General features: G+C 59.1%; 52 protein-coding genes. 16 read left to right on the top strand and 36 right to left on the bottom strand.

Features of this window, described 5'->3' with window-relative positions:
* Window positions 1-362: 362 nt before the first annotated feature.
* The 5 genes from SLW75_RS13530 to SLW75_RS13550 all read right to left on the bottom strand — a co-directional run bounded on the left by SLW75_RS13530 (window position 363) and on the right by SLW75_RS13550 (window position 5,874).
* Window positions 363-1,544, bottom strand: coding sequence for a CaiB/BaiF CoA transferase family protein (locus tag SLW75_RS13530; RefSeq protein WP_410934688.1), 1,182 nt, complete (start codon window positions 1,542-1,544; stop codon window positions 363-365).
* A 108-nt stretch (window positions 1,545-1,652) separates the two neighbouring features.
* Window positions 1,653-2,990, bottom strand: coding sequence for a dicarboxylate/amino acid:cation symporter (locus tag SLW75_RS13535; protein ID WP_192133922.1), 1,338 nt, complete (start codon window positions 2,988-2,990; stop codon window positions 1,653-1,655).
* A 299-nt stretch (window positions 2,991-3,289) separates the two neighbouring features.
* Window positions 3,290-4,633 carry an ATP-binding protein gene (locus SLW75_RS13540; RefSeq protein WP_065992797.1) on the bottom strand — a complete coding sequence of 448 codons (1,344 nt, stop codon included), beginning with the start codon at window positions 4,631-4,633 and terminating at the stop codon, window positions 3,290-3,292.
* Window positions 4,630-5,307, bottom strand: a complete 678-nt coding sequence (locus SLW75_RS13545; protein ID WP_192133924.1) for a response regulator transcription factor — start codon at window positions 5,305-5,307, stop codon at window positions 4,630-4,632. Before SLW75_RS13545 ends, SLW75_RS13540 begins: the two co-directional genes overlap by 4 nt.
* A gap of 138 nt (window positions 5,308-5,445) precedes the next feature.
* Window positions 5,446-5,874: a hypothetical protein gene (locus SLW75_RS13550; RefSeq protein WP_410934689.1), complete on the bottom strand. Its 429-nt coding sequence runs from the start codon at window positions 5,872-5,874 to the stop codon at window positions 5,446-5,448.
* Window positions 5,875-6,759: 885 nt separating this feature from the next.
* Between SLW75_RS13550 and SLW75_RS13555 the strand changes: the two genes are divergently transcribed.
* A complete protein-coding gene (locus SLW75_RS13555) occupies window positions 6,760-7,485 on the top strand; it encodes a 4'-phosphopantetheinyl transferase family protein (RefSeq protein WP_410934690.1) in 726 nt (241 codons plus the stop codon).
* On the opposite strand, the gene fhuF is transcribed toward SLW75_RS13555, so the two are convergent.
* The 3 genes from fhuF to SLW75_RS13570 are packed head-to-tail and all read right to left on the bottom strand — an operon-like array spanning window position 7,436 to window position 10,560.
* Entirely contained in the window at window positions 7,436-8,170 is a 735-nt protein-coding gene (fhuF, locus tag SLW75_RS13560) for a siderophore-iron reductase FhuF (protein ID WP_410934691.1), read from the bottom strand. The two genes, SLW75_RS13555 and fhuF, sit on opposite strands and share 50 nt — an antisense overlap.
* A complete protein-coding gene (locus SLW75_RS13565; RefSeq protein ID WP_410934692.1) occupies window positions 8,167-9,819 on the bottom strand; it encodes an ATP-binding protein in 1,653 nt (550 codons plus the stop codon). Before SLW75_RS13565 ends, fhuF begins: the two co-directional genes overlap by 4 nt.
* Before the next feature lie 3 nt (window positions 9,820-9,822).
* A complete protein-coding gene (locus tag SLW75_RS13570; RefSeq protein ID WP_410934693.1) occupies window positions 9,823-10,560 on the bottom strand; it encodes a response regulator in 738 nt (245 codons plus the stop codon).
* Between the two features lie 630 nt (window positions 10,561-11,190).
* On the opposite strand from SLW75_RS13570, the gene SLW75_RS13575 reads away from it, so the two are divergent.
* The 4 genes from SLW75_RS13575 (at window position 11,191) to SLW75_RS13590 (ending at window position 16,883) form a co-directional block, all read left to right on the top strand.
* Complete coding sequence (locus tag SLW75_RS13575) at window positions 11,191-14,106, top strand: ribonucleoside-diphosphate reductase subunit alpha (protein WP_296310367.1); 2,916 nt, start codon at window positions 11,191-11,193, stop codon at window positions 14,104-14,106.
* A gap of 112 nt (window positions 14,107-14,218) precedes the next feature.
* Complete coding sequence (locus tag SLW75_RS13580) at window positions 14,219-14,389, top strand: YhfG family protein (protein ID WP_139214569.1); 171 nt, start codon at window positions 14,219-14,221, stop codon at window positions 14,387-14,389.
* Window positions 14,389-14,997, top strand: a complete 609-nt coding sequence (locus tag SLW75_RS13585) for a putative adenosine monophosphate-protein transferase Fic (RefSeq protein ID WP_410934694.1) — start codon at window positions 14,389-14,391, stop codon at window positions 14,995-14,997. The genes SLW75_RS13580 and SLW75_RS13585 overlap by 1 nt, the downstream gene beginning before the upstream one ends.
* A 638-nt stretch (window positions 14,998-15,635) precedes the next feature.
* The gene (locus tag SLW75_RS13590; protein WP_037012114.1) at window positions 15,636-16,883 is read left to right on the top strand and encodes a ribonucleotide-diphosphate reductase subunit beta; all 1,248 of its coding nucleotides are present in this window, start codon (window positions 15,636-15,638) and stop codon (window positions 16,881-16,883) included.
* Window positions 16,884-17,002: 119 nt separating this feature from the next.
* Here the strand turns inward: SLW75_RS13590 and SLW75_RS13595 are convergent, their stop codons facing one another.
* The 3 genes from SLW75_RS13595 to SLW75_RS13605 are packed head-to-tail and all read right to left on the bottom strand — an operon-like array spanning window position 17,003 to window position 20,339.
* Window positions 17,003-18,070: a DUF262 domain-containing protein gene (locus SLW75_RS13595; RefSeq protein ID WP_410934695.1), complete on the bottom strand. Its 1,068-nt coding sequence runs from the start codon at window positions 18,068-18,070 to the stop codon at window positions 17,003-17,005.
* A complete protein-coding gene (locus tag SLW75_RS13600) occupies window positions 18,070-18,654 on the bottom strand; it encodes a hypothetical protein (RefSeq protein ID WP_410934696.1) in 585 nt (194 codons plus the stop codon). Before SLW75_RS13600 ends, SLW75_RS13595 begins: the two co-directional genes overlap by 1 nt.
* 23 nt (window positions 18,655-18,677) lie before the next feature.
* The gene (locus SLW75_RS13605) at window positions 18,678-20,339 is read right to left on the bottom strand and encodes a DNA cytosine methyltransferase (RefSeq protein WP_410934697.1); all 1,662 of its coding nucleotides are present in this window, start codon (window positions 20,337-20,339) and stop codon (window positions 18,678-18,680) included.
* 54 nt (window positions 20,340-20,393) lie between these two features.
* Between SLW75_RS13605 and SLW75_RS13610 the strand changes: the two genes are divergently transcribed.
* The gene (locus SLW75_RS13610; protein ID WP_410934956.1) at window positions 20,394-20,810 is read left to right on the top strand and encodes a very short patch repair endonuclease; all 417 of its coding nucleotides are present in this window, start codon (window positions 20,394-20,396) and stop codon (window positions 20,808-20,810) included.
* 49 nt (window positions 20,811-20,859) lie between these two features.
* On the opposite strand, the gene SLW75_RS13615 is transcribed toward SLW75_RS13610, so the two are convergent.
* The 5 genes from SLW75_RS13615 to SLW75_RS13635 all read right to left on the bottom strand — a co-directional run bounded on the left by SLW75_RS13615 (window position 20,860) and on the right by SLW75_RS13635 (window position 26,644).
* Entirely contained in the window at window positions 20,860-21,933 is a 1,074-nt protein-coding gene (locus SLW75_RS13615; RefSeq protein WP_410934698.1) for a histidine kinase, read from the bottom strand.
* On the bottom strand, window positions 21,933-23,831 hold the full coding sequence (locus tag SLW75_RS13620) for an ATP-binding protein (RefSeq protein ID WP_410934699.1): 1,899 nt from the start codon (window positions 23,829-23,831) through the stop codon (window positions 21,933-21,935). The genes SLW75_RS13615 and SLW75_RS13620 overlap by 1 nt, the downstream gene beginning before the upstream one ends.
* Window positions 23,832-23,851: 20 nt before the next feature.
* Entirely contained in the window at window positions 23,852-24,118 is a 267-nt protein-coding gene (locus tag SLW75_RS13625; protein WP_410934700.1) for an ATP-binding protein, read from the bottom strand.
* Window positions 24,119-24,639: 521 nt separating this feature from the next.
* The gene (locus SLW75_RS13630) at window positions 24,640-25,893 is read right to left on the bottom strand and encodes a glycine hydroxymethyltransferase (RefSeq protein ID WP_410934701.1); all 1,254 of its coding nucleotides are present in this window, start codon (window positions 25,891-25,893) and stop codon (window positions 24,640-24,642) included.
* A 25-nt stretch (window positions 25,894-25,918) separates the two neighbouring features.
* Entirely contained in the window at window positions 25,919-26,644 is a 726-nt protein-coding gene (locus SLW75_RS13635; protein WP_065992768.1) for a GntR family transcriptional regulator, read from the bottom strand.
* A 161-nt stretch (window positions 26,645-26,805) separates the two neighbouring features.
* Between SLW75_RS13635 and SLW75_RS13640 the strand changes: the two genes are divergently transcribed.
* The 3 genes from SLW75_RS13640 (at window position 26,806) to SLW75_RS13650 (ending at window position 30,272) form a co-directional block, all read left to right on the top strand.
* Window positions 26,806-28,017: a pyridoxal-phosphate-dependent aminotransferase family protein gene (locus tag SLW75_RS13640; RefSeq protein WP_410934702.1), complete on the top strand. Its 1,212-nt coding sequence runs from the start codon at window positions 26,806-26,808 to the stop codon at window positions 28,015-28,017.
* A 101-nt stretch (window positions 28,018-28,118) separates the two neighbouring features.
* The gene (locus SLW75_RS13645; protein ID WP_192133954.1) at window positions 28,119-29,417 is read left to right on the top strand and encodes an MFS transporter; all 1,299 of its coding nucleotides are present in this window, start codon (window positions 28,119-28,121) and stop codon (window positions 29,415-29,417) included.
* A gap of 90 nt (window positions 29,418-29,507) precedes the next feature.
* On the top strand, window positions 29,508-30,272 hold the full coding sequence (locus tag SLW75_RS13650; protein ID WP_410934703.1) for a 2-keto-4-pentenoate hydratase: 765 nt from the start codon (window positions 29,508-29,510) through the stop codon (window positions 30,270-30,272).
* Window positions 30,273-30,336: 64 nt separating this feature from the next.
* On the opposite strand, the gene SLW75_RS13655 is transcribed toward SLW75_RS13650, so the two are convergent.
* On the bottom strand, window positions 30,337-32,013 hold the full coding sequence (locus tag SLW75_RS13655; RefSeq protein WP_410934704.1) for an NAD-dependent malic enzyme: 1,677 nt from the start codon (window positions 32,011-32,013) through the stop codon (window positions 30,337-30,339).
* Window positions 32,014-32,365: 352 nt separating this feature from the next.
* Between SLW75_RS13655 and SLW75_RS13660 the strand changes: the two genes are divergently transcribed.
* Entirely contained in the window at window positions 32,366-32,950 is a 585-nt protein-coding gene (locus SLW75_RS13660) for a polyribonucleotide nucleotidyltransferase (protein WP_410934705.1), read from the top strand.
* Between the two features lie 93 nt (window positions 32,951-33,043).
* Here the strand turns inward: SLW75_RS13660 and SLW75_RS13665 are convergent, their stop codons facing one another.
* Together SLW75_RS13665 and SLW75_RS13670 are read right to left on the bottom strand one after the other, a co-directional pair.
* Window positions 33,044-34,213, bottom strand: a complete 1,170-nt coding sequence (locus SLW75_RS13665) for an RsiV family protein (protein WP_410934706.1) — start codon at window positions 34,211-34,213, stop codon at window positions 33,044-33,046.
* A 104-nt stretch (window positions 34,214-34,317) separates the two neighbouring features.
* A complete protein-coding gene (locus SLW75_RS13670; RefSeq protein WP_410934707.1) occupies window positions 34,318-34,953 on the bottom strand; it encodes a LysE family translocator in 636 nt (211 codons plus the stop codon).
* Window positions 34,954-35,255: 302 nt separating this feature from the next.
* Here SLW75_RS13670 and SLW75_RS13675 point away from each other — a divergent pair, with 302 nt between their 5' ends.
* Complete coding sequence (locus tag SLW75_RS13675) at window positions 35,256-36,425, top strand: diguanylate cyclase (RefSeq protein WP_410934708.1); 1,170 nt, start codon at window positions 35,256-35,258, stop codon at window positions 36,423-36,425.
* On the opposite strand, the gene SLW75_RS13680 is transcribed toward SLW75_RS13675, so the two are convergent.
* The 7 genes from SLW75_RS13680 to SLW75_RS13710 form a co-directional block, all read right to left on the bottom strand.
* Window positions 36,336-37,217, bottom strand: a complete 882-nt coding sequence (locus tag SLW75_RS13680; protein ID WP_192133966.1) for a hypothetical protein — start codon at window positions 37,215-37,217, stop codon at window positions 36,336-36,338. The two genes, SLW75_RS13675 and SLW75_RS13680, sit on opposite strands and share 90 nt — an antisense overlap.
* Before the next feature lie 101 nt (window positions 37,218-37,318).
* On the bottom strand, window positions 37,319-38,029 hold the full coding sequence (locus SLW75_RS13685; RefSeq protein WP_410934709.1) for a hypothetical protein: 711 nt from the start codon (window positions 38,027-38,029) through the stop codon (window positions 37,319-37,321).
* Window positions 38,030-38,219: 190 nt separating this feature from the next.
* A complete protein-coding gene (locus SLW75_RS13690; RefSeq protein WP_065992746.1) occupies window positions 38,220-38,492 on the bottom strand; it encodes a LuxR C-terminal-related transcriptional regulator in 273 nt (90 codons plus the stop codon).
* Window positions 38,493-38,886: 394 nt separating this feature from the next.
* On the bottom strand, window positions 38,887-40,206 hold the full coding sequence (locus SLW75_RS13695) for an MFS transporter (protein ID WP_192133970.1): 1,320 nt from the start codon (window positions 40,204-40,206) through the stop codon (window positions 38,887-38,889).
* Between the two features lie 115 nt (window positions 40,207-40,321).
* A complete protein-coding gene (locus SLW75_RS13700) occupies window positions 40,322-42,493 on the bottom strand; it encodes a TonB-dependent siderophore receptor (protein ID WP_410934710.1) in 2,172 nt (723 codons plus the stop codon).
* 268 nt (window positions 42,494-42,761) lie between these two features.
* Window positions 42,762-43,943: a PQQ-dependent sugar dehydrogenase gene (locus tag SLW75_RS13705; protein WP_296306772.1), complete on the bottom strand. Its 1,182-nt coding sequence runs from the start codon at window positions 43,941-43,943 to the stop codon at window positions 42,762-42,764.
* 41 nt (window positions 43,944-43,984) lie between these two features.
* The gene (locus tag SLW75_RS13710) at window positions 43,985-44,326 is read right to left on the bottom strand and encodes a hypothetical protein (RefSeq protein WP_410934711.1); all 342 of its coding nucleotides are present in this window, start codon (window positions 44,324-44,326) and stop codon (window positions 43,985-43,987) included.
* A gap of 259 nt (window positions 44,327-44,585) precedes the next feature.
* On the opposite strand from SLW75_RS13710, the gene SLW75_RS13715 reads away from it, so the two are divergent.
* The 3 genes from SLW75_RS13715 (at window position 44,586) to SLW75_RS13725 (ending at window position 47,147) form a co-directional block, all read left to right on the top strand.
* The gene (locus tag SLW75_RS13715; protein ID WP_410934712.1) at window positions 44,586-45,422 is read left to right on the top strand and encodes an AraC family ligand binding domain-containing protein; all 837 of its coding nucleotides are present in this window, start codon (window positions 44,586-44,588) and stop codon (window positions 45,420-45,422) included.
* A 54-nt stretch (window positions 45,423-45,476) separates the two neighbouring features.
* On the top strand, window positions 45,477-46,079 hold the full coding sequence (locus SLW75_RS13720; RefSeq protein ID WP_410934713.1) for a LysE family translocator: 603 nt from the start codon (window positions 45,477-45,479) through the stop codon (window positions 46,077-46,079).
* A gap of 66 nt (window positions 46,080-46,145) precedes the next feature.
* Window positions 46,146-47,147 (top strand): diaminopimelate epimerase, encoded by a 1,002-nt coding sequence (locus SLW75_RS13725; protein ID WP_410934714.1) that lies wholly within the window; start codon window positions 46,146-46,148, stop codon window positions 47,145-47,147.
* A gap of 7 nt (window positions 47,148-47,154) precedes the next feature.
* Here the strand turns inward: SLW75_RS13725 and SLW75_RS13730 are convergent, their stop codons facing one another.
* The 7 genes from SLW75_RS13730 to SLW75_RS13760 all read right to left on the bottom strand — a co-directional run bounded on the left by SLW75_RS13730 (window position 47,155) and on the right by SLW75_RS13760 (window position 52,507).
* Window positions 47,155-47,592, bottom strand: a complete 438-nt coding sequence (locus SLW75_RS13730; RefSeq protein ID WP_192133984.1) for a nucleoside deaminase — start codon at window positions 47,590-47,592, stop codon at window positions 47,155-47,157.
* Window positions 47,593-47,651: 59 nt separating this feature from the next.
* Window positions 47,652-48,152, bottom strand: coding sequence for a hypothetical protein (locus SLW75_RS13735; protein ID WP_192134069.1), 501 nt, complete (start codon window positions 48,150-48,152; stop codon window positions 47,652-47,654).
* Between the two features lie 230 nt (window positions 48,153-48,382).
* Entirely contained in the window at window positions 48,383-48,967 is a 585-nt protein-coding gene (locus SLW75_RS13740; protein ID WP_410934715.1) for a GNAT family N-acetyltransferase, read from the bottom strand.
* 61 nt (window positions 48,968-49,028) lie between these two features.
* Window positions 49,029-50,042 carry an ABC transporter substrate-binding protein gene (locus SLW75_RS13745; RefSeq protein WP_410934716.1) on the bottom strand — a complete coding sequence of 338 codons (1,014 nt, stop codon included), beginning with the start codon at window positions 50,040-50,042 and terminating at the stop codon, window positions 49,029-49,031.
* 73 nt (window positions 50,043-50,115) lie between these two features.
* On the bottom strand, window positions 50,116-50,625 hold the full coding sequence (locus SLW75_RS13750) for a sigma-70 family RNA polymerase sigma factor (RefSeq protein WP_410934717.1): 510 nt from the start codon (window positions 50,623-50,625) through the stop codon (window positions 50,116-50,118).
* Window positions 50,626-50,742: 117 nt separating this feature from the next.
* The gene (locus SLW75_RS13755) at window positions 50,743-51,522 is read right to left on the bottom strand and encodes a phosphate/phosphite/phosphonate ABC transporter substrate-binding protein (RefSeq protein WP_410934718.1); all 780 of its coding nucleotides are present in this window, start codon (window positions 51,520-51,522) and stop codon (window positions 50,743-50,745) included.
* A gap of 43 nt (window positions 51,523-51,565) precedes the next feature.
* The gene (locus SLW75_RS13760) at window positions 51,566-52,507 is read right to left on the bottom strand and encodes a fatty acid desaturase (RefSeq protein WP_410934719.1); all 942 of its coding nucleotides are present in this window, start codon (window positions 52,505-52,507) and stop codon (window positions 51,566-51,568) included.
* A gap of 123 nt (window positions 52,508-52,630) precedes the next feature.
* Between SLW75_RS13760 and SLW75_RS13765 the strand changes: the two genes are divergently transcribed.
* Both SLW75_RS13765 and SLW75_RS13770 read left to right on the top strand, forming a co-directional pair.
* Window positions 52,631-53,044 carry a GNAT family N-acetyltransferase gene (locus SLW75_RS13765; protein WP_410934720.1) on the top strand — a complete coding sequence of 138 codons (414 nt, stop codon included), beginning with the start codon at window positions 52,631-52,633 and terminating at the stop codon, window positions 53,042-53,044.
* Between the two features lie 121 nt (window positions 53,045-53,165).
* Window positions 53,166-53,996: a class I SAM-dependent methyltransferase gene (locus tag SLW75_RS13770; protein ID WP_410934721.1), complete on the top strand. Its 831-nt coding sequence runs from the start codon at window positions 53,166-53,168 to the stop codon at window positions 53,994-53,996.
* A gap of 226 nt (window positions 53,997-54,222) precedes the next feature.
* Here SLW75_RS13770 and def read toward each other — a convergent pair whose 3' ends face one another.
* The 3 genes from def to SLW75_RS13785 form a co-directional block, all read right to left on the bottom strand.
* Window positions 54,223-54,762, bottom strand: a complete 540-nt coding sequence (def, locus tag SLW75_RS13775; RefSeq protein WP_410934722.1) for a peptide deformylase — start codon at window positions 54,760-54,762, stop codon at window positions 54,223-54,225.
* Window positions 54,763-54,822: 60 nt separating this feature from the next.
* Window positions 54,823-55,821, bottom strand: a complete 999-nt coding sequence (locus tag SLW75_RS13780; RefSeq protein ID WP_065992702.1) for a YihY/virulence factor BrkB family protein — start codon at window positions 55,819-55,821, stop codon at window positions 54,823-54,825.
* A gap of 268 nt (window positions 55,822-56,089) precedes the next feature.
* Window positions 56,090-56,281, bottom strand: coding sequence for a CsbD family protein (locus tag SLW75_RS13785; protein ID WP_065992700.1), 192 nt, complete (start codon window positions 56,279-56,281; stop codon window positions 56,090-56,092).
* Window positions 56,282-56,758 lie beyond the last annotated feature (477 nt).

Raw genomic sequence — 56,758 nt, forward strand, 5'->3', positions numbered from 1 at the left:
GGAGTGAGCTTGCTCACGAAGGGGCCAGGGCAGTCAGCAATTTTCTCAAGTGGCTGCAAGCAAGTCTTCGCGAGCAAGCTCGCTCCCACAGGATTGGAGTGGACTCGGGACCTTGTTAAAGCCACTGAGGTTGCGCACGAGTGACCGGGGTGGACTCGGGATCTTGGTAACGCCGCTGGACTTGTGGGAGTGAGCTTGCTCACGAAGGGGCCAGGGCAGTCAGCAATTTTCTCAAGTGGCTGCAAGCAAGTCTTCGCGAGCAAGCTCGCTCCCACAGGATTGGAGTGGACTCGGGACTTTGTTGAAGCCACTGAGGTTGCGCACGAGACGCCGGGGCATTCGATTGACCCTGCCTTCAGATTTCACCCAAACACCCCCGCATCACCCATCGACTGGATTTCCTGCGCGCTGAACCCTGCTTCGGCCAGCACCTCTGCGGAATGCGCGCCGACGGCCACGCCGATGTGCCGGGGCGTGGGCAGTCCTGCTGAGAACTTCACCGGACAGGCCATCTGCACCTGCGCGCTGCCATCACCGCGGGGCACCTGCGCCAGCATCTCTCGCGCCTGAATGTGCGGATGCTGCGTCGCTTCGGAGAAACTCAGCACCGGCTCGACACAGGCGTCGATGCCGGCAAACAGCGCTGTCAGCTCATCAGCACTGCGGCGCTCGAATTCGATTTGCAGCTCTCGCTTGAGCGCAGCCTGATCGTCGGGCACAAACGACCGCCCAAGCCGCGCCAGCTCCGGCCGGCCCAGGGCGGCGCACATCCCGTGGAGAAACCCCGGCTCCAGCCCTCCCACCGAAAACCATCTGCCGTCACGGCTGCGGTAGTAGTCGTAGAAGCTGCCGCCGTTGAGCATCTGCGCCTCCCGCTCAGGCTCGACGCCGGCCGCCAGATACCCCGCGCCCGCCAGGGCATTCAGGCTGAACGCGCAATCGGTCATGCTGACGTCGACGTACTGGCCCTGCCCGGTTTGATGGCGAGCGACCACCGCGGCGAGCAGGCCGATCACCCCATGCAGCGAACCGCCGGCCACATCCGCAACCTGCACGCCCAAGGGCAACGGCCCGCTGTCTTTGCGCCCGGTGTGGCTGGCGAGCCCGGCCACAGCCATGTAGTTGATGTCGTGTCCGGCGCGATCGCGGTAAGGCCCGGTCTGGCCGTAACCGGTGATAGCCACATAGATCAGCCGCGAATTGATCACCTTCAACGCCTCATACCCGATGCCCAGCCGGTCCATCACACCGGGCCGAAACTGTTCCAGCACGATGTCGTGATCCGCCACCAGCCGCTTGACCACTTCGATGGCCCGAGGCTGTTTGAGGTCCAGCGCCAGGCTGCGCTTGTTGCGGTTGAGGTAGGCGTGGCTGGCTGAGACACCGTGGTCATGGGGCGGCAATTCCCGCAGCAGGTCCGGGCGAGTGGGTGACTCGATGCGCAACACTTCGGCGCCCATGTCCGCCAGCAGCAACGAGGCGAACGGCCCGGGCAGCAACGTCGAGAAATCGAGGACTTTGAGGGATGACAGCGGACCTTGCATGGAGCGTTCTCTGATGGCCGGCGTGTGGCTCAGAGTAGGTGTGATTCGCCCATAAAAAAAGCCTGTCCGAGGACAGGCTTTTTCAACAACCTTTACCGTTAACGCAGCTTACGAACGCACAACAGGGGTAGGCGCGGTTTCAGCCACACCCAGGTCGTCGGTCGGCGCGGTGTTGTCGATGGCACGACCGCCAGACGCCAGCTCGGCCTGCATCTGCGGAACGTCCAGTTCGCCGACCCACTTGGCGACCACCAGGGTTGCCACGGCGTTACCGCACAGGTTGGTCAGGGCGCGGGCTTCGGACATGAAGCGGTCGATGCCGAGGATCAGCGCCAGACCGGCCACCGGCAGATGGCCCACGGCGGACAGCGTCGCGGCCAGCACGATGAAGCCGGAACCGGTCACGCCTGCCGCACCTTTGGACGACAGCAGCAGCACCAGCAACAGGGTGACCTGATGGGTGATGTCCATGTGGGTGTTGGTGGCCTGAGCGATGAACACTGCGGCCATGGTCAGGTAGATCGAAGTACCGTCGAGGTTGAACGAGTAACCGGTCGGGATCACCAGACCGACGACGGATTTCTTCGCGCCCAGACGCTCCATCTTGATCAGCATGCGTGGCAGTGCCGACTCGGACGACGAGGTACCCAGCACGATCAGCAGCTCTTCGCGGATGTACTTGATCAGCTTGAGGATGCTGAAGCCGTGAGCTTTGGCGATGGAGCCCAGCACCAGCAGCACGAACAACAGGCAAGTGATGTAGAAGCACAGCATCAGCTGGCCCAGTTGCACCAGCGAGCTGACGCCGTAGGCACCGATGGTGAAGGCCATGGCGCCCAGCGCACCGATCGGGGCAAGCTTCATGATCATGTTGATGATGTTGAACATGACGTGGGCGAAGCGATCGATGAAGTCCAGGATCGGCTTGCCGTACGCGCCCAGGCGATGCAGGGCGAAACCGAAGATCACCGAGAACATCAGCACTTGCAGGATGTCGCCGTTGGCGAATGCGCCGACGATGGTGTTCGGGATCACGTTGAGGATGAAGCCAACGATGCTCTGGTCTTTACCGGCGGTCACGTAGGCCGCGACTTTGGAAGCGTCGAGGGTGGACACGTCGATGTTCATGCCGGCGCCCGGCTGGACGACGTTGACCACGATCAGGCCGATGATCAGCGAGATGGTCGAGACGATTTCGAAGTAGAGCAGCGCGTAGCCGCCGGTCTTGCCCACGGATTTCATGCTCTGCATGCCAGCGATGCCGCTGACGACGGTGCAGAAGATGATCGGTGCAATGACCATTTTGATCAGTTTGATGAAACCGTCACCCAGCGGTTTGAGCGTTACGGCAGTTTCGGGGTACCAGTGGCCGAGGGCGATACCGACGATGATCGCGACGATCACCTGGGCGTAAAGGGATTTATAGATGGGCTGACGAGTCGTCATTGCAGTTTCCTCAAGAGCATCGAGCTGCAGCATTCCGGTTGCAGTGACGCCTAAAGTGCGAACCCTCCTGCTCGGAGGGATTTGTTTTTGTCGAGCTGCGCGCGGCAGACCTCTGCCCAGTGCTTTGCAGGCACCGTGCCAGTGTTGATAAATCGCAGGAGAGGCCCGGTTTCCGTGAACCGTCTGTTTAACGGTAGACCCGTAAACCGGAAAGGGATGGCGGTTTTCCGCCGTTTGGCGGCAATTACCTCGCAACACTGGCGGGTATCCGCCTCGACGGGCGTGGGAACGCCTTGAGGTTAGATGGCGAACTGAATGCGGAAGGCCGCACCGCCCAGTTCCGAATCGCCCAGGGTCAGCTGCGCGCCATAGCTTTCGATGATGTCTTTGACCACCGCCAGACCGATGCCTTGCCCCGGGTTCTGCGTGTCCAGTCGCTCGCCGCGTTCGAGAATCCGTGCGCGCTGGCTTTCCGGAACGCCCGGGCCGTCGTCTTCGATGCACAACTCGTCGCCCATCATCGATGACCGCCAGCTCACGCGCACTTCGCCCAGGCACAGGCGGTAGGCGTTTTCCAGCAGGTTGCCGAGCATCTCCAGCAAGGCGCCCTCTTCCATTTGCACCTGGCCGTTGTCCGGCAGGTCGAGGACCACGTTGACGCGCTTGTCGCGGTAGACCTTTTCCAGCGTGTTGCACAGGCTTTGCACCACGGGTCTCAGGGCCACGTGATAACGCACCAGCCCGCTTTTGCGCAGACTGGCGCGCTGCAATTGATAGCTGATCTGCTGGCTCATGCGTTCGATCTGCGATTGCAGAATCCGCGCCTGCTCCAGGTCTTCCGGCCGTTTGGCAATCTGCTCGCTGACGCCCTGCAGCACGGCCAGCGGGGTTTTCAGGCTGTGGGCGAGATCGTCGAGGGAGTCGCGGTATCGAATGCGTTGCTCCCGTTCGCTGCGCAACAGGCGGTTGAGCGAGTCGGTCAGGCGCAGCAGTTCGCTGGGGTGTTCTTCGCTGAGGCTTTCCCGCGAGCCGGCCTCGACCTGATCGAGTTCCTGACTCATGCCCCGCAGGGCGCGCAGGCCCCAGGTCAGCCCGCCCCACAGCAGAATCAACAGAACCAGCAGCGCGCCGCCGAAGCCCAGGTAGAGTTTCTGGCGCAGGCCGGAGATGGTTTCCTGGTATTCGCGCACCGGTTGCAGGGCGACGATGCTGAAAGCGGCGTTGCGGCCGCCGAGCAGTTTGATTTCGACGTCGTAGACGAAAAACTCTTCGCCGTTGGGTTGGCGGATCTTGGCGAATTCGTTGCCGCGGCCGTCGTAGCGTGGCTGGTAGTCGATGGCTTCGTCTTCGGTGGCCCGGGATCGCCACACCAGCTTGCCAGCGCGGTTATAGATGTAGCCGAGCAAGCGGCTGTCGGGCAGGGCAAATTGTTCACCGGGCAATAACGACGGCATCAACAGGTGATCGTCTTCGACCCGGGCGGCGGAGATCAAAGTGGTGACGTCGGACGCCAGGCGTTTTTCGATGGAGCTTTCCAGCGCCAGGCTGAAGGCGCTCTGCAGCGCCGGCAGCATCAGCAGCATGAAGATGACGGCCAAGGTCGCGGCGCCCAGCATCAGACGCAGGCGCAGCGAACGAATCATGTACAGCGCTCGGTGAACAGGTAGCCCAGACCGCGCACGGTGTCGATCGGTTTGAAGCCGGCGGGCCCTTCGAGTTTGCGCCGCAGACGGCCGACCAGCACTTCGATCACGTTCGGATCGCGCTCGTCGTCATCGGGGTACAGCTGCTCCATCAGGCGCTCCTTGGGCACCACTTGCTGGTGATGGCGCATGAGGTATTCGAGAATCCGGTATTCGTAGGCGGTCAGCGCCAGGGGCTGTTCGTCCAGGGACGCCTGCTTGCGGTTGAGGTCCAGGGTCAGCGGCCCGGCAACGATGGTCGCGTGGGTGAAACCGCTGGAGCGTCGCAGCAAGGCGTTGAGGCGCGCTTCGAGCTCTTCGAACTGGAAGGGCTTGACCACGTAGTCGTCGGCGCCGGCAGCCAGGCCTTCGACCTTGTCCTGCCAGTTGCCGCGCGCGGTCAGGATGAGGATCGGGAATGCCTTGTTCTGCACGCGCAGCTGGCGGATCAGGTCGAGACCGCCAACCCCGGGCAGGCCCAGGTCGATGACCGCCAGATCGTGGTTGAACTGGCCCGCCTGATACAACGCTTCCTCGGCGTTGCCCACCGCTTCGACGACGTGACCGCTTTCGGTCAGACGGGTCTGCAGGTGGTGACGCAGCAGGGCTTCATCTTCGACAACCAGCAATTTCATGACGCTCTCCCAGGCAAAGGCAACCCTCTTTTTTCAAGAGTCTCAACGACGCTGCCGAGCGCGTGCAGTGTGACGAGCCCGGCAGTGATTGTGCAATCCAGACACCGCTAAAAACAGGCTGGCGGCTTATAAACCGGCTTATAAAACGTGGTGGACAGGTAAATAGGTGTGCGGGCTCTCGCTCAGGCTCAACGAGGGGGGTTGCTGCGCTGTGCGGGCTGGTGCGCCGGTCTCGAACAGTCTAGACGTGCCCGGTGAAGACATCTGCACGCTGTAAAAGGCCGGAAGATTGCCCGTTTGAACGCTCACCCCGTTGACGCGGGCGGTGAGATTTCCGTAGCCGGCGGCGTAGGGATCGTCCATAGGCTGCTGGCTGAAGGTCTGGCTCCAATTGCCGACCTGGCTGGTGGTGGCCAGACTGCGGCGCAGGCCGTTGAGGCGGTCGGCGCGTTCGGTGTTCTTGCCGAAATCGGTGCGGGACAGGTCCGCGTTGCCATCAGCCGCTTGCGCCGCCGCGCTGCTGCCAAGGAACGCCAGCGCCAGAAAGAGCTTGTTGAACGTCAGCATGAGCAGGTCCTCCGGCGCCAGGCGCCTTGTTGGGTACGGTTTGGAGCATACCCAGCCAGCGCTGAACCCCTCCTGAACACGTACTGACCCACCGCATTCGTCAGCAAGCTGACTCCCACAGGTTCTGTGCCTGGCGCTGAATTCCCGGGCAGCGAAGATCTCTTGTGTCGGCCTAACGGCCTCAGGTTTCGCCTTCGGCGAGTTACTTGGAAAAGCACCCCAAGTAACCAAGGGTGCCTGCTCCTGGTTTGGCCCTTCGTTCCTCAGGGTTCCTTCACTCCGGTCTCGCTCCGTGGGCCCGCGCCGAACGGACATCCATGTCCTGACGGCGCTCTCGCCGCATCCATGCGGCTCGGCCCACTGCGCGAGACCTGCGTTCAGCCTGCACCCAAGTCGCGATTGGCGGTGTCTGAGCTTTCTGCGCATGAAGATCAAAAGCTTCCCGGCTGAAGCCGGTCCTACAGATCTACCGCGGCCACTGTAGGACTGGCTTTAGCCGGGAAGAGGCCGGTTTGATCACCACGCATTTCACTGAATGCACGCGCTGCTCTTTGTGGGGCCGGCTTCAGCCGGGAAGAGGCCAGCAGAGCGAGCTAGCTCGCGAAGGCGGTCTGCCTCGGCCATCAACTTTGTCTGAGCCACCCATTCGTCAGCAAGCTGACTCCCACAGGTTCTGTGCATGACGCTGAAGTCTCGGACCCACACACATCTCCTGTGGGAGCGAGCTTGCTCGCGAATGCTTTCTGCCTGTGCCATCCACTTCGCCTGACCCACCGCATTCGTCAGCAAGCTGACTCCCACAGGTTCTGTGCATGACTTTGGATTGGGGATTCAAAGCAAACCGTTTTTTGCGCACGACGCCGCGGTTCCGGCAGAATGCCGGGCATGACTCGATCCCCGACACTGCCTGACTGTTGCCCCGCCCTCACCGCTCACTGGCCCTTGCCCCATGGGCTGGCGGATGTGGTGTTGGTGAGCAGTCGCTTCGATCCGCAAAAGCTCATCGACGGCGATTTTCAGCGCTGTCTCATCGAGCCGCCCGCCTCCATTCAGCGGTCGGTGGCCAAGCGGCAGACGGAGTTTCTTGCTGGCCGCTTGTGCGCGCGGGAGGCGATGCGCCGGTTGGACGGCCGCTCCCACGTCCCGCTAATTGGCGAAGACCGCGCGCCGGTCTGGCCTGAAGACGTCACCGGTTCGATCACCCACAGCACCGGCTGGGCCGCCGCGATCGTGGCGCGCAAATCAGACTGGCGCGGGCTGGGGCTGGACGTCGAGCAGTTGATGAGCCACGAGCGCGCCGTGCGCCTGGCCGGAGAGATTCTGACGCCGGCGGAAATGCAGCGCCTGACCGCCGGGCCCGACCATCAAACGGCCAAACTCGTCACCCTGACCTTTTCCCTGAAAGAAAGCCTGTTCAAGGCGCTCTACCCCATCGTGCTCAAGCGCTTCTATTTCGAGGCCGCCGAGTTGCTCGACTGGTCAGATGAAGGCACTGCGCGCCTGCGGCTGAACATCGATCTGTCGGCGGAATGGCACAACGGCAAGGAGCTGGACGCGCAGTTCAGCGTGCAGGATGGGCAGCTGTTGAGTCTGGTGGCGATTCGAGGCTGACGGCCGCGCCCAGCGGACAATGCTCACACCGCCCCACCCATTCCACCCGATGACTCAAACAGCACGTGCGCCGCTGCCGAACCATCTGCCCGTCCTTTTCTATATAGCTAACGGCGTTGAACAGCGGATTGCGCCGCCCATCCGGCCTCAGCCGTTCCCGCAACAGCCCATACCCTGCCGCAACTGAAACCTCGCTCGCCGCAGACAACTGCCGCAAGCAGGTTTCAAGATAATCCCCGGCGTTGCCCCACAGCACCGCCGTCGGCACATCGCCGTAGGCACTCAAGCGATCGATCACGTGCTGAAGATTCTCCAGCAGCGGCGCAAACCGCTCGAACGGATCGTCCGAAACCGCCACCGGCGTAACGGCCCCCTCAAACCTCACCCCATCCAGATAGCCACGTTCATGCAGGGCAAAACTCAGGCGATCCAGCCCCAGCGGCCACCCCAGGCCATGGGCCAGACTCGCCACCACCACCGGCGGGATCAGCTGCATGGCGTAGTACTTCATCCACTGCGAGACCAGCACCGGCAACTGCTCCCTCAGCAACGCCGGCCCGTACACCTTCAGCACCAAGCGATCCAGAACCTCATCCTGCAACAGCTCGGTCAGCGGCAACACAGGCCGCCTTTCATCGACCACCACCGTGCGGAAAAACCCGGCCAGCGCACCGTCGAACATCATGCATCTCCCTGCTTACGCGGCCAGGCCAGGCTGAAACACGCGCCGCCCAAGGTATGGCTGCGCCCGATCAGCGCGCGCCCGCCGTGCCAATGAATGATGCGGCGCACGATCGACAATCCCAGCCCATGCCCGCCCGACGCCCGGGTGCGGCTGTCGTCCAGACGCATAAACGGCGTGAAGATCCGCTCCCAGGCACTTTCCGGCACGCCGGGTCCGTTATCGTCCACGTCGATGCGGCAGCGCGCTTCACTCAACTGATAGCCAATGCGCACCTCCGACTCAGCGTGGCGCATGGCGTTGCTCACCAGATTCTGCAGCGCACGGTGCAAGTATCGCGGCTCGGCCTCGACCCAATGGATCTCGCCGGACCCCGTACGGTGCAGCGCATCAACACACTCCCCGCGCCTGACACTGATATTCGGCCGCAGCGGCGCCAGCTCGGCAATCACCTGATCGATCAGGGCGTCGAGGTCGATGCGCTGGAAATTCAGGGTCGGCGCGCCCTGCTCCAGGCGCGCGTAGGTGAGCATCTCGTCCACCAGCTTGTCGAGGTCCTGAATATCGCTGTCCATGCCGACCATGTATTTATGCCGCGCTTCCGGGGTCGTGGCGTCGTTGATCATTTCCAGCCCGAAACGCAACCGCGCCACCGGCGTACGCAGCTCATGGGACACCGCGCGCACCAGTTCGCGCTGGATCATCAGCGAACGCTGCAGGTGCTCGGCCATGCCGTTGAATGCCGACGCCAGCCGCCCGACCGAATCCGCGCCCGCCCCCGCACTTGCTACAGGCACGCGGGTTTCCAGGCTGCCTTGGGCGATCTGGGTGGCCGCCGCTTCCAGCCCGCGCAGCCGATGCTCGAGCCGACGCACCAGCAAATAAACCACCAGACCGATCAGGCACAGACCGAGAAACGCGATGAGGATCAGCAGCTCCGGCGGATAGGGATTCATCTGGAACAGCGGGCCGATCTCCAGCACCCACGGGGTTTCGCCAACGCCAGACAGCACGCGGATCGAATCGCCGCCCTTGCCCAGCGCCATCACCGTGTCACCCTCGTCGATGCGCCGACGCTGGTCATCGTCCACATCCAGGTTCTCCAGACGGATCAGCTGCATGTCGAAGCCGAACCCCTTGCTCTGGCGCAACGCTTCCAGCCGCGCCGGCTGCTCATCGACGGGCAGACGCACCAGTTCGTCGAGCAACAGAAAGATGGTCGCGCGGGCCAGTTGCTCGCTGATCTGCCGCACCTCGCCGGTCAGGAGCAAGCCGCTGGACGGATTGCCTGACAGCCCAGGCTCGACCTCCCGAAACACTTGCGCGGCATGGGGTCCGGTCTGTTCGACCACCACCTGCCCGCGACTCAGCCGACTGCGCGCGCCGCCGTCCAAGTGCGCGCGCTCGGCGGTTTGCAGTGTCAGCGGAATGCCCAGCAGGCGCTCCCACACGGCGAGGGCGCGGGTGCGTTCGATGTCATTCATGCCACGCAGATTGTCGGCCATCAGCGTGAAGGTGCCGTGGGCCAATTGCTCGCGGTACTGATCGGCGCGCACGGCGTTGACCAGATGAAGGGTCAGCACGCCGAGCAATGCCACCAGCACCAGAACGCCGAGCATGCCGCCATAGATGCGCAGGAAGATGGAATTCATCGGTCAGCCGTCGCGCTTGAGGGAGGGCAGTTGCGAGGCGGCGTGGGGCACGAACAGGTAACCCTTGTTGCGCACGGTCTTGATCAGGCGCGGGTGGTCGGGGTCGTCACCGATGCGCGGGCGGATTTTCGAGATGCGCACATCGATGGAGCGGTCCTGGCCGTCGTAGCCGACGCCGCGCAGGGCGGTGAAGATTTCTTCGCGAGAGAGGATGCGCCCGGCGTTGCTGACCAACAGCCACAGCAGGTCGAATTCGGCGCTGGTCAGCTCGACGCTCTGGTCGTTGAGCCAGGCTTCGCGCAGGGTGTTGTCCACCACCAGCGCGCCGAACTCTAGACGTTGCTGTGCCTGGACAGGGCTTTCGACGGTTTCGCTGCGCCTTAATAAGGCATGGATGCGCGCGAGCAGTACGCGGGGGTGCACCGGTTTGCCGACGTAATCGTCTGCGCCCATGTCCAGGCCCTGTATCTGGTCACAGTCGTCGGTGCGCGCGGTGAGCATCAAGATCGGGCCGTCATAGCGGCTGCGCACCTTGCGGCAGATGCTCAGGCCGTCCTCGCCGGGCAGCATGAGGTCGAGGATCACCAGATCCGGCTGCTCGTCGATGATTCGCCGGGCCGCCCGCGCGCCGTCTCCTTCGAGGCTCACGCGCAGGCCATTGTTTTCGAGGTAGTCGCGGGTGAGCTCGGCCAGCCGCTGGTCATCCTCGACGATCAGCACCTGCCAGGGTTGTGGCTGCACGGTGAGGCTCCTTGTTTTTTCTTATTAATAGTGCTTGCGCAACGGGCTTTTGCGATCGCGTTCACGCCCGCAAAATTCCCGAAAAAATGATTTCGGCCGCCGACAAAGCGCTCATCCCAGACGCCATGCGGCCTACACGGGATTTCGCCGTTTCACACACAAATTACACACAGCCTTATCCACAGGTCATGCGTTGCAGTAAGTGTCCGAAACGCATATCTTGTAGCCCTTCGACGGCGCAGACCCTACATGTGGGGTTTTTGTCTAAATCCCAAACACAAGTCATGTCGCGATTTCAAGGTTTTTTTCTCGCGCGTTACGTGTGTACGAAGGGCTGAATAACCCCCGAATCTACCGCTCTACCCCGCCAGCGCGAATGGCAGACCACCCAGCCTTGGGATCTGCGCGCAGCGGCACACGTGTTGCAACATCACACGCGCATTCTGCAACAGTTTTTGGGGTGACGGGCTTAAGTCCGGCACCCTTTTCGACTTCAACGCCAGGGAGGGTAAATCCGCCTTCCCATTCGTCTTGAAGTCATGGCCTGACATTTGTCAGTTCACTGCCGCAAGACGAAACGGTGGGCGCGTACTCCGCGTCCAAACAAACTTAAAGAACGTGGAGACACCCATGCAAACCGACACAACTCGCGAGAATCCGCAGGCCACCGCGCCGCAGACAGGTGCGACCCAGCAGGACCTGTCCGCCACCGCGCCGGGTCAGCTGCGTGTGATCAAGCGTAACGGCACCGTCGTTGCGTACACCGATGACAAGATCACCGTCGCCATCACCAAGGCCTTTCTCGCAGTTGAAGGCGGCACCGCTGCCGCTTCGTCGCGTATCCACGACACCGTTGCGCGCCTGACTGAACAGGTCTCCGCGACCTTCAAGCGCCGCATGCCGTCGGGCGGCACCATCCACATCGAAGAAATCCAGGATCAGGTCGAACTGGCGCTGATGCGCGCCGGCGAGCAGAAAGTCGCCCGCGACTACGTGATCTACCGCAACGAGCGCTCCAAGGAGCGTGCCGGTCGCACCGCGGGCGAAACCCCTGTGCAGGCGCACCCATCGATTCGCATCACCGCCAAAGACGGCAGCCTCGCGCCGCTGGACATGGGCCGCCTGAACACCATCGTCACCGAAGCGTGTGAAGGCCTGGCCGAGGTCGATGCCGACCTGATCCAGAGCGAAACCCTGAAGAACCTGTACGACGGCGTTGCCTTGACCGACGTCAACACCGCACTGGTGATGACCGCGCGTACCCTGGTTGAGCGTGAGCCCAACTACTCGTTCGTCACCGCGCGCCTGCTGATGGACACCCTGCGCGCCGAAGGCCTGGGTTTCCTCGGTGTCGCCGAAAGCGCCACCCACCACGAAATGGTCGACCTGTACGCCAAAGCGCTGCCGGCTTACGTCGAGAAAGGCATCCAATTCGAACTGCTGAACCCTGTGCTGGCCGAATTTGACCTGGAAAAACTGGGCAAGGCGATCAACCACGAGCGCGACCAGCAGTTCACCTACCTGGGCCTGCAAACCCTGTACGACCGTTACTTCATCCACAAGGACGGCATCCGTTTCGAACTGCCGCAGATCTTCTTCATGCGTGTGGCCATGGGCCTGGCGATCGAAGAGAAAGCACGCGAAGACCGCGCCATCGAGTTCTACAACCTGTTGTCGTCCTTCGACTACATGGCCTCGACCCCGACACTGTTCAACGCCGGCACCCTGCGTCCACAGCTGTCGAGCTGCTACCTGACCACCGTTCCGGATGACCTGTCGGGCATTTACCACGCCATCCACGACAACGCCATGCTGTCCAAATTCGCAGGCGGTCTGGGCAACGACTGGACGCCGGTTCGCGCGCTGGGCTCTTACATCAAGGGCACCAACGGCAAATCCCAGGGCGTCGTGCCGTTCCTGAAAGTGGTCAACGACACGGCCGTGGCCGTGAACCAGGGCGGCAAGCGCAAAGGCGCTGTCTGTGCGTACCTGGAAACCTGGCACATGGACATCGAAGAGTTCATCGAGCTGCGCAAGAACACCGGTGATGATCGCCGTCGTACCCACGACATGAACACCGCCAACTGGATCCCTGACCTGTTCATGAAGCGTGTCTTCGACGACGGCAAGTGGACCCTGTTCTCGCCGTCCGAAGTGCCTGATCTGCACGACCTGACCGGTAAAGCCTTCGAAGAGCGCTACGAGTACTACGAAGCGCTGACCGAGTACCCGGGCAAGGTCAAGCTGTTCAAGACCATTCAGGCCAAAGACCTGTGGCGCAAAATGCTGTCCATGCTGTTCGAAACCGGCCACCCATGGCTGACCTTCAAGGACCCGTGCAACCTGCGTTCGCCGCAGCAGCACGTGGGCGTGGTTCACAGCTCGAACCTGTGTACCGAGATCACCCTGAACACCAACAAGGACGAGATCGCGGTCTGCAACCTGGGCTCGATCAACCTGCCGAACCACATCGTCGACGGCAAGCTGGACACCGACAAGCTCAAGCGCACCATCGACGTTGCCGTGCGCATGCTCGACAACGTGATCGACATCAACTACTACTCGGTGCCGCAAGCGAAGAACTCCAACTTCCGCCACCGTCCGGTCGGTCTGGGCATCATGGGCTTCCAGGACGCGCTGTACCTGCAGCACATTCCTTACGGTTCCGATGCCGCTGTCGAATTCGCCGACCGCTCGATGGAAGCCGTCAGCTACTACGCGATCCAGGCGTCCTGCGATCTGGCGGACGAGCGCGGTGCCTACGAGACGTTCCAGGGTTCGCTGTGGTCCAAAGGCATCCTGCCGCTGGATTCGCAACAGATCCTGATCGAGCAGCGTGGCCAGAAGTACATCGACGTCGACCTCAACGAATTCCTGGACTGGGCGCCTGTGCGTGCTCGCGTTCAGAAAGGCATTCGTAACTCGAACATCATGGCCATCGCACCGACCGCGACCATCGCCAACATCACCGGCGTGTCGCAGTCGATCGAACCGACTTACCAGAACCTGTACGTGAAATCGAACCTGTCGGGCGAATTCACCGTGATCAACCCGTACCTGGTTCGCGACCTGAAAGCCCGCGACCTGTGGGATTCGGTCATGATCAACGACCTGAAGTACTACGACGGTTCGGTGCAGCAGATCGAGCGCATCCCGCAGGAGTTGAAAGACCTCTACGCGACCGCCTTCGAAGTGGACACCAAGTGGATCGTTGACGCGGCCAGCCGTCGTCAGAAGTGGATCGACCAGGCCCAGTCCCTGAACCTGTACATCGCCGGCGCCTCGGGCAAGAAGCTGGACGTGACCTACCGCATGGCCTGGTACCGTGGTTTGAAAACCACTTACTACCTCCGTGCCCTGGCCGCGACCAGCACCGAGAAGTCGACCATCAACACCGGCAAGCTGAACGCCGTTTCCAGCGGTGGCCACGGCCCGGACGACTCGGCGATCACCGCCCCGCGTCCAGCCGAAGCGGCTCCGGCCGGTCCAGCGCCAGTGCCGAAAGCCTGCGCGATCGACGAGCCGGACTGCGAAGCCTGCCAGTAACAGCGCGTCAAGCGTCACCTTCGGGTGACGCCCTGATTGAAGGCTCCGCGTCCCCTAGGGCGCGGGGCCTTCTTGCGTTACACTCCCCTCATTCCCAGCCAGGAGAATGCCCATGCCAGCTGCCTCGCTAGAGTCCAAAAAAGCCTACTGTGCCAAAACGCGCCGCTCCAACTACGCCGCCAGCCTGCGTCTGGAGGGTTTCGAGAGCTCGCCCGCCGACTCCGAACGCCGCCTGCCCTCCCGGGAAGAGCTGCTCACCAGCTACCGCAAAAAACAGGCCTGATGGTCGACAAATACGGCGTCGGACAGGACCCTTACTGTCCGCCCGGCAGCACCGTGCTGCGCAACCGCCTCGACCTCACCGACGCGGAAACCCTGGCCCAAGCCGAGCGCGACCTGTCCGAAGTCGCCGCCGAAGCCATCGACTTCTCCCCTCCTCCCTACGACCTGCCCTACCTGCAAGCCGTCCACCGCCAGCTGTTCGCCGATCTCTACGACTGGGCGGGCGAACTGCGCACCGTCGACATCTCCAAAGACCAGACCCACTTCTGCGTGACCCACCGCATCGAGCCCGAGGCCAATAAGCTGTTCAAGGCATTGGCCGACGCGAACTGGTTTCAGGAGCTGGATCGCGGGCAATTGATTGCGGCGAGTGCGGAGCTGTTTGGGGATTTGAACGTGGTTCATCCGTTTCGAGAGGGGAATGGGCGGGCTCAGCGGATTCTGTTTGAACACCTCATCGTGAATGCGGGGTTTGAGATCAGCTGGTGGCCGGTGGAAGCGGAGGAATGGATACGGGCGAATGTGGATGCGGTGGGGTGTGATTATGAGGGGTTGGTGCGGGTGTTTGAGCGGTGTGTTGGGGGGGCGATTGGGGTTGCGGCTGATTGACGCTCCTCGATTCAAATACCACGAGCGCGAGCGCCTTTTGTCAGGTCGGCCGTCATCGAAATGAGTAGCGTATGGGCTCGCGCATCCATGGACGGCACGTATCTCGGGCGTCTTCAGGGTCAAGGGCTTTTATGAGCCGTTGACCTGCGTCACAAACACCGGCAGATGACGAAATACGCGGTTTCACAAACACCATATCGTGTGTATTCTTACGCCCACGACCACTAGATAGGCGATTCAGAATCAGTGAATCACCGTCAGGTCAAGAAAAATCCAGCGTGCGCTCGCCCTGTCGAACGACCGCTGAAAATGACGGATATACGGGTCGCAGCACAGACGTGCGGAGCAAATTTCCGTATACTCGCGCCCCCCAATCAAGGACAACGCCATGACCACCTGCGCAGCCCAAGTCGACCAGAGTTTTATGGTCATCACTCGTCTGCCGTGTCAGCGTTCTGCTCCTCTCCCGGATGACGGCCCTCGCGCCTGACAGCCTTCACCGGAACCTCGAACACATAGATTTCAGAGAGACTTCTCTCGACCGCTGTATGGCGTGACCCGTGTCACAACAGCAGCAAACCGATTACTCAAATCCACAGGCCGCTTAAAACCGGTCCTCTAGCAGGAGCCTCCTCACCATGCTGAGCTGGGACGAATTCGACAAAGAAGACGCCGCTGAACCCGCCAAAGGCGCCAACGCCGGCCATGCTTCCGAAGCCGCGATGGACAAACTCGACAGCGCCGGTGGTGCTGCTGCGCTTGAAGCCCGCGCCGTCAGCGCAAACGACTCCGACGCCATTGCCCGCGCCAAAGCCGCGCTGGACAAGCTGGACGTCGCTGAAGGTCTTGCCGAACTCGAAGGCTCCGCCGCCCGCGTCGCGGTCGACGAAAAACGCATGATCAACTGCCGCGCCGACCTCAACCAGCTCGTACCTTTCAAGTACGACTGGGCCTGGCAGAAATACCTCGACGGCTGCGCCAACCACTGGATGCCGCAAGAGGTCAACATGACCACGGACATCGCCCTCTGGAAAGACCCGGAAGGCCTGACCGACGACGAGCGCCGCATCGTCCTGCGCAACCTGGGCTTCTTCTCCACCGCCGACTCCCTGGTTGCGAACAACCTTGTGCTGGCCGTGTATCGCCTCATCACCAACCCTGAATGCCGCCAGTACATCCTGCGCCAGGCCTTCGAGGAAGCGATCCACACCCACGCCTACCAGTACTGCATCGAATCGCTGGGCATGGACGAAGGCGAGATCTTCAACATGTACCACGAGATCCCGTCGGTCGCCAAAAAGGCAGCTTGGGGCCTGAAGTACACCCGTTCGATCTCCGATCCGAAGTTCGAAACCGGCACCGTCGAAACCGACAAAGAACTGCTGCGCAACCTGATCGCCTACTACTGCGTCCTGGAAGGCATCTTCTTCTACTGCGGCTTCACCCAGATCCTCTCCATGGGTCGCCGCAACAAAATGACCGGCGTCGCAGAACAGTTCCAGTACATCCTGCGTGACGAGTCGATGCACCTGAACTTCGGCATCGACGTGATCAACCAGATCAAAATCGAAAACCCACACCTGTGGGACGCCGAAATGAAGGAAGAAGCGACCCAGATGATCCTGCAAGGGACCCAACTGGAAATCGAATACGCCCGCGACACCATGCCTCGCGGCGTACTGGGCATGAACGCAGCGATGATGGAGGACTACCTCAAGTTCATCGCGAACCGTCGTTTGAGCCAGATTGGTTTGAAGGAAGAGTATCCAGGGACGACCAACCCGTTCCCATGGATGAGCGAGATCATGGACTTGAAGAAAGAGAAGAACTTCTTTGAGACCCGGGTTATTGAGTATCAGACGGGTGGGGCGTTGAGCTGGGATTGATAGCGATTACTAAAAGCTGCCGAACGGCAGCTTTTCTATATTAGGAGAACTGCGGCATATGTCGTTAGACACATACGTACCACTTAGGGCACGCTACTAAAGACGTTGAAATAGCGATGTTATTCGATACAATCGCTGAGCAAGTCGGTTAAGTATCTGTTTCTGAGCTGACGAGCCCGAGTGCTATTAACTGCTTCGGTAGCCGCTAGGCGATAATCATCAGGAAGATCTCGCTCAAACGCTTCTAACCTATCCTTAATTTTGGGCACATTTAGGGCCTTTCCATCATCAGCAATCGCGACGAATGCAACAATTAAAGAATAAAAATTAGCCTTGTTCAGCCAATAGGATTTGCCTCGGAAAGACAGCTTTAAAAAATGTGACGCTGCATCCTCAAGGGCAGAGACTATAGAGTCTTTTTGAGGAAAATTCGAAAAATAATCGTCAAGATGTTGGATTGCCCTTTCATTTCTATTTGAAAAGCCTCCTATGATTGCTGCCATAATATTTAGAACATGCATAAGGTTGGCTTTGCGCGCAATCTCGTGCGCGTTGAAGACACCCTTCTCATTAACTAATTTCGAAAAGTTTCTGACATTTTTTGACTTTGCCCAATCAAAGAACTCGTCAGGAATATTCGGATCCTCTCGAAAATCATCATCCAGACTTCGCTCGAGTGATATGTGATTAGAAAGAAACTTCGCCACAAGCATATAATCCGAGGTTGAATACTCAGAGGCGAGTTTTTCAATTGAAGTAAGCGAGTTCGAAGTGCGATTAATCCTTTGAAAGATCTCTTGAACCTTAGGATCATCATTCTCAAGATCCAGTTCGATCACAGCAATTTCATATTTTAAAAATTCGGACTTTTGAGCTTCGGGCAAGTCATTATATTTCTGCCCATCGACATCAAGCAGATTTTCAACGTATGAAACGATCGCGTTGCTGCGTTGTTGACCATCTACAATACACGACACGGTGCTCATATTTGAGACGTCTACTTTTCCCTTAGAGATAAATATCTGAGGAAACGGAAGACCTAGTAGAATCGTCTTTATAAAATCTCTTTTGTGTACATCCCTCCAGACTAGGTTTCGCTGAAAATAAGCATCGGGAATCAACCGGCCAGTCCGGATGTCATTAACGAGATTTAACAAAGATACTGAGCGAACTCGATAATCAACCATTAGTAAATATCCTTTTCCAAGAAATTACTCACTGCAGATCTTTGTTTAGTCTCAAAAAGCGACTGAGACATATAAAGCGCTGCGTTGATAGAACGGAAAAGATCTCCATGCCTAGAGGAAAGTCGACCGAAAAAGTCGTTAATGTCAGCTCGATCGGGCCCATATGGCATAAGATCAGGACGGAAGATACCTTTTGAAAGGTAGCTCACGTAGTTAACATGCTGTGAGACGCCTTTCACCTTTCGAAACGCTGTGAGATCGCTATAATTTCTAGTCAAACTACAGACCAGTTCCATATATCTCTGGAACAGACCGGCGTCGATAATTGCAATGTCTAGATCAGACACTCCAGGTATAAAAGGCGTACCTTTATGAAAGCTGTGTCCAGTTTTAGCCGACCCGGCTACATGAATCGCCAGAATTGGAATCTTAAAATGCTCAGATATTTCGTTGAAAATGGAATATTGGCGTTCTTCGTCTTCAACAAAGGCAAAGGTTGGATAAGTGAAAAATATTTTTCGCGCAATTTCATGGTAGGGAGTATTTTTCTTGGCTCCTGCTCGGATTCCGTCCAGCAAATTCATCGACTGCTCCTCGGCCAAGAGTATCAGGCCTCAACTTCGAGTTCTTCCAATGGTGAGATGTTCAACGTGCTAGAAACGTCATCTACAGCCGCCGCGACCAGCTGTGAGACAATCGAATCGATTTTAGATGCTAGCAGTGGTGGAACCGCATTGCCTACTTGATGGTACTGCTGAGATCGATTACCTTCAAAAAAGTAGTTGTCAGGAAAGGTTTGTAATCTAGCAGCTTCACGAACACTAAGGCTCCGACATTGCGCTGGATCATAATGGATGAAGTAGTGGCCATCTTTCGATATATGGCTAGTAATTGTTCTTGACGGATTATTGGAGCATTGGACGCGAAATCTATCGCTGAACTTCCCAGACTCCCAATTTTTGTGAGCCGGGGCGAGCCCTGGGAGGTTGAACTCTCTATGCCCTTTAGGTGAGTATCCTTTATGGGCGGCAAATATCGACGCATATAAATAACGCATCAGATCAGACGCCATATGGCCACGAGCATCATGATTCAACCAACAAGTTAGGTTCCTATCTAGGAACCAGTCATCAAGAGCACCGCCATCAATGAAACCATCACCATCACTTCGTTCAACACGGAGTGATCCAACACTCAATTTTGAACTACTAAAATACCTTTGAAACTTTTTTAAAGTCTTGAGCATGTCAGACAGCTCGGGCGTACAGGCTAGACCTGCGGCGATGAGCTCAAACTGTACCATCACGACTTTCATCCATTGGCTATCACTGTCAACCTGTTTAGTTAGCCTGCTGCGAATCTTTGGTAAATGCCCTATTACCGTCTTAGTACTGACTAGCTCAGATACCCTAGGCAATTTCTCATAAGAAGGTATAGGGCGAGCAGCATCGATCGCTACCCCTAAGAGTATTACGCGATGACGCGCCTGCGGAATACCGTATTGCTCAGAGCGAATAATGTACTCACGAGGATCTATATCAAAGCTATTTTCCGCATCAAATACCTGATCACTTACAAGCGAGCATATGCGATATTTTTTACCCGCCCCTGCGACCCCAAGGGCACGATCAGGATCAGCAAGATCTTCTAAGATTTTGGAAAAAATGCTTTCGCCGTTGATCTTCGCGGACAAGATTCCCTTGACATTCTCCATCACGAAAATTGTTGGCTGCCGCTCTTGAATAATTCGCAGATAGTCACGATATAGAAAATGTCGATGATCTTCCTCAGGGGTGTAATTTGCCTTTCCCATGTTCCGCGATCTCCCTACAACGGAGTATGCTTGGCAAGGAGGTCCTCCTATCAGTACCCACGGCTTAGTCTGATCCAGCTGCTTGTCTAATATTTCGTCTAATGTGTCGTCACCTGATTTAGTACCGAGAGTAATGCAGCGAGCCTCGAGATCCGCCATTTCCCACTCGGTCATTGTCGCATCAGTCCACGGCTGGGGGGTTAAGCCATTGCAGTAGTTATAGTAATCAGCTAAGAAGCCCTCTCCTTTCTGTTTTAAAATTCTAAAAAAGGCTCTCAACTTCAAGGTTTGATGTGCAACAGGATCCATCTCAGCCGAGGCAATAATTTTGAACCGACGCCCACCTAAAAATGATGAAAAACCTTCACCCAGGCCACCTGGCCCAGCAAATAGATCTACAATTTGGATAGGTTCGGCAAGATTCATAAGACCTTCAGTAGCGATATCGTGGGACATGAGAATTCGAGATTTGATATGGATACGGTGAGCGCAGATGTTAGATCCCGAATGATGGCTGGGATAAAAGGCCAAAATACTAAGCCTGAGATAGCAGTCCGCAAGCTGCTGCATAAAAACGGGTTTCGATTCCGGCTACACTATTCAGGCCTACCAGGCAAGCCGGATATTGTCCTTCCCCGTTATAAACTGTGCATTTTCATCCATGGCTGTTTCTGGCATAGACACGAAGGGTGCAAATATACAACCTTTCCTAAAACAAAGGTTGACTTTTGGGAAAAGAAATTTTCGGATACCCAGGCAAGAGATAGGAAGAATGTAAATGCCCTAATTGAGAAGGGGTGGAGGACCTTCGAGATTTGGGAGTGCGGAACAAAAGGATCAACTCCCGACCTTGCTTGGCTACCTCTGGCAATTCGGGATATGACCATTAAAATTTTAAATTGGCCGCAGGTAAAGGATTTCAATTAGTAAAACTCGATAATGATCGCAGTGCTATAGCGAAGCTATGCACTGATTATTAGATAGATGAAAATCCCGGTGTTCCGATTCGACTAAAATATCCACCAAATCGCTCCACTAGTGAAGGTACGAACATCGGCGTAAGCGATGCGAATCTGTTGGGCAACAATATCTCAAGCGCAACATCAGCTTTCAACGCAACAATATCGTCAAATTGCACCAACCAAGGACCTTTTTTCTTAGACTCCAAGTCTCTCATAGGTAATAAAAAGTGCTGTTTCAATGAGCCGTCATGCTGCACAAGTTTCTTGATTTTATCTTTGGCACCGTTAGATCCGGATGAGTGAAGCTCGTCCCATTTTGATGATATTTCCTCACACGCCGCGATCAAGATGGTTTTTACCTTACCCTGATTTGCTAAATCGCATCTTGGGGATACTACAATCCATTCCCTATCCTCGTACACCACCAGATCGCCTGTGTCGAGACGAGGCTTCATTGGCGGTATAAAATACGTCTCTTCAGGGTGGGTAATATCACCACCGGCTGCAAGCAACGCGTCATGAACATGCGCAATCATATGCCGCGCCACGACTTCCGTTAGATCAGCTGATGTACTTGCGGTCCAGTTTTGCCATCGGGGCCAGATAGACTTATAAAATATTTTAGCCGATTCCCTGTTATAAGTGGCTTTGACAGCACGCAGTCTAATGAATACTTCGAGATTCGATTTTAACCAGTCGAAGATTTGCTCCAGCCCGTCACCCTTATCCATAATTTTGACTTGCGTGCTTTCATAACCCGACACATCCGCGTCTACACTCTGCCCCGTGTAAACCGCTACTCCCATAGGCTGTACAGATATCAGGTGATGAACTACAGAGTTGCCGTCACTATTATTGATTGCTGAACCAGGCTCACTCTGAAGACGAAGGTCCACCACAGCCGCATCGAATCTGTGAGTGGTTAGAAGTTGAATCGCAACATCAACAGTCTTTGCAAATTCATATTCGAGTACGTACCCATGCCTGACACTATCTACATTATGATATTTAATCGCATCAACCCACTCGCAAATTTTAGAATCTTCATCTTCAACTATCAGTACTTTCAGAAGTGGCACATTGCTCATTACGCTGGCGCTCGCTGCATTTCAATTACAAATGTAGTCTGTTCGGAATCGGGATCGAACGCTACATCACCTTTACTAACTCTCATAGCTTCACGAGCTATTGCCAGGCCTATGCCCGAGCCTTCGGTTTTTAATGTAAAGCTAGGACGAAAAAGCTTATCGTGGTGTATCTCATCAATTAGCGGACCACTGTTACTAATTGCGATTCTTACGTATTTTTTTGAAACTTGCAGCGTAAACTCCAAAGCCTTTTTTTCAGCTGTGCTTACACTCAGCCAATGCACAGCATTGTCAATAATATTTATCAACGCAGCCATCAAGTCTGACTCATATCCGGAAACAAGCGCTGAGTCTGAGGGGTCAGGCAATTTCAGGGAAATCCCTGCATCCGCGATCCCATCAGCGAACAGCCCTAAACATCTCTCAAGCACGTCGAGAGCTTTAAATACCTTTGGCCGACCTCGCCTTTTACCGGAAATAGGATCCAAAGATTTGAATAGCTTACTTAGCTGTCCGGAGGAGTGATGGATTGAAAATGCTTCCTTCGCGAATACATCTCTGTAATGGTCTCCGAACCCCGAATTCTCATTTAACCTTGGGGCTCCATCCGAAAGCCTCTTGGCGCGAGTTGTAATATCGGATAGAAAGCGCCGGCCATCATGAAGGATCTGAGCGACCACTAACCCAAGCGTGGATCTAGAGGAAAGTGCTTGTTGATAAGTTTCCAGCTCTGCAATGGACGTCTTTAGTGCCAGACTATCCGCCTTGATTGCACGCTCTACCTTGTTCCTGTACTGAACCGGTAAGTTGGCTGCCGCTTTAGTAGTTGCACTTAGATTCGCTTTGCTCTTAACATAATCGGTATCAGTCGCTGGTTTTCTGCTGAGCCCGGCAGATTGACGAAAATCCTGTCTAATCGTCTCTACATGAGAAAGTAGATCAGCCATCAACCGTTTTAACCTGACAAACGAACCATTGTGCTCAAGTCCTTCACGACTACTTCGCTCAATCAAACCTGAGCACCCTTCGCCCTCGATCTGCACCAGACCCCAGACTTGATTGAGGCCAAGTTTTCTAGACGGGTTTTGAACTCGCATGCGTTCTAATTCAAGCCAATCCGTTTCAGCGTCCCCATAGGGCCTTATGCGAAAGCCGCCTCTGTAAATGCCTATACCGATATTTTCATCAAGCACTCGTTTTGCATCAAGTCGCCCTATCGCACCTAGGCCTAGTTTTTCAAACAGTGCTACTACCGCCTCTCCTTCTCTATCATAGACATTCAATCTCACCGATACTGGACCGCAAGTTTCTTCTTCAGAGCTAAGTGCAGTAGCCGATATAGTCAAAGAATGCTGCTTACCATCTCCGCGCTGGTTTACGAAATACCCGGAGAAAGCACCTTGGGCGTCAAACTCGCCTTTCACCATATAGTGAAATATTTTATTGATCGCGAAGGGACGGATTTCAGTTGGATCTTTTTCCTCGTCTCCATCGACAGGCTCGAGCTGCCCACTGACAATCGCCTGGCCATCGAAACCGTGTGTTTCTTTATTAAAGCCCGAGAGGTCAAGATATATTTTGAAGTCATCTTCCCTATAGCTAACCGGAGATGCCAACCTTCGTAGCTCTCGCACTAATAACTCAAGTTGCTTTTTCGTCCACTTATCTCTCAACTCGAAGATATCTAACTGTACACCGCAAGACTCTGAACCTTTAGAAAGTCTCGTCTCGATGTCAACGTTGACTTCATCTAAGTATTCGGCCTCATCGAATCGATCCCAGTCAACATATATCGAGCTCACTTCCTTCTCAACCCCGACCATGCTAACCGTCGTAAGTTTGAGTTTCCCACCTAGTCGGGCGGTTGCAAATCGCCCGACACCTTTGGCGCCAAGCATCGTTCTACCGTAAACCGGACTTAAGCGCCTATGCACCTTGTCACTCGTGGCAGGCTCAAACCATTTGCCAGTAGATCTGCGGCACTCATCCCGTGCCCCGAGTCGCGCACATGAATTGACGCACCCTTCGAACCGTCACGACTTGAAGGCAAAATGCGGATATGCACCGACGGTGAGTCAGCGTCAAAAGCGTTTTTAACTAATTCGATGAGTGCTGCTTCGGGACCGCTTATTAGCTGATCACCAATCGTCCTCACAATACGAGCTCGGGGCCTAAGCTTCGGCATTACGTTTCCTTGAAAAGCCGCGCTCCGAGTTTTTTGGATTGGATCCACGGAGCTTCACAGGCGACAATGTACATGAATTGCCACTATCACAAAATATGGCCCCGTCTTTTTTCACTCGGTGGAAGGGGATCAGGCTGCAGCCTCCCGCTTGAGCCTCATCCGTGTAAGCTACCGCCCGCTTCTGCCCAGCAAACTTTAAGCCCTTACAGTTACCCCTCTTGCGGATTACTGGAGCCGAGAAGATATGCGCCAGAGCTCAGATTTCAGCTCCAGCGTTGCGCCGATTAGTCGACCCTCCCCTCACATAACATTTTCGCTAACAAATAGTTACCCGGGTTTCATTTGCCACCGCCGGTCATCGTTCCTAAAGTGGCTTCACCCCATCGGACCCGCCCAGCGCAGGGACGATGGAAACCCATACCCAAGCCGGAGAACTTCAAACGCCTGATCAGCTTTTAGCATTTTGTTTCTGTCGTTCGCTGCGTCGTTGCTCCCGACGTGGTGCCTCCAAGCTCCAAACTTCAGCCGCTCCCCAGCGGCTTTTTTTTGCTCAGGATTTGCTGAACCCGACCCGCTATCTGCGCCGTTTCAGCGACCGGCCGAGCATGCAGCCGACCGCAACCGCCGACATGCAAAACATCACCCAGCAATCGCGCAACCTCCATCATGCCCCCCGCCTCCATCCCCTGCCGGGTAATAAATTGCGTACCCAACCGCAAAGCCTGATGCCCGGCCCGGGATGGATGAACACAAGTCCCAATCAGAATCCCCTGCGCCTGCAACGCGTGCATCACAGCGCGCGGATCAGCATCCAGTGACAGCGGCAGCAGCAATTGATGGGTGTGCACCTCGCCGTCATTAGCCCCTATGACAGGCAAACCCGCATCGACCAACGCGCGATGCAGCGCCGCGCTGTTGCTGACGATACTGGCGGCATATTCCCGGCCAGTGGCCTGGGCCTCGGTAAGGGTGACCGCCAGGGACGGCAGTCGGCCGGCGTCGTAGTTCGCGAGCAGGCGGGTGTCGAGCAGGTTGTGCAGCGCCGGTGCATCGTCCGGGTCGCGCCCGAGCACCAAACCTTGGGGCCGGCCGGGCAGGGTTTTGTAGGTGGAGCTGCTGATGAGGTCGACGCCGGCATCAAAGGGGTTGGGGTACGTGCCGCCGGCAATCAGGCCGAGCACGTGGGAGGCGTCGAACAGGGTTTTGGCGCCGACCGCTCGGGCCGCGCTGACCACCGAGGCGATGTCGTCGGCCTTGATCATGACGCTGCGCCCTAGCACCACGAGCCTGGGGCGGATTTGGGTGATCATTTCCGCCGCGCGCGCTGCGTCGAGCTGGCAGTTGCGGCGGTCGAATGGCAGGTCTTCAACCACCAGACCTGCCAATTCTGCGGTGCCGCCCCGGCGCTGGCTCAGGTGCCCGCCGTGCTCGGCTGCGGGTGCCAGCACTTTGTCGCCCGGTCGGCAGTAGGCGTGGAAGATGGCCATGTTGGCCAGGGTGCAGCTGGCCAGGCGGACTTCGGCCCATGCCGCACCGAACAGGGTCATGGCCGCCTGGCGGGTGAAGGTTTCAAGCTCACTGACCAGCTCGGTGTCGGGCTGTTCTTTGTGGCCGGTGGGGCCCATCGCCGGGTAGGCGCTGAGCGCAGGGTTGTACGCGGCGATGGCGCGGGCGCTGGGGAGGTTGGCGCCGGCATAGAGCATCAGCCGCTGGGTTTCCAGTTGCGGCAATCGGTCGGCACAAGCGGCCAGCAATGCATCGAGATCACGGGGCATGGTCGGCAGCTCCCTTAATGACGCATCAACGACGAATGGAATCCGGGTGCTCGGACTCGTCCCTGACCAGCAGCATCAGGGCGTCGCGTTTTTCCAGCAGGTGGTGGCGCAGGATGCTGCTCAGGCGCTTGCCGTCCCGGGCTTGCAGGGCCTCGATCATTTCTTCGTGGTCGTGCAGGGCGCGGTCCCATTTCGGGGCTTGATGATTGGAGAGAAAGCGTAATGCGTGGATGCGCCGGTTCAGCGAGAGGTAGACCTGCCGCAGCGCCGAGTTGCGCGCGGCCAGGTTGATCAGGTCGTGGATGGCGCGGTTGCGCTGGTAGTAACCCGGCAGGTCGTTCTGGTTTTTGCTGACCACCATGGCGTAGTGCAGCGCTTTGATGTCTTCGATTTCCTGGGCGGTGATGCGCTCACAGGCCAGCTCCCCGGCGAAGGCTTCGATGCCGCTCATCAGTTCGAAGGTTTCGCGAATCTCCAGCTCGGACATGCGCGCAACGCTGGCGCCACGGTTGGGGTTGATTTCGATCAGCCCTTCCACGGCAAGCACTTTTAACGCTTCGCGCAACGGCGTGCGGGAGATGCCGAGGGTTTCGCACAGCTCGCGCTCGTTGAGCTTGGTGCCCGGGGCGAGCACGCCTTCGGTGATAAAGCCGCGCAGGTGATCGATGACGATGTCATGGAGGCGCTGGCGTTCGACCTTGGGAATGAGACGGGGCGCCGGTTGGTCGGATAGTTCGTCAAAATTTTGCATACAAAATCCTTATCGGACCCGCTCTGGCATCGAGTCCTTATTCGAAAATGCTCCAGTTCGCTGGGAAGATTAGCGTAATTAGGCCGTTTGACACAGCATCGCCCTGTGCTAGGTTAATTTTGAATTCAAAATACAAAACTATAAAAAACCAGGAGTCACCGATGCTGAAGCTCGATTTCCACCCTGCCGGTCGCCACTTCCTTCAGATTCCGGGGCCTAGTCCGGTTCCGGATCGCATCCTTCGCGCGATGAGTTACCCCACTATTGACCACCGCGGCCCGGAGTTCGGCGAGCTGGGGCTCAAGGTGCTGGAAGGCATCAAGCAGATCTTCAAAACCGTGCATCCGGTAGTGATTTATCCGGCGTCGGGCACCGGGGCCTGGGAAGCGGCGTTGTGCAACACACTGAGTTCGGGTGACGAAGTGTTGATGTTCGAGACCGGCCATTTCGCCACTCTCTGGCAGAAGATGGCGTTGAGTCTGGGCCTCAAGCCGCAGTTCATCGGTCGGCCCGGTATTGAAGGCTGGCGCGGTGGCGTCGATGCGCAAATGATCGAAGACCACCTGCGGGCTGACGGCGGGCATCGCATCAAGGCGGTCTGCGTCGTGCACAACGAGACCAGCACCGGCGTGACGTCGGACATCGCTTCCGTGCGCAAGGCCATTGATGCAGCGGGCCACCCTGCCCTGCTGCTGGTCGACACCATCTCCGGCCTGGCCTCCGCCGACTATCGTCATGACGAATGGGGCGTGGACGTGACTGTCTCCGGCTCGCAGAAGGGCCTCATGTTGCCGCCTGGCATCAGCTTCAACGCCCTGTCGCCGAAAGCCATCGAAGCCAGCAAAAGCGCCGGCTTGCCACGCAGTTTCTGGGCGTGGGACGAGATCATTGAGATGAACAAGACCGGTTACTGGCCCTACACGCCGAACACCAACTTGCTGTACGGCTTGTCCGAGGCGCTGGACATGATCCTCGGCGAAGGCCTGGACAACGTGTTCATCCGTCACAACCGCTTGGCGAAGGCCTGCCGCACCGCCGTAACGGCCTGGGGCCTGGAAATCCAGTGCGCCGACCCGAGCGTTTACAGCCCCGTGCTCACCGGTGTGATGACGCCCGAAGGCATCGACGCCGACCAGGTGCGCAAGACCATTTACGAGCGCTTCGACATGTCCCTGGGTACCGGCCTGGGCAAGATGAAAGGCCGCATGTTCCGCATCGGTCACTTGGGCGACTGTAACGATCTGATGCTGATGGCCACCCTGACCGGCTGCGAAATGGGCCTGCAGATGGCCGGCGTAAAGCTTCAGTCCAGCGGCGTGCTGGCCGCCATGGATTACCTGGGAGGGCAATCGGTGCCGCTGCTACGCGACTAATGCCACACCCCGCTGCGGCACCCCCGCAGCGTTTTTGACACATCTCACTATCCCGAATCATCGCGTTGTCAGCGAACACAATAAGAAACTGGAGATAGCACATGAAGTTTTTACGTCTGCGCCCCACCACGGTGGTGCTGTTCATGCTGTGCGCCATGTATTTCATTACGTACCTGGACCGCGTCAATGTCAGCACCGCCGCGGTCGGTTTCGGTAAAGAATTCAACCTGAGCAAAACCGAGATCGGCATCGTCTTTTCGGCCTTCGCGTACCCCTACCTGATCTTTCAAATCATCGGCGGCTGGGTCAGCGACCGATTCGGCGCCAAGCGCACGCTGGTGGTGTGCGGGCTGATCTGGGCCAGCGCCACGGTGCTGACCGGGCTGGCCGGCGGCTTCGTTTCGCTGATTGTCGCGCGGATACTCCTCGGCCTCGGTGAAGGCGCCACGTTCCCTGCAGCCACGGCGGCAATGTCCCGCTGGATCCCCAAGGAAAAGCGCGGCTTCGCCCAAGGCATCACCCACGCCTTCGCCCGTCTCGGTAACGCGCTGGCGCCGGCAGCGATGATCGCGGTGATGGCCACCTACGGCTGGCGTGAATCATTTTATGTCTGCGCGGCCACCAGCTTTGTCTGGGTCATCTTGTGGATGGCGGTGTTCACCGAGCACCCGAAAGACCACCCGCGCATCTCGAAACAGGAACTGGACACCCTGCCACCGCCGAAAGTGAAATCCACCGTCGTGCTGCCATGGGGTCGCCTGTTCAAGCGCATGGCCCCGGTCACGATCGTGTATTTCTGCTACGGCTGGACGCTGTGGCTGCTGCTCAGCTGGGTGCCGATGTACTTCATGAACATGGGGCTGGATTTGAAGGGCACGGCGATTTTCGCGTCGACGGTGTTCTTCGGCGGCGTGGTCGGCGACACCCTGGGCGGCATCGTCAGCGACCGTATTTATGCGCGGACCAAGGACCTGAACAAGGCGCGCAGCCTCATGGTTGCCGTGTGCCTGGGGCTGACGCTGCTGTCGCTGGTGCCGTTGATGTTCACCAAGGACATGCACATTTCCCTGGCCTGCCTGGCGATCGGGTTTTTCTTCTCCGAGATGACCATCGGCCCGATGTGGGCGATTCCGATGGACATCGCGCCGGACCATTGCGGCACCGCCAGCGGCATGATGAACACCGGATCGGCCATGGCCGCCATCGTCAGCCCGGTGGCCGCCGGTCTGTTGATCGACAAGTTTGGCAACTGGCAGCTGCCGTTTCTGGTCAGCATTGTTCTGCTGGCGATTGGTGTCGTGCTGTCATTCCGCATGAAGCCGCAGAACAAGTTTGAATACGGACAGCCGGCTGCGCCGCTGACGCCGGGCGCGGAACCTTCTCCGGTGGTCAGTAAATAAAGCGACACCGGGAGCTGCCTTCGGGCGGTGCTTGACCCATAAAGCTTCAGCCCGGCACCTGCAATCGAGCCACTTCAATGGAGAACGCTTTTGGACACTGACACCCAACCTTCGCGCCTGGCGCAGCTGATCGTCGATGCGCAGAACAAGCATGACCTGTTGGGCGAGCTGGATTTCGAACTGAACCCGTCCGACCGCGACGCGGCGTACCTCACGCAGCAGAAAATCCTGCGCTTGCGTGGGGTTGAAGCGGGCGGCTGGAAGATCGGTTCGAAGTCCACGGACGGGCCGATTCAGGGCTCGCCCCTGCCCCGCGACTGCCTGTTCCCGTCGACCGGCACACTGGACCGCAGCGTCTATCCACCGGTGGGTCTGGAGCTGGAAATCGCCTTCCGCTTCAACCGCGACTTCAGCCCACGGGATGAGGCGTACAGCGACGAGGAGGTCATGGCCGGCATCGGCGAAATGGCAGCGTCCGTCGAGGTGGTTTCCAGCCGGTTTGCGGCGTGGCCCAAGATCGAGCCGCTGACGCAACTGGCCGATCTGCTTAACCACGGCGCCCTCGTGGTGAGTGATTTCGTACCCTACGACGGGTCGTTTCCCTTTGTTGCACCGACGCTGACCTTCACGGTGAATGGCGAGAGCATCGTGCCGTCAAAAGTCGGCAATCCGGCAGGCGACCCGCGCCGGCTGTTGCCGTGGCTGGTCAACCATCACACCCTCAATGGACTGCCGTTGTCCAAGGACCTGGTGATCACGACGGGTTCATACACCGGCATGCACTTCGCCCAGGGCATGGCTGAGGTGTTGGGGCAGATCGAAGGGTTACCGCCGGTTTCATTGACGCTGGCCTGACGCTTTACCTCGCTGCCATAAAAAAACCCGCCGAGCTGGCGGGTTCTTTTTGTATGCGACGGTTTTAGTCAGGGCGGCGAACGTACGAGCGGTAAACGGGCTGCCAGAAGTCCTTCTCGATGGCCGCTGACAGTTCATCTTCCGATTGCGGTGGCGCCACACTGTCGCGCTGGGCCGCCATGCCAACGGCAAAGGCGATGCGTTTGCTGACGGCCTGAACATCCCGCAGCGGCGGCAACATCTGCCCTGCCGCTGCGCACTCAGCCAGCGCCTGGGCCGACGCCATCAGCATGCCGTCGGTGACGCGGGTGGCCTTGCTGGCGATGGCGCCGAGGCCGATACCGGGGAAGATGTAGGAGTTATTGCACTGCGCGATGGGGAAGGTTTTGCCCAGCACCTCAATGGGTAAAAACGGACTGCCCGTGGCCACCAACGCCTGCCCGTCGGTCCATTGCAGGATGTCCTTGGGGTGCGCTTCGATCTGCGAGGTCGGGTTGGACAGCGGCATGATGATCGGCTGCGGGCAATGGCTGTGCATGGTCTCGACGATCTGCTGGGTGAACAGTCCGGCCTTGCCCGACACGCCGATCAGCACGGTAGGTTTGGCGTTGCTGACCACCTCAAGCAGCGATGGCCAGTGGGCGCTGAACGCCCAGTCGTTGAGGGAATCGCTGGAGTGGGCCAGGCGCTGTTGGAAATCGTAGAGGCCCGGCTGGCGATCGGTCAGCAGCCCTTTGCTGTTCAGCAGATACACCTGACTGCGCGCCTGGGCTTCGGACAAGCCTTCGAGCTGCATGGCCGCGATGATCTGCTCGGCGATCCCACAACCCGCGGATCCGGCGCCGACAAAGGCGACGGTCTGATCGGACAAGCGCTGGCCCTTCATCTTGCAGGCGGCCAGCAAGGTACCGACGGTGACGGCGGCAGTGCCTTGGATGTCATCGTTGAAGCAGCAGAGTTGATCGCGGAAGCGCGCGAGCAACGGCATTGCATTGGTCAGCGCGAAGTCTTCGAACTGCAGAATGGCTTCCGGCCAACGGCGCTGCACGCCCTCGACGAATGCCTGCACGAACGCATCATATTCAGCGCCGCGAACACGCTCCTGGCCACGGCCGAAGTACAGCGGATCCGCCAGCAGCGTCGGGTTGTTGGTGCCGACGTCGAGTACCACCGGCAGGGTGTAGGCCGGGCTGATGCCACCGCACGCCGTGTACAACGACAACTTGCCGATGGGAATGCCCATGCCGCCGACGCCCTGATCGCCGAGGCCGAGAATGCGCTCGCAGTCGCTGACGACGATGACTTTGACGTTGTCTTTGGTGACGTTGTTGAGGATTTCGTCGATGCGGTCCTTGTCGGCGATGCTGATGAACAGGCCGCGATGGCTGCGGTAGATGCGGGAAAATTCCTGGCAGACCTTTCCCACGGTGGGGGTGTAGATGATCGGTAGCATCTCGTCGAGGTGGTCGTCGACGACGCGGTAGAAAAGTGTTTCGTTGGAGTCCTGGATCGAGCGCAGGAGGATGTGTTTGTCCAGGTCGGTCGCGCAGGCTTGGTACTGGTGATAGGCGCGGCTCGCCTGTTGTTCGATGGTTTCGACGCGTTCGGGGAGCAGGCCTTGCAGGGCCAGGGCTTCACGCTCGTCGAGGCTGAAGGCGGTGCCTTTGTTCAGCAGTGGAGTGCCCAACAACGTGGGACCGGCGAAAGGGACTTGCAAGGTGCGATCAGTGGCATGGGTCATGTCTGTCTCCTGTGCTTATTGTATTTTGAATTCAATGTACACCTTTGGCACGGAAAGCCAACCGTGGAGGGCGCTCACAATTCTTCGGACCTGCATATGGCCTGATAGGACCGCGATCATCGAGTGGGACCGGCTTTAGCCGGGAAGGCGTCGGGCGTCACGCTGCAAATCTTGTGTTGTCCATACCGGCCTCTGCCCGGCTGAAGCCGGTCCTACAGATACACTGCGATCATCCCGTAGGACTGGCATTAGCGAGTCCCGCTGACACCATCGCCCACATGACTATCAACCTGCCATCACCCTCAGGCAAAATGCCGGATCTTTGTAGGAATCATCCCCAGGAGTGGTCGGAATGCGCTTGTTCAGTTTAAGAACCCTGCTGGTCTGCACCGCTGTAGCCTCATGCCTGGGCATGGTCGGCGCGCAGGCGGCGTCCAAAACCAAACCCGCGCCGAAACCTTCTGGGCAAAAAGTCGCGATGCTCGGCGGCAAATTCGCCTTCACCCTGCCGAAGGACTATGTCAAAGGCCCGATGGAAGAGATCGATGCCAAGGCCAGGGCCGCGGGCGTGACCGGCTCGCTGTACATGAACAAGCCGGCCAAGCGCGTAGTGATCATCACCGAAGCGCCGTTGCCCAATGACCAGAAGGTCGGCGCCAACGACAAGCCAACCCTCGACGGCATCATCGCCGACACGCTGCAACAGCAGCAGTCCAGCTACAAGGACTTCAAGAAGCTGGGCGAGAAGAAGATCGTACGAAAAGGCCTCGGCATGCGTCAGCTTGATATCTCAGGCAGCGTAGACGGCGGCCGGGTGTTGAGCACGACGATTACGGCGGCCTACGGTAAACGCACGGCAATGGTCAACGTCATCTCCCTGGCGAAGGATGCCAAGGCCCACGCCGACGTGGTGAAGGGCGTGACCGGCGGGAAATGAGGAGTGCTGCTTTTTGGGCAGCGATTGCAGCCGAAAAAGCAGCGATTCCAGCGCCCCGTCGTCAGACGCGGGTAAACAACAACAGAGGCTGAGTTACTCGGGCAGCGTCAGTTCGCTCCCGCCCGGATGCGCCTTGATGACGCTGTAAGGCAAGACCGACCATTCCGGACCTTCACACGCGCGCGCAACACGTGCGAAAGACGGACCGAAAACGATGCCTTTTTCAGTGAAATACCACGACGGAAATTCCCAGACCGACGGGTCGGTGTAGTCGCAGTCGTCTTCGGTAGCAGGCTTCACCATGTCTGCAGGATGCGCCGCTTTCAACTGGTCAACGAGCCAAGGGGCGAAGGCTTTGCTGCGGTAGTCGGAATACGTGTCGAAACTCGTGCCACCTTCTTCATCACGTTCGTAGTGAAACGGCGCGCCCTTGCCGACCCACAGCACGTCTTCCAGCGTTAAGGCGTTACCCGTGCGGGCATCGAGATTCAGCGGCGAGTCGCTGAAGTCCGGGTGCGCGCCGCCGCAATCGTAATCGGTGAAGACGCTCAGGCTCACGATGCCGGGCGCAAGCAAGCGCGGCGTGACCGTCTGGGCAAAGTCGCCGCCGTTGCGACTCGCATTGAGCATGCACTGGTGGTAGCTGACAACCTCCTGCCACAAGCGCGAGCGCAGTTGCTGATTAATAGCGACGGCCTGCTCCGGCGAGTAACCCGAAGTGATTTCAAACATCGAGACGCCCGATTCCGGCTCGACCCACCACTGCAGCGAATGGCCCATAAACGTAGCTGTTTTATCCGACTTGAGCGGCAGGTGCGTGAGCCGCAGGTAGTCGTAAGCCGACTGCTTGTAGATGTCCTGCCAACCCGATTCGGCGGAAGCATCTGGCGCGGTGATAGCGCGTTCGGCCAGTTGCACCTTGTAGGACTTGCCCTTGCTGCTCCAGTCCCCGGTCCAGCTCGCGTCCGGATTTTTATGAAGGACCAGCTTCGGCAACCCGGCCTCATCGTCGTAGCTCAGGCCTTCGGTCAGCGTCAGATCATTCCCTTTTGAGGTGCCGGACAGCGGCAGATCCTTGTGGTACTTCTCGTAGAAATAGCGACCCGTCACGTCTTCCGGGCTGGTGAGATCCAGCTCGACGACGATGGGCGATTTTCCCAGGGTGCCTGTCAGCACATGGACCGCATTCTCGGCGTGCAGCGTGAATGGCGCGACCAGCGCGGCGAGGCAGGTGATACGCAAAACGGAGAGAGAAACAGGCATCAGACGTCCCTTGTGATGATGCTAACGAGTGGGGCCAGTAATCTCCCGAATCGCGGAGCGTCTGGCAAGGGCCAGCCTTGATTTCTCAAAGCCTGACGGCGCCCTCACCGCCTGCCTTCAACTGCCATCCGCACCGCGAACCCGAACAACACCGTGCCCATCAGCCAGCGCTGCACCGCCGCCCAACCGGGCTTCTGGGTCAGAAACACGGCGATGGAGCCCGCCGCCATAGCAACCATGGCGTTGACGCTCAGGCTGACCACAATCTGCGCGCTGCCCAGGATCAGCGACTGGCTGAGCACGCCAGTGCCGTCGCCGACGGTGATGAATTGCGGCAGCAGCGACAGGTAAAGCACCGCCACCTTGGGATTGAACAAGTTGGTCATCAGGCCCATCAGGAACAACTGCCGGTTGCTGTCCTGGGGCAAATCCTTCACTTGAAACGGCGAGCGACCGCCCGGTTTCACGGCCTGCCAGGCGAGGTACAGCAAATACACGGCACCGGCCATGCGCAGCGTGTCGTAGGCATAAGGAACTGCCATCACCAACCCGGTGATGCCGAACGCCGCGCACAGCATGTAGAAGATAAAGCCAACCGCCACGCCGCCGAGGGAGATCAGTCCCGCCTTGCGTCCTTGTGAGATGGATCGCGAAATGACGTAAATCATGTTCGGCCCTGGTGTCAGCACCATGCCGAGGGCGATCAGGGAAAAAGCGATGAGGTTTGAGAGTTCGGGCATCAGAGGCTCCTGCCGGCGTGATCGAATGCATCCGGGCCGTGCCGAATGGCAGGTATATTTCAGCCAACCTCCGTAGAACCGTCTATACACAGATGGCCGGAAAACACGCCATGACAGACGGCGCCCGTCACTTATCCCAACGGCACCTGCGCCCGCGCACCCTCCGACGGCGCGGGCGTAAATTATTTGTCCAATAGTGGCTAAATGCTCTTCCCAGTACCGCCGTCGGCGGGGGACACTCGGAGCGTTGGTCGTGACCGATGTGGCTGTCGGGATGCTGCGTTATTACCCAGTAGAGCGCTATGAACACTCCGGTCCAAAAAGGTCTCTCCTACGCCAGACGCATGTACTTGCCGCGCAGCATCGGCCTGGGCATTGGATTCTTCGCGGTGGCTGCAGCGCTGTACCCTTCTCACCCACCGACCTGGGTGTGGATCGCCATGATCGCCCACGGTTATGGCTGGCCGCACATGGCTTTTCTGCTCGCCAAGCGTTCACCTCAGCCTTATGCCGCCGAGCGCCGCAACCTGATCTACGACTCGCTGGGCGGCGGTTTCTGGGCGGGCGCCATGGGGATCAGCCCGCTGCCCACCGTGACGGTGCTGTCGATGATGGCGATGAATAACATCGCGGCCGGTGGTTTACGGCTGTTTATGTTGGGTTCGCTGGCGCAAATCGCGGGCGCCCTGGTGTCGTACAAGATTTTCCTGCCGGCGCTGTTCCCCCACGTCTCTCAGCTGCAGCTATTCGCCTGCCTGCCCATGCTGGTGATCTACCCGATGGCCATCGGGCTGGTCTGTTATCAGGTCGCGGTGCAACTCTCGAAGAGCAAGAAGGCGCTGGAAAAACTCAGCGCCACCGACAGCCTTACAGGGCTCATGAACCACGGCGCGTGGAAGGATCGACTGACGCTGGAGTTCGAGAAATGCCAGAAGCTCAACCGCCAGCACAGCGTGGCGCTGATTGACATCGACCATTTCAAGACCATCAACGACACCTACGGCCACATCACCGGCGACAACGTGCTCAAGCAACTGAGCAACGCGCTGTCCGCCAGCCTGCGACAGACCGATATGGCAGGCCGTTACGGCGGCGACGAGTTCTGCGTCATCTTCCCCGACACCACCCTGGCCCAGGCCACCGAAATACTCGAACGCCTGCGGCGTACGGTTCATGACCACGCCCACTCGGCCCTCCCCGATCTCAAGCTGAGCCTGAGCATCGGCGTCGCGGCCTACGGCGCGCACCAGACCGACGCCGCCATGTGGCTGCACGAAGCCGACATGGCGCTGTATGACGCAAAAAGCGCCGGGCGCAATCGTGTCACTCCGGCGCAGCCATCCAGCGACGTGCGCGCGCGAGGGTGCGGCGTTGGGGTGAATTCAGCGCTTCGTGCGCATCAACGTTTCGAACAACGTAGGGACATCCGTTTCCTTCAGGTAGGCGCCGATGATCTCTCGAAGGGAGCGTAAAGGCTCCCTATTAAAAGGGGCCGTTTCATCCGCTGATTCAAGCGCGGCGCGACTATCAGGCGTCGTACCTTTCAGGAAGGGTAGGCCGGTAGAAAGATCGTATGTTTGCGCTGAAACGTTCTTGATCCAGTTCTTGTGATCAAGAGAAAAGTGATCAAACTGCCGGCCGAAGTCGGGTACAACGTCCCCTTTTTCCGAGAACTTGTTGACGATCTGCTCCAGGAAACCAAAGTTCAGACTACTCATCGGGCTGTAATCGACATCCAGTGCAAAACGCAGAAAGTCACGGTCTACGACTGTCGTACTGAGAGCACTTCCATTCAATATCCGATGGGCCGTCTTGGCGCTTTCCTCATTGAAGGAATAAGACACCTCGTGCCCTTCAGTATCAAACCGTTTGAGAGGCCGCTGCGGGATGATTTCGCATCCATTGTCCGATTTCCGGTAATAAGCAATGGACCAAGCCAGATCGTCCACGTAGGCAAGGTCGGCGCCTTTTACATTTGCGAATTCATAAACCGCAGAGAGTAGATTCCGATCTTCGGGTAACAGGAACAGTGTGGGGAATAACGTCGATAAGTTAGGATCGTATGCCACTGTGGTGGGCTCAACCGCATGCCCTTCGAAGAGCCGCGACATCATCAGCCCCCTTCCGCTGAGAGTGACAGGCGACTCGGGGGTTTGCTGCACTTCATGAAGCGAGGCGCCCACAACCCTCTTGATCTCGGGTTGGGTGATCGTCATCAAAGAGGTGGACTGAACATTGGTATTTTCTGGAATTGAAATGCTCATCACACATACTCTGCTTGAGGCCGTCTTCGCCTAGGTGAGGACGGCCTGAGTTTTACTCAGTTACCTATTTTTGCGTTAATCCGGGACCAGGTGCCCGGAAATCATGGAAGCATTTCTGCCGAGTTGTGAATCTGGTTGAGCAGTTCTTTAGGTGTGACTGTTTCAAATATCGCAACAAGGCTGTCGCCCAACATAAGCGGCCCATACAACCCTTCTTCCCGATCCAGATGCGTTTGCTGCACCTCGCGGTAGGCCTCGGGGTAGATGCTTTTTTCGATCGGCAGCAGGCGGTCGTAATGTTCCAGCAAACCGTGGAAGACGATGCGCCGTTCGGTGACGCCGCGAGTGGTGGCGATCAGTTTGATGAAGAAATCCGAGTCGCTCTGGCGCATCGCTTCGTACGCGGCGTAACGCTCCGCCAGGGTGTACGCGCCGGTCTCGTCGAACACCACGCAACACAGGTCCTGACGCGAACGTGAGCCAAAGGGGTTGTTGGCCGCGCGCCGGCGATTGCTCTGCGCCAGCGCGAACGCTACCGCCCGTTCAGCTTCGTTCATCCGCTCCGCGCTGCCCAGGCTGGAAAGATCATCCAGCGCGGGGGCCTGACGCCCCAGTCGTTCGACCTCCGCGCTGAAGGTGGCAAAGACGCCGTGGGGCCCGAGCCATTGCTTGTGCAGCTCGCTCAACTCGTCTCGGGACAGTTGGCTTTGCTCATCGACCAATTGCTGAAACGCGCTTGACGCGTCCACATTAAAGTCTGCATCGATGCACGGTTGCTTCAAGGGCTCAGACGTTGCGATTTGAAGGGTCATCGATTTCATCCTTATTATTGATCGTTATTGTGGGTGCATCATCGCGAACACTTCGTGGGAAGACATCGAAGTGCCGAAAACAGGGTCATCACTCAAAAGACCACTTATTACGACGCCAGCGTCATCGCGGCAACGTAAAGGCCGAAGACAGCTTTAAAAGTTCAGTGATTAAATCGGGTTAATTATGCACTTACCGCTCGACGGAACAATCCGTCAGATGTAGGGGTGGTGCCAGTTTTTTCTTGCGCGCTGCCGAAACGTGCAGAGCGATGAGCTGCGCCCGATTGCTGACTTCGTTCTTCCTGAGCAAGGCCGACACATGGTCGCGGGCCGTGTAATCACTGATCCCCAGCCGCTGGGCGATCGCTTTGTTGGTGTGCCCCTGAAGCACCAGCTGAAGGACTTCCTGCTCTCTGGGGGTGGTTTTTTTCAATGGTCTACGTTTGCGTTGTTCTTCTATCATTGGCCCTCAACAGTCTCCGCGACGTGCCGACCCTGGCGGTAACTCAGCCATGGCCGTAATAGTGTTCTTATTGATTTTTAAATCTCTAACGGTTAGAGAATGTGCACAGTCAAGCCCGATTAATAACCGAACAATGATAAGTAAAGTTTCCTACAAATATTGGCGAAACATCCCCACTGAACCAGCAGACAATTGATCCACGCACGACCCAATGCAGAGCCATGTGGTTATATAACAGCGGGTGAGTTGTATAGACGGGGGACAATAAACGCTGCAAATGATAATTACAATCATCTGTTACAAATCAGCGGATCAATCTCGTTTGAAATGGCACGGATTTGAAATCCGCACCCTCATGTCGACAAGGGGCGCCATTGCGACGCCCGCTGCCCTGTCAGTTTCCAGCCTGTACCACCCGCGGATCATCGACCTGCATGCCCTTGCGCAGGCCAAAGAACATGGCCGTCACCAGACCGACCGCACCCATGATCACGCAGTAGCCGACGCACACCCACGGGCTCCATGGCATCAAGGCGATCAGCGCCAGCGGCGTGGTGCTTGCCCACAGGGCGTAGCTGATGTTGTAGGTCAATGAGATGCCGGAGACGCGAATGTTCGCCGGAAACAGTCCGACCATGACCGAAGGCACGACGCCGACAATGCCGCAGGCCAGGCCGGCCACCGCGTAAGCGAGGCTCAATGGCAGCCAGTGACTGACCAGACTCGCGTAGAGCACGCCGACGCCCACGGGCAGCAACAGGCTGTAAAGCACCACCCCGCGCCAGGCGCCGATTCGGTCGACCAGCATGCCGGCCAGCACGCAGCCGATATTGAGAAAGACGATACCCACGCTGCTGAGGGCGAACGTGTCGCTGGGGGCCATGCCGAAACGCTGCTGCATCACCGTAGGCGTGATGACCACCAGCGTCACGACGGCGGACGTCAGCACGCAGGTCAGTAACGCAGCCGGCAGCAGAGATTGCCGATGTTGACGCAGGACGGCGCGCAGCGGCAGCTCAGTCATGCCCTCGCGCTGGGCGTGCATCGCCATGAACACCGGGGTTTCGCTGAGCCAGCGGCGCAGCCACACGCCGATAACGCCGAAGACCCCGCCCAGCAGAAACGGGATGCGCCAAGCGTAATCGAGAATTTCCGCGTGGCTGAAGACCTTCGCCAGCCAGGTCGCCGTCAGTGCACCGATGAGGTAGCCGAAGGTCAGCCCGGCCTGCAAAACGCCCAACGCATAACCGCGATGGCCCTTCGGTGCGTGCTCGGCGACGAACACCCAGGCGCTTGGCACTTCGCCGCCCACGGCTGCGCCCTGAAGGATGCGCAGCGCCAGCAGGATCAACGGGGCCCAGTAGCCGATGTCGGCATAGGTCGGCATCACACCGATCAGCAGACACGGCAGCGCCATCATCAGGATACTGAGGCTGAACACCCGCTTGCGACCCAGTTTGTCGGCGAAGTGCGCCATCAGAATCCCGCCCAGCGGGCGCGCCAGGTAGCCGGTGACAAAGATGCCGAAGCTTTGCAGCAGGCGCAGCCACTCGGGCATTTCCGGCGGAAAGAACAGCTGACTGAGCGTCAGCGCGAAAAATACGAAAATGATGAAATCGTAGATTTCCAGCGCCCCGCCCAGTGCCGCCAGACCCAGGGTTTTGTAGTCTCCCCGGCTGATGGGTTGTGGCCGTGGTCGAAGAATGGCTGTCATGAAAGACCCCAAATCACAGGTTGAAACGCACGCGGGTGCGACAAAGGCGCGCAGGATAACAAAGCTGACGGCCTGCGGGCGGATCGCTGACGGCTGACGCGTTTCAGCAGCTGATTTAAAAATTCACCGTCGCCGACACCCGCGCCGTACGCGGTGCGCCGAGGAACAGGTAATCGTCCCCCAGGTATTCGCCCGCGTCGCGCCAGTAGCGCTTGTCGAAGAGGTTATCCACGGTCAGGCGCAAGACCGTGTCGTAGCCCTCGATTTTCGTGCTGTAGCGACTGCCCGCGTTGAACACTGCGTAGTCATCGACTTTCACCGAGCCTTCGCGGTTGGCGTATTTGCTGGCGCTGTATTGCACGCCGCCAAGCAACGCCAGCCCCTGAATCGGCAGTGCGTAATCGGCTGACAGGCTGCCGCGGAATTTGGGCAAGTTGATTGCCTGATGATCTTCGTAAGCCGCGGTGCCGCTGTCTTCAACCCGCGCGCGAATGGCCGCGACGCTGGCCGACATCTGCAACTGCGAGGTCACGTAACCATTGGCGCTCAGCTCGAGGCCGGTGTTTTTCTGCTGGCCCTGCTGGACGAAGGTCAGGCTGCCGTCGTCGCTGGGTTTCGAATACTGATACGCCTGGCGGGTCTGGAATACGGCAGCGGTGAAGCTCATGCGGCGCCAGTCGTATTTGACCCCGGCTTCCAGTTGACGTGAGATCGTCGGCGCGAGGATTTCCCCGACATTGCTGTCGAACACCGATGCCGTGCCGCCCAGAGAAAGCCCTTTGCTGTAGCTCGTGTACAGCGAAACGTTGTCGATCGGCTTGTAGATGAGCGCAGCCTGCGGCAGAAAGATCGAGCGCTCGGTATGACGGTTGTCGCTGCCGTCCTCGTTGTAGGCCTTTTCATCGAGCTTCACCTCACGCCCGCCGATGACCGTCTGCCAATGCTCGTTGAAACGGATGCGGTCGGTGGCGAAGAGCCCGTACTGGCGGCTGTCCAGGCGCCGTTCGGTGTGGCCCACGGACAGGTCCGACGGTGCGAAGGTGTCCGGCGTCTTGTGGATGTTGCCGGAGCCGACGTATTCGCTGAAATACGGCCGGGTGTCGACCGTGCGGCGGAACGCGGTGCTGCCGAAGGTCAGCTCATGCTTGAGCCAGCCGGTGTCGAACAGGCCGGTCATGGACGCTTCGACTTCATCGTTGCGTCGCGTGTCGTCCGGGCTGCGGAAATCGTAGATGTCGTACCCTCCGCTGGGCGTGAAGTGCCCGGTCAACGGCTCGGCAGGGCAGTCGCTCTGGTAATAGCAGCCGTAGGCGAAAGCGCTGTAATCGTCGATGACCACGCGGCTGCGTGAAGCGCTGAGGCTGGCTTTCCAGTCGTCGCTGAGGCGGTATTCGTAGCGGCCGTTCATGTTCAGCGAGTCGATGCCCACCGGGTTCGAGCCGCTTTGATAGCCCAGCAGTTTGCGCGGCGAAGCGTCGTGGGGCAGCGCGGTGCCGCCCAGCAGTTGGTAGCCCGGCACCGAGCGCTGTTCTTTGGTCTGGTATTCGACGTCGAGCTGCAGGGTGGATTGGTCGTTGATGTTCCAGTCAAATGCGAGGGAGGCGAAATCCCGCTGACCATTGGCGTGCTCGACGTAGGAGCGGATGTCCTCGTGGGCAACGTTGGCGCGCAGGCCGAATTGCTTCTCGCTGCCGAACCAGCCGCCGACGTCCGTGGCGATGTAGCGCTCGCCGTGCTCGTTGGTCGAGACCGTCACCGAGCGCACGTCTTCCGGGCGTTTGGTCTGGTAATTGATCACGCCCGCCGGCTCCGACACGCCGCTCTGCAGGCCCGAGAGCCCCTTGAGCAGCTCGACCTGTTCCTTGTTTTCCAGCGCCACGTTCTGCTCGCCGGTGATGCTCCGCCCGTTGATGCGGTAGCTGTTGGCCGCGTTGAGCGAGAAACCGCGCACGACGAAATTCTCGTAATAGCCCACCGGCGCATAGCTGTCGCCCACCGACGCGTCGTTGCGCAGGACATCGCTGAGCAGCTTGGCCTGCTGGTCCTTCAGCCGCTCGGCGGTGAACACCGAAATCGACGCCGGCGTGTCGCGCAGCGGCGCTTCACTGAAACCGCCAACCGACGCGCCACTCGCCTGATAAATCGACTCCTGCTCCCCCGTCACGCGCAGTGCATCCAGGGTCACCGGCTCGGCTTCTTGGGCCGCCAGCCATGGCGAAGCGAAAGCGATACTCAACGGCAACAGCCGACGGGTGAAGCCGGCAGCGGGACGGGACGAGGTGATCATCGGCGAGTGAATTCCTGGTGATAGGCAGTCGGGCAGCAAGAAATGCAGGCCAGTTCGGCGGCGCCTCTTTTACGTTCTGCGCGGAACTTTTACAACCGGGATTGGTGTGGAATTCGGTGTGCAGGTGACTTTTGTATGACCGGCTTCAGCCGGGAAGACTGCGGCAGTGGCGAAGCAACTGCGTCGGATGTACCAGCCCCTTCCCGGCTTAAGGGGGTCCTACTAGATGCAGTTAATCAGGCGCTTGGGCGATAATTTCAAGGTAGGGCTATTGCTCTACCTTCAACCCCACCTTCAACAACTTCCCGTTGTCCTCGTCCGTCAGCACATACACATACCCATCCGGCCCTTGTCGCACGTCGCGGATGCGGGACTTGAGCTCGCCGAGCAAACGCTCTTCGTGCACCACCTTGTCTTCCTTGAGCTCCAGACGGATCAGCTCCTCCGATGCCAGCGCGCCAATGAAGACGTTGTGGTCCCACGCCTTGAACGTGCTTGAGTCGTAGAACGCCATGCCGCTGATGCCTGGGGACTTCTCCCACACGTGGAAGGGGTTTTTCACGCCCTCCACTACCTTGCCCTTGGACTCGGAAATGGGCTCGCCGCTGTAGTCGATGCCGAAGGTCGAGATGGGCCAGCCATAATTGCCGGCGCGTTCGATGATGTTGATTTCGTCCCCGCCACGCGGACCGTGCTCGTTGGTCCACAGCGTGCCGGTCCAGGGGTTGAGCGCGGCGCCCTGTTGATTGCGGTGACCGTAGCTCCAGATTTCCGGCCGAACGTTTTTCTGGCCGACAAAGGGGTTGTCCTTGGGCACGGTGCCGTCGGGGTACAGGCGCACGACCTTGCCCTGCAGTTTGTCGAGGTCCTGAGCCGTGGCCCGGTCGTTGTTTTCGCCCAGGGCGATGAACATGTAGCCGTCGCGATCAAAGACAATGCGCGAGCCGAAGTGGTTGCCCACCGACAGTTTCGGCTGCTGCTGGAAAATGCGCGTGAAGCCTTCCAGCTTGGTCATGTCCTCAGAGAGCCTTGCGCGCCCCGCCGCCGTGCCGCCGGTTTTTCCGTCGCTCGCGGCCTCGGAGTAGGTCAGGTACACCATGCGGTCCTTGGCGAAATCCGGCGACAGCTCGACGTCCAGCAAACCGCCCTGCCCTTGCACCCAGACCTTCGGCACGCCGGAGATCGGCGCCGACAGCTTGCCGTCAGGCATCACCCGACGCAGATTGCCCGTACGCTCGGTGACCAACATTCCTTGGGAGTTCGGCAGAAACGCCACCGCCCAGGGATGCTGCAACCCGCCGACGACCTCATCGACGGTCAGCGTGCCAGCCTCGCTCTGATAGGTCGCAGCAGTGGCCTGCACGGAGAGGCCCAATAATGCGGAGGCGCATAAGGTCGCCAGCAATGTCTTGCGGAGGGCGAGCTTGTAAAAAGGGGTGGCGCGCAACATAGGCGGTTCCTTCTGAAATGGAAGAGAGGCTGGCAGTGATTTCAGTTACTGCGGCGTTCGGTATCGCCGGAAGGCCGGGCGGGTTGCTGCCGGGTCGGATAACCGTTGCCGATGCCACCGTTTTCAAGGGTGGGCGGACGTGGCTGCGTCGGTCCGAGATTCGGGCCACCGACACGTGGCGCGATGGACTCGGTGCCCTGACGACTGTTGGGATTGGCACGGCGCACGGCGCCGTTATCGGGAACGTTGATCGAGCGGCTCGGGTAACCGGCGGCCGCCAGAAGCGGCGGCGAGTGCGCGGTGTGATCATCGGCCTGCGCCAGCCCGGCGGACAACAGTCCGCCGAGCGAGACGACGGCGAGGCGTCGCGGAAAACTGTTCATCATTTACCTTCTGTGGGATGGGTAACGATTCCGGTCTTTGATGGCGATCGAGCGCGTAGGTTCGCGCTGTCACGGTGGATGAGCAACGTGTAGGACCTTTCGCTTTGTAACAAGAATAGTCGCCGACCCGCCGGATCGTCCCATGCGCCGACACTTCGTCGTCCGCTGCACGATTCTTCCAGACCTGCCGTAAGCGGCGCGGTAACGTACTCAAGCTTGACCGCCTACCCAAACCCGCTACCCCTTCCGAGGCCCCGCGATGTCCGACCGCAACTGGATCGAGCTCAAGCAGGACGCCACGTCCGGCATCGAGACAGTGCGCGCGCATTTCGAGGGCCATGCCTACGATCCCCACTGGCACGACAGCTTTCTGGTGGGCATCACCGAACAGGGTCTGCAGCAATTCAATTGCCGTCGACAGCAGCACAACAGCACGCCGGGAAAAGTGTTCCTGCTCGAGCCGGGCGACATCCACGACGGCACGGCCCCGGAAGCGGGCGGCTTTACCTACCGCACGTTGTACCTGGACCCGCGCTGGCTGGACCGGGAGTTACGCGCGCAGTTTGAAGAAGCGCCGGACAACGCCCAGCTCAGCTTCGCGGCAACGCTGGCGGACGACCCGCGCCTCGCCATCGCGACGGCCGACGCCTTCGAAGCGATGCACCACGACGAACTGCGCATCGTGCGCCAGACCGCACTGGACCACCTGCTGGCCAACCTGACCAGCCACTTGCGCTGGCGCACCCTGATCGACCCCGATCCCCGCCTGCCGCTGGTGGCCCAGCGAGCGCGTGACTATCTGCACAGCCATTTGCAGCAGGACATTGGCCTGGACGATCTGGCGCAGGTGACCGGCGTCGATCGTTTCCGCCTGAGCCGCGCGTTCAAGGCCGCGTTCGGCCTGGCGCCCCATGCCTACCTGATCCAGCTGCGCCTGACCCGCGCCCGCCATCTGCTGGCCCGGGGCGAGGCGCCTGTCAGCGTCGCGGCTACCCTGGGTTTCGCGGATCAAAGCCATCTGGGCCGCTGGTTCCAGCGCGCCTATCGCATGACCCCGGCGGACTACCGCCGACGTTGCTCAATTGTTCCAGACTGACCGCCCACGGCGCGCCGATCATTGCTCCACGATCAATGACCGCCGAGTGGCCTTATGCAAAACCTCCTGCCCTTTCTGCTGTTCGCCTTCGTCGCGTCCATCACGCCCGGCCCGACGAACATCCTCGTACTGACCAACAGCTCGCGCCACGGCCTGCTCCGCACACTGCCGATTGTGCTCGGGGCCTGCGCCGGTGCGGCGTTGCTGGTGCTGATGGTCGGCACCGGGCTGGGCGATGTGCTGGCGCGTCATCGGCAAGTACAGACTCTCATGTCATGGGGCGGCATCGCCTGGATGACCTGGCTGGCGTGGCAGATTTTCAGCGCGCCCGCCGAAGCGATCGACCCGACGCAACGCCGCAGCGGCCCGACCCTGGGCCTGTGGGGCGCGGCGAGCCTGCAGTTGGTGAACCCGAAAACCTGGATGATGGCGCTGGCCGTGGTCAGCGTGTTCGCCGGCACCGACGCCGATCGCATGCTGCGGGTGATATGGCTGTCGCTGGCGTTCTTCCTGGTGTCGATCCCGTGCATGAGCGCCTGGGCCTGGCTGGGCGTCAGCGCCGCGACATTCTGCCGCTCGGCGCAGAGCATGAAGCGCTTCAATCAGGCGATGGCGGTGCTGTTGCTGGTATCGGCGTGGTTAACGTTGGTGGTGTGAAGGGTGGGCAGCAACGCGCGGGTCGGCGTGATTTAATGCGCGTTGAATTCCTGATCCGGACTGACCATGGCTCGCTTCTACGACGCTCGCGGCAATATCTACGCGGTGATTGCTCCCGATGCCCTGCGCACCCTCGGCGTCCCTCTGCCCCAGTCACCGACAGAAGCCGCCACTGGCCGCCACACCTGGACCGCTCAAGCCGTCGCGGCGATCTGTGACTGGCCCGCTGGCCAGCGTCCACCGGGGAGCAAATCTCACCGCTCGGACGGTCTTCTGGTCGGCCCGTTTCAGGACACCGCGCCGTTCGACTTGTTGATCGTCAACACCGACGGCACCCTCGCTGAACGCAGCGGCAACGGCCTGACCATCTTCGCTCAATCACTCAAAGACTCAGCCCTTGGCACCGACAGCGCGCCATTCAGCCTGCGCGTTCATCACGACAATGCTGACATGCCCAGCCCCGTAGCAACCCAGGCGGTTTCTGCAACCGTCGACGGCGTGAACGGGTTCTGGCTGGACATCGGCGCCCCCACTTTCGGCCCACAGGCGGTGGGCGCGACAGGAGCCGGTGTCGGTAAGGCGATGCTCAATGAGCGGGAGATTAACCGGGTCGAGCGTATAGCGGCGTTGCACCCCGCATGGCAGACCAGCGTGTTCGTCAGGGTGGGCAACCCCCATTGCGTCACGCTGGTGGCGGATGTGGATGATCTGCCCGGCTTCGCAAACCTTCACCAAACCGAGTTGAACGCCGCCCTGACCCGCATCGCCTTCGTCGCCGGCGAATCAGGGAGCGCCGACCCCTGCCCTGGCGGAGTCAATCTGCAATGGGCCGCGCGTTCGGGGCCAAACCGCATCACAGCGCGGGTGTTTGAACGGGGCGAAGGCCCGACGGCGTCATCGGGCACCAGCGCCAGCGCGGTCGCGTCGGCAGCGTGGTTCTGCGGCTGGGTCCAAGCGGGTCTGGTGGACGTGGTGATGCCCGGCGGCACCGCACCGTTGCGCCTGATCGAGCGCGACGGGCAGTTGCAGCAGGTGCAGTTATTCGGGACGGCGCGAGTCAAGGCCTGACGCTGACCTACTCCCCAATGTCCTCATTCCACAGCTCGGGCTTGTCCGCGATGAACTGCTTCATCAGTCCGACGCACGTCTTGTCGTGCAGCACATTCACGTCCACGCCACGGGACTTGAGCAATTCCTCCTCACCCATGAACGTCTCGTGTTCGCCGACGATGATTTTGCGGATGCCGTACAGCAGGATCGCGCCACTGCACATCGCGCAGGGCGACAGGGTCGTGTAAAGCGTGGCTTCGCGATAAACGCGGGCGGGCTGGCGACCGGCGTTTTCGAAGGCGTCCATCTCGCCGTGCTTGATGGCGCTGCCTTCCTGGACGCGACGATTGTGGCCACGGCCGATGATCTTGCCGTCGTGGACGATGACCGAGCCGATGGGAACACCGCCTTCGTCCAGGCCCTTCTGCGCTTCATCAATGGCCGCTTGCATGAACGGGTCCATGGTCTCTCCTTTCCTTCGTGACGGGGATGATCGAAAAAACGCTTCATAAAAAAGCGCGCTCAAGGCTTGGCTTTTTTCAATGCGTTGTCCAGCGCGGTGGACACGTAAACCTTGAGCAGCTCGCTGGAGCGGTCCTTCATGTCAGCGCCGACATCGCGCTGCTTGTTGCGGAATTTGTTGGCGACGTCCGGCGCCGGGTCTGCGGCGTCCAGTGCCTTCAGCTCTTCAGGGCTAAAGGATGCGGCGTAGGCGGCCGCGAGGTTTCGGTCCCATTCCTGCTGATACTGCGGCTGCAGGCTTTGCAGTTCGTCCTGCACGATTTCCTGGGCCTTGGTGCGGCCGACGGTCTCGACGATCGTGGCGAAGGTCACCGTGTGGGACGCGACCTGATAACCCAGCCAGCCCAGGCTTTCGCCCAGATGCCGCTCCTGCACGAAGGTCAGCGCGGAATCCCCGGCCACGGGTGCGGGAGCGGGGGCGGTTTCGCCGGCCAATGCCACGCTCTGCAGGGCCATCACCGCCACTAAAGTCAGCCCGAGTGACGCCTTCATCATCGTCATTGCTGTCGATCTGCAATATTCCATGTCCTCTCCCGGCGACTTTTTATCGGTGATCAACGCTTTGATTGTCTGCTGGACGCTAACAGTTGAGGGGCGAGATATCCATCGGTGAGCGATCTCTGGCCGAACGATGCATACCTTGTGGGACCGGTTTTAGCCGGGAAGAGGCCAGCGCGTACGCCGTGAGTTCTGCATTGAAATGCCTGACGCCTTCCCGGCTGAAGCCGGTCCTACGGGAATTGCGTATCTTGTGATTCTGCTGAACGACCCAGCGCCCATTGCTGCGCGGTCATACGGTAAATCCTCACGCCCTGTCGGTGATACTGGCTGTGAACGAACCCGCCGAACCCGAGCTTCTGAATCACCTTCACCGACGCGAAATTGGCCGGTTGAACGATGGCGATCAGCGACGGCACCTGGAGCTCTTTAAAACCATAAGCCAGAGTGCTGCGCGCCGCTTCAGTGCCAAGGCCTTTCCCCCAGAACCCGGTGGCGAGCCGATAGCCGATCTCGATCTCGTCCTTCCCATCGACCCGCTCGGCATTGAGACCGCAGAAGCCGGCCAGGGTTGAGGTGGATTTTTCCACCACCGCCCACGGACCGAAGCCGCGCTCACGGTAGGAAATCCGGCACCAGTCGATGAACTCCCCTGTCGCCTTTTCCGACAATACGCCCGCCACCGAATGACGCATCACCTCGGCATCGCCCAGAATCTGCGCCAGCGCCGGGGCGTCGTCAGGGGTGAGTTCCCGCAGGATCAGGCGTTCGGTATGAAGGGGAAGGCATAAAGGGTTCATGAAGCGTGACTCGTGCATGAACAGGGTTGCCTGTCGGACAAGCGGCAGCCCGCTTGCCCACAGCTTGAAGGGAAAGCGCTTACAGGCTGGCTTTCACCTTGCTGGCCACCTCAGCCGGTACCCAGGAAGACCAGACTTCCGGGTGGTCCTTCAAGAAGCTTTTCGCCACAACGCTGGGCTCCTGGCGCTTCTCGCTCATCTCGCCCAAAGTCTTGTTCAACTGGTCGATGGGCAGGTCAACCTTCTCGAAGAAGCTCACCAGATCCGGGTACTGCTGACGGAACGGTTCCGACACGCCAATGGCCAGGTGCGCAGCGAGGGAGCTGGAGCCGATCGGGTTGGGATTGCTGGCGTCGGCGAGGGTTTTCCAGGCGGCTTCGTTGAATGGCGGCTCTTCCAGCTTGATCAGCTTGAAGCGACCCAGCAGCGGCGTCGGTGACCAGTAGTAGAACAACACCGGCTTGCCACGGCGGATCGAAGACGCGACTTCAGCATCCAGCGCCGCGCCCGACCCGGTGCGGAAGTTCACGTAGCTTTCGTTGAGCTTGTAGGCCTTGAGCTTCTGAGTGTTGACGATCTCTGACGTCCAGCCGGTCGGGCTGTTGAGAAAGCGGCCCTTGTCCGGGGATTCCGGGTCCTTGAACACGTCTTTGTATTTGGGCAGGTCCGACACCGATTTCAGGTCAGGGGCCAGCGGTTTGATGCCGCGCTCCGGGTCGCCCTTGATGACGAATTCCGGCACCCACCAGCCTTCGGTTGCGCCTTTGACGATGTTGCCCAGGCCGTGGACCTTGCCTTCGGCTTCCGCCTTGACCCACGCAGGACTGCGGCCCGCCCACTCTTCGCCGATCACCTGAATGTCGTTCTTCGCCAGCGCCGCTTCCAGACTCACCGTGCTGCCGGGCAGTGTGTCGGTGGGATAGCCGTACCCTTTCTCCACGATGGTGCGCAGGATTTCGGTGATCAGGCTGCCGCTCTCCCAAGTGATGTCGCCGAAATGAATCGGCGCGGTTTTTTCTGCGCCGTACGCCGAGCCCGTCAGGGCAGCCAGTGCCAGCAGCGAGCCGCCCAGCAGTTTTTTGATTGGTGTCATGGATGTCTCTCGTCGCTCGGGGATGGGAGGAGCTCAATCGGTTTGGCACAGTTGGCCGGGCACAGCACACGCTTTATTCCAGACAAGCGCGGCGGCAACAGGTTTCAGCCTGATCCATGTAGTCGCTCACCGAACGCTGCGAAATGCCCAGCTGCGCGGCAATTTCAGGATAGGTCAGCCCGCCGCGACGGGAGAGCACAAAGGTTGATTTGATCTTGGCAGGCAGGCGGTCAAGGTGGCGATCCAGACGGTCAAGGATTTGCAGCGTAGCGGCGTGGCTTTCTGCGGATGCACAAGGAACAGCATCTTCCAGGGCCAATCCCTCCAGATAATCGCGCTCCTGATCACGCCGCCGCCAGCGCTCATACACCCGTCGCTGGGCAATGGTAGTCAGCAGCGCGCGTGGGTCGCGAATCGGCACAACGTTGGGCGAGGCCAGCAGTTGCAGGAAGGTTTCGGACGCAACGTCTTCAGCGCTCTGCTGGGAGTCGAGCAGCCGACGCAGGCGCAGGCATAGCCACGAGTGGTGCTGCACAAACAGTTCGCCGAGGTATTGGCGATGCATCATATCGGCGCCAGCCATAAGACATCCCCTGCCCTGAAATTTTTATCATCGGGACTTTCCGAGTGGGCATGCTAGCAAGCGCGGTTATGCAGTAAAAATACTTAAAAGTGTTCTTTATAGACCATCGAGGAATAACTAGAGCGAAGCCAGGCCTTGTGATACCGCCTGCTGCCGGTAATCCAGCAACACCTGATAATCCTCCACGCTCGCAGACATTACCTCGCTGATCGCCAACATGTGTGCGACATCGGGGAGTTCGTTCAGCGCCTGATTCATCGCCGCGCGGATGGCATCGGCATCGGCGCCGAGCCGCGTGATGTAGGGCAGGCACGGCCCCTCCGCCGTTCGAGCAATCACTTTCACGTCGGCGACCTCCTCGCTACCGTCGCGCGCCAGATAATCGAAGGTCACGCTGTCGATGGCGGCCAGATCGCCGTCACCCGCTTTGATCGCAGCGAGGCTGCTGCGATGGCCGCCGGTGAGCGTCACATCAGCAAAGAACGCCCCGTTTTGTTGAAGCGGCGCCAGGGCGTGGCGGAACAGGTTCATGCCGGAATTGGAATCCCGGGAATTGAGCAGGCCATGACTGCCCCTGAACTCCACGAGCGCCTGACGCGGATCGTCCTCGCGGGCGATCAACAGGCTGCAATGGTTGCCATCGGCGCTGTGGGGCAACTGATAAACAGGCCGCCCGACCACCTGTACCTTGCCCTGCAATTCAGTCATCAGCGGATAACCGCAGGTTTGCGTCAGCAGCAACTGCGGCGACAGCCAGAGCGCTTTCAGCTCCAGGTCTTGAGCATCGAGACGCTGCACGCCGAGGATATCCAGCACACGGCTCAGCCACTGTTCCTGCGCCTGCCGAATGCGCGGCGGCGCGACATACATCAACAGCTCAGCGAAGCCTTGGGGCATGTTCGGTGTTCCTCATCAGACCTGGGGTTTCAGACATAGGGTTTCAAACATGGGGATGTTGCGGGCTGTCGATAGGATTGAAGCTGTGGCGACGAAAGAGTTCCGCGTAACCGGCCACCAGAAAACCGCCACTGCGTGCCAGCCACTCCTCGCGCCGCGCCCGATACACGACGGGCATGAGATACCACGACAAGCCAGGCAAGTCGTGGTGGACGAGGTGCAGATTCAGATTCAGGAACAGCCAGGCCCATGGCCACGACGCCTCATTGATGACAGTGCGCTCCTGGGGTTGCACGCCAGGACGGTGCTCGTAATAGGAGCGAACCATCGACACCGCCAGCGCCGGCACGCTGCAAAAAATCACGTAATGCAGGGCCGAGATCGCGGCGTAATGCTCGATGAATAGGAACATCAGCACCAGCAATCCACCATGGGTCGACCACATCGCCCAGGCCTGACGCTCGCCACGCAGCAATCGACGGGTTTCGCCGACGATCAGACTGCTCAGCGCCAACGGCACGCCAAACACCAGACGCCCGAGCGGTGTCTTGTCGAGCCAGCGCAGCGCACGCATCAGCATGCCGGTCTGCTTCCATTCCAACTGGCTTAGGTAGCGGCTTTCCGGGTCGCGACCGGGAACGGTGAGATCTTCATCGCAGTGGTGCTGCATATGAGTGTCGCGATACAGCGTATACGGGTACCAGACCGCGAATGGCGCGTAACCGAGCACCTTGTTCAGTCGCAACGAACGCGTCGGGTGGCCGTGCAGCACCTCATGTTGCACCGACATCCACAGCACCAGCATCGGGACCATCAACAGCGTGGTCGGCCAAACGCCCAGCTGCGGGCTGGCAACCAGCAACGTCGGCCAGCCTGCGAATACGCCGATCAGCAGTAACCAGGTCGGCCATTCCGTGCGGCCTGTAAAGCTTGCGCGCAGGCGCTTGATCTCTTCGCGCTGCGCGTCGTCCAGGTAGTGGGGCATTGCCGGTTCCTGCATTCGGGCTGATAACCGGTTGTGCAACGAGGCAGGAAAAACTTGTAGATCGATTGGTTATGACGGTAGAACGATGCGCTGAATCCACCCTCAAGCCGACGCCTGCCGCACATGCCCGACATCCAGTTTTCAACCCTTCCCGACGTGCAGCGCCCGTTGCTGGAGAAGTTCTACCGCGCCCATCGATCGTCCATGCGCGCCAGGGGCGAGGCGCAGGTGTGGGTGGCGCGCCAGCCGGGCATTATCGGCGCCCTGTGCCTGACGCCGGTCGCTGGCGGGCACTGGTTGACCGGGCTGTTTATCGCGCCAGCCGAGCGCGGGAGAGGTGTCGCGGCGAGCTTGATCGCGGCCGCGCTGACGTCGGTTGAAGGCAATGTCTGGTTGTTCTGTGAGCCTGAACTCGGCGGGTTCTATCAGCGACGCGGCTTCACGGGGGTTGAGGATCTGCCTCAGGAACTGGCCGCACGGCTGGCGCGTTATCGACAGACCAAATCGTTGATCTCGCTTGTTCGATGTGCCGATTGATCGGCGGATGCTGCTGGCAGGCTTAGAACCTTTCCTGCGGAGGATCAAACCAAACGTGCCATCCGAGGCCCGGCCTCGCGTGCTAGCCTCGCCGGTCATTTCTCGATCAAGCAGGATGCACATGAACCCGGCGCTTATGGTTTTCTCTCTCGCGGCACTTTCGGCGACGGGCCTGGCAGCGGCGGCAACCGCTGCACCTGAATCCACCGTCAGCCACGAGCAGTTCGCGACCGTCCTCAGCGGCGACTGGCGCGTGCCGCAAAATACGGCCCGCGATCAATACCGTCACCCCGAGCAAACCCTGACATTTTTTGACCTGCGCCCTGATCAGACGATTATCGAAATCACGCCGGGCAACGGCTGGTACAGCGAACTGCTGGCGCCGCTGCTCAGAGATAAAGGCCATTACGTGGCAGCCATCGTCGACCCTGCCACCCGCGATGACGCGAAAAAATCCGCCGACAGCCTGAAGCAGAAATACGCGGCCGACCCAGCGCATTACGGCAAGATCGAGGTCGTGGCCTACGCGCCCCGGGTGCCGGTCTTCGGTAAGGCAGGCTCAGCCGACACGGTGCTGACCTTCCGCAACGTGCACAACTGGGTCGACGCCGGCAACGAAACGGCGACGTTCAAAGCGTTTTACGAGGTATTGAAACCGGGCGGGACGCTAGGCGTGGTCGACCACCGGGCCAAACCCGGCACCACAGCCAGGGACAACGCACAAAACGGATACCTGCCGACGGATTACGTGATCGAACTGGCGCAGAACGCGGGCTTCACGCTGGCTGGCCAGAGCGAAGTCAATGCCAACCCCAAGGACACCAAAGACTACCCCGACGGCGTTTGGACACTGCCACCGGCGTTGGTCAACGGTGAGCAGGACAAGGCGAAGTTTCTGGCGATCGGCGAGTCCGACCGCATGACGCTGCGGTTCATCAAGCCAGCGAAATAATATGAGCTGCAGAGAATCTCAGCCGAATGTGCTCGCCCTGATAACGCTGAACAACCTGTGGAAGCGAGGTTGTTTACGATGCCGCTGCGAAACCTGTGGGAGTGAGCTTGCTCACGAAAGCGCTCGCTCAGCCGCCGGATGTTTAGCGGATGTACCGGGCTCTTCGTGAGCGCTCACTCCCGCATAGGTACTCATCTGCCCCAAGATTTTGTGAAATTCCGAAGCGTTAATCGTCCGCGTTCGGGTCCATTCCCGGGAACAGCACTTCGATGAATCCAAAGCGGCTGAAGTCGGTAATGCGTGACGGATACAGACGGCCTATCAGGTGATCACACTCGTGCTGGACGACCCGCGCATGAAAACCGCGGGCTTCACGCTGGATGAGCTTGCCGTCCGGGTCGAAACCCTCGTAGCGGATGTGCTCGTAGCGATCGACCACGCCACGAAGGCCCGGCACCGACAGACAGCCTTCCCAACCCTCTTCAAGCGTCTGCTCCAGCGGAGTGATCAGCGGATTGAGGAGGATGGTCTGGGGGACCGCCTCGGCATCCGGATAACGATCGCTGCTCTCGAAACCGAAGATCAACAGCTGCAGGTCAATGCCGATCTGCGGCGCAGCCAGGCCGACACCGCCGACGCTTTCCATGGTTTCGAACATGTCCTCGATGAGTGTCTTCAGCTCACGGGAGCCGAAAATCGACTCGGGGACAGGTGGCGCGATGCGCAGCAAGCGCTCGTCGCCCATTTTCAGAATTTCGCGAATCATTGCGGGCCCTTTGCAACGGGCAGAGGCGCCATCAGCGGGCGCCGTCTGCCTTGAGCGTTATCAGAACTTGTCGGTCTTCAGCACCGGCGGCGTTGGCGTGTAGTCATGGTCATGGGTGTGATCGCGGCCGAGACCCGAGACATGCTGCTTGAGGTGCACCGTATTAAAATCGGCCGTGCCATCGCGCTCGCCTTCTTCCTTCTCACCCTTCTCCTTGCCTTCGGCGGACATGTGCTCGATCACCGCGTTCATCTCAGCGCCCAGCAATAACACCGCCGCCGAAATGTAGAAATACAGCAGCAACACGATGATCGCACCGATGCTGCCGTACATCGCGTTGTAGTCGGCGAAGGTCTTGACGTAGTAGGCAAAGCCCAGCGACGCGACGATCCACACCACGACCGCGAGCACTGAGCCCGGGGTAATGAAGCGGAAGCTCTGCTTAACATCGGGCATGACGTAATACATGATCGCCACCGCGACCATCAGCAGGATGATGATCAGCGGCCAGCGCAGAACCGTCCACAGCGTGACGATGAAATCTTCCATGCCAATCTGCGCGGCGAGCCAGTTCATGACCACCGGGCCGGTGACCATCAGCGCGGCAACCGTGAGCAACATGCCGGCGATGCCGATGGTGTAGAACACCGACAGCGGGATGCGCTTCCAGGCCGGGCGCGCTTCGACCACGTCATACGCGGCGTTCATGGCGCTCATCATCAGCCGCACGCCAGCCGAGGCGGTCCATAGCGCGATGACGATACCGATCGACAGCAAACCGCCCTTGGACTGTTGCAACTGGTCAATGACCGGGTTGACCTGGTCAAGGGCCTGGGGCGGCAGGACCAGTTCCGATTGCAGTCGCAGCCAGCTGAAAAAGTCCGGCAGGTGCAGGAAGCCGATCAGGGCAATGAGGAAGAGCAGGAACGGGAACAGCGAAAACAGCATCTGGTAGGCCAGTGCCGAGGCGTAGGTCGACATCTCGTCATCGAGAAACTCTTTGACCGTTCTGACCAACACTGTCTTGATGCTGAGCTGGCGCAAGTCCGGGAATATCATGGCGTCTCCTTTCGCGACACAGATGTAGCCGAAGCACGATTATTGATTCAAGCGTATCTACAAGCGGTATGCATACGAGCGGGCAATGGCGTTGAAATTCCGTCAGTTACCCGAACGGGCTGGCTTTTTACAGGGTGCCCGGGGTGTTGGCTACATTTGATGTGTTTCAGGCGGTCGGTGACGCAAATGATAACGGCCATCAGAGGATGGCCGTTACGGTGTCGCAAATCAGGTCGCCTGGAGCCATTGGGCTCAGGGCGCAAGGGATTTAGACCTTGTCGACGCCTTTTTTCACAGCGTCTTTGGCTTCGCCAACAGTCTGTTGGGCTTCGCCCTTGATTTCTTGCGCTTTGCCTTCGGCACGCAGTTTGTCGTTGTCGGTCACTTTGCCGACGCCCTGCTTGACGTTGCCTACTGCTTCGTTAGCCATGCCTTTGACTTTATCGCCGGTGCTGCTCATAGGGTTCACTCCAGGGTGGAAATAGGATGTCATTAACTCGACACTAGAACTGACCGGAGCGGTGAATCAGAGGTTCAATTAATTCGCGACTGGATTGATTGGGCGTCGTGGGCTTGGGTTTTTAATGCGTCTGGGGGATATGTGGTTTGCTTAGGTCCTGCCTAACGGCAGAACGTTTCGCCTTCGGCGAGTTACTTGGAAAAGCACCCCAAGTAACCAAGGGTGCTTGCTCCTGGCTAGGTTCCTCCTCCGTCGGAATACCCTCACTCCGACGACGCTCCGTGGGCCCGCGCCGAACGGACATCCATGTCCTGACGGCGCTCTCGCCGCATCCATGCGGCTCGGCCCACTGCGCATCGTCTGCGTTCGGCCTGCGCCCAAGTCGCGTTTGGTGGTGTCTGGACTTTATGCGTATGAAGATCAAGAGCAGATCAAAAGCGCGCTAAGCAGATCAAGGGCTTCCCGGCTGAAGCCGGT

Origin of the sequence: Pseudomonas sp. W5-01 (assembly GCF_046540435.1) — a bacterium.
GTDB lineage: Bacteria > Pseudomonadota > Gammaproteobacteria > Pseudomonadales > Pseudomonadaceae > Aquipseudomonas > Aquipseudomonas graminis_B.

Bases quoted from the DNA above. Each gene is read 5' to 3' on its own strand.
- SLW75_RS13530 (WP_410934688.1), bottom strand. From the start codon at position 1,544: ATGCAAGGTCCGCTGTCATCCCTCAAAGTCCTCGATTTCTCGACGTTG.
- SLW75_RS13535 (WP_192133922.1), bottom strand. From the start codon at position 2,990: ATGACGACTCGTCAGCCCATCTATAAATCCCTTTACGCCCAGGTGATC.
- SLW75_RS13540 (WP_065992797.1), bottom strand. From the start codon at position 4,633: ATGATTCGTTCGCTGCGCCTGCGTCTGATGCTGGGCGCCGCGACCTTG.
- SLW75_RS13545 (WP_192133924.1), bottom strand. From the start codon at position 5,307: ATGAAATTGCTGGTTGTCGAAGATGAAGCCCTGCTGCGTCACCACCTG.
- SLW75_RS13550 (WP_410934689.1), bottom strand. From the start codon at position 5,874: ATGCTGACGTTCAACAAGCTCTTTCTGGCGCTGGCGTTCCTTGGCAGC.
- SLW75_RS13555 (WP_410934690.1), top strand. From the start codon at position 6,760: ATGACTCGATCCCCGACACTGCCTGACTGTTGCCCCGCCCTCACCGCT.
- fhuF (WP_410934691.1), bottom strand. From the start codon at position 8,170: ATGATGTTCGACGGTGCGCTGGCCGGGTTTTTCCGCACGGTGGTGGTC.
- SLW75_RS13565 (WP_410934692.1), bottom strand. From the start codon at position 9,819: ATGAATTCCATCTTCCTGCGCATCTATGGCGGCATGCTCGGCGTTCTG.
- SLW75_RS13575 (WP_296310367.1), top strand. From the start codon at position 11,191: ATGCAAACCGACACAACTCGCGAGAATCCGCAGGCCACCGCGCCGCAG.
- SLW75_RS13580 (WP_139214569.1), top strand. From the start codon at position 14,219: ATGCCAGCTGCCTCGCTAGAGTCCAAAAAAGCCTACTGTGCCAAAACG.
- SLW75_RS13585 (WP_410934694.1), top strand. From the start codon at position 14,389: ATGGTCGACAAATACGGCGTCGGACAGGACCCTTACTGTCCGCCCGGC.
- SLW75_RS13590 (WP_037012114.1), top strand. From the start codon at position 15,636: ATGCTGAGCTGGGACGAATTCGACAAAGAAGACGCCGCTGAACCCGCC.
- SLW75_RS13595 (WP_410934695.1), bottom strand. From the start codon at position 18,070: ATGGTTGATTATCGAGTTCGCTCAGTATCTTTGTTAAATCTCGTTAAT.
- SLW75_RS13600 (WP_410934696.1), bottom strand. From the start codon at position 18,654: ATGAATTTGCTGGACGGAATCCGAGCAGGAGCCAAGAAAAATACTCCC.
- SLW75_RS13605 (WP_410934697.1), bottom strand. From the start codon at position 20,339: ATGTCCCACGATATCGCTACTGAAGGTCTTATGAATCTTGCCGAACCT.
- SLW75_RS13610 (WP_410934956.1), top strand. From the start codon at position 20,394: ATGGCTGGGATAAAAGGCCAAAATACTAAGCCTGAGATAGCAGTCCGC.
- SLW75_RS13615 (WP_410934698.1), bottom strand. From the start codon at position 21,933: ATGAGCAATGTGCCACTTCTGAAAGTACTGATAGTTGAAGATGAAGAT.
- SLW75_RS13620 (WP_410934699.1), bottom strand. From the start codon at position 23,831: ATGCTTGGCGCCAAAGGTGTCGGGCGATTTGCAACCGCCCGACTAGGT.
- SLW75_RS13625 (WP_410934700.1), bottom strand. From the start codon at position 24,118: ATGCCGAAGCTTAGGCCCCGAGCTCGTATTGTGAGGACGATTGGTGAT.
- SLW75_RS13630 (WP_410934701.1), bottom strand. From the start codon at position 25,893: ATGCCCCGTGATCTCGATGCATTGCTGGCCGCTTGTGCCGACCGATTG.
- SLW75_RS13635 (WP_065992768.1), bottom strand. From the start codon at position 26,644: ATGCAAAATTTTGACGAACTATCCGACCAACCGGCGCCCCGTCTCATT.
- SLW75_RS13640 (WP_410934702.1), top strand. From the start codon at position 26,806: ATGCTGAAGCTCGATTTCCACCCTGCCGGTCGCCACTTCCTTCAGATT.
- SLW75_RS13645 (WP_192133954.1), top strand. From the start codon at position 28,119: ATGAAGTTTTTACGTCTGCGCCCCACCACGGTGGTGCTGTTCATGCTG.
- SLW75_RS13655 (WP_410934704.1), bottom strand. From the start codon at position 32,013: ATGACCCATGCCACTGATCGCACCTTGCAAGTCCCTTTCGCCGGTCCC.
- SLW75_RS13660 (WP_410934705.1), top strand. From the start codon at position 32,366: ATGCGCTTGTTCAGTTTAAGAACCCTGCTGGTCTGCACCGCTGTAGCC.
- SLW75_RS13665 (WP_410934706.1), bottom strand. From the start codon at position 34,213: ATGCCTGTTTCTCTCTCCGTTTTGCGTATCACCTGCCTCGCCGCGCTG.
- SLW75_RS13670 (WP_410934707.1), bottom strand. From the start codon at position 34,953: ATGCCCGAACTCTCAAACCTCATCGCTTTTTCCCTGATCGCCCTCGGC.
- SLW75_RS13675 (WP_410934708.1), top strand. From the start codon at position 35,256: ATGAACACTCCGGTCCAAAAAGGTCTCTCCTACGCCAGACGCATGTAC.
- SLW75_RS13680 (WP_192133966.1), bottom strand. From the start codon at position 37,217: ATGAGCATTTCAATTCCAGAAAATACCAATGTTCAGTCCACCTCTTTG.
- SLW75_RS13685 (WP_410934709.1), bottom strand. From the start codon at position 38,029: ATGACCCTTCAAATCGCAACGTCTGAGCCCTTGAAGCAACCGTGCATC.
- SLW75_RS13690 (WP_065992746.1), bottom strand. From the start codon at position 38,492: ATGATAGAAGAACAACGCAAACGTAGACCATTGAAAAAAACCACCCCC.
- SLW75_RS13695 (WP_192133970.1), bottom strand. From the start codon at position 40,206: ATGACAGCCATTCTTCGACCACGGCCACAACCCATCAGCCGGGGAGAC.
- SLW75_RS13700 (WP_410934710.1), bottom strand. From the start codon at position 42,493: ATGATCACCTCGTCCCGTCCCGCTGCCGGCTTCACCCGTCGGCTGTTG.
- SLW75_RS13705 (WP_296306772.1), bottom strand. From the start codon at position 43,943: ATGTTGCGCGCCACCCCTTTTTACAAGCTCGCCCTCCGCAAGACATTG.
- SLW75_RS13710 (WP_410934711.1), bottom strand. From the start codon at position 44,326: ATGAACAGTTTTCCGCGACGCCTCGCCGTCGTCTCGCTCGGCGGACTG.
- SLW75_RS13715 (WP_410934712.1), top strand. From the start codon at position 44,586: ATGTCCGACCGCAACTGGATCGAGCTCAAGCAGGACGCCACGTCCGGC.
- SLW75_RS13720 (WP_410934713.1), top strand. From the start codon at position 45,477: ATGCAAAACCTCCTGCCCTTTCTGCTGTTCGCCTTCGTCGCGTCCATC.
- SLW75_RS13725 (WP_410934714.1), top strand. From the start codon at position 46,146: ATGGCTCGCTTCTACGACGCTCGCGGCAATATCTACGCGGTGATTGCT.
- SLW75_RS13730 (WP_192133984.1), bottom strand. From the start codon at position 47,592: ATGGACCCGTTCATGCAAGCGGCCATTGATGAAGCGCAGAAGGGCCTG.
- SLW75_RS13735 (WP_192134069.1), bottom strand. From the start codon at position 48,152: ATGACGATGATGAAGGCGTCACTCGGGCTGACTTTAGTGGCGGTGATG.
- SLW75_RS13740 (WP_410934715.1), bottom strand. From the start codon at position 48,967: ATGCACGAGTCACGCTTCATGAACCCTTTATGCCTTCCCCTTCATACC.
- SLW75_RS13745 (WP_410934716.1), bottom strand. From the start codon at position 50,042: ATGACACCAATCAAAAAACTGCTGGGCGGCTCGCTGCTGGCACTGGCT.
- SLW75_RS13750 (WP_410934717.1), bottom strand. From the start codon at position 50,625: ATGGCTGGCGCCGATATGATGCATCGCCAATACCTCGGCGAACTGTTT.
- SLW75_RS13755 (WP_410934718.1), bottom strand. From the start codon at position 51,522: ATGCCCCAAGGCTTCGCTGAGCTGTTGATGTATGTCGCGCCGCCGCGC.
- SLW75_RS13760 (WP_410934719.1), bottom strand. From the start codon at position 52,507: ATGCCCCACTACCTGGACGACGCGCAGCGCGAAGAGATCAAGCGCCTG.
- SLW75_RS13765 (WP_410934720.1), top strand. From the start codon at position 52,631: ATGCCCGACATCCAGTTTTCAACCCTTCCCGACGTGCAGCGCCCGTTG.
- SLW75_RS13770 (WP_410934721.1), top strand. From the start codon at position 53,166: ATGAACCCGGCGCTTATGGTTTTCTCTCTCGCGGCACTTTCGGCGACG.
- def (WP_410934722.1), bottom strand. From the start codon at position 54,762: ATGATTCGCGAAATTCTGAAAATGGGCGACGAGCGCTTGCTGCGCATC.
- SLW75_RS13780 (WP_065992702.1), bottom strand. From the start codon at position 55,821: ATGATATTCCCGGACTTGCGCCAGCTCAGCATCAAGACAGTGTTGGTC.
- SLW75_RS13785 (WP_065992700.1), bottom strand. From the start codon at position 56,281: ATGAGCAGCACCGGCGATAAAGTCAAAGGCATGGCTAACGAAGCAGTA.